General features: G+C 36.9%; 64 protein-coding genes, 1 pseudogene and 1 riboswitch. Of the genes and pseudogenes, 14 read left to right on the top strand and 51 right to left on the bottom strand.

Going from position 1 to position 57,671, the window contains the following annotated elements; genetic code table 11:
- The 8 genes from BMX10_RS13745 to BMX10_RS13780 all read left to right on the top strand — a co-directional run.
- Nucleotides 1-270: ATP-binding protein (locus BMX10_RS13745; RefSeq protein WP_170834828.1), on the top strand; the 270-nt coding region annotated here is incomplete at its 5' end.
- A 60-nt stretch (nucleotides 271-330) separates the two neighbouring features.
- The gene (locus BMX10_RS13750) at nucleotides 331-807 is read left to right on the top strand and encodes a YoqH family protein (protein ID WP_090445442.1); all 477 of its coding nucleotides are present in this window, start codon (nucleotides 331-333) and stop codon (nucleotides 805-807) included.
- Nucleotides 808-1,146: 339 nt separating this feature from the next.
- Nucleotides 1,147-1,506, top strand: coding sequence for a YcbK family protein (locus BMX10_RS13755; protein WP_090445445.1), 360 nt, complete (start codon nucleotides 1,147-1,149; stop codon nucleotides 1,504-1,506).
- A 30-nt stretch (nucleotides 1,507-1,536) separates the two neighbouring features.
- Entirely contained in the window at nucleotides 1,537-1,863 is a 327-nt protein-coding gene (locus BMX10_RS13760; RefSeq protein ID WP_090445448.1) for a hypothetical protein, read from the top strand.
- A gap of 20 nt (nucleotides 1,864-1,883) precedes the next feature.
- On the top strand, nucleotides 1,884-2,108 hold the full coding sequence (locus BMX10_RS13765) for a DUF1659 domain-containing protein (RefSeq protein WP_090445451.1): 225 nt from the start codon (nucleotides 1,884-1,886) through the stop codon (nucleotides 2,106-2,108).
- A 41-nt stretch (nucleotides 2,109-2,149) separates the two neighbouring features.
- Entirely contained in the window at nucleotides 2,150-2,371 is a 222-nt protein-coding gene (locus BMX10_RS13770) for a DUF2922 domain-containing protein (protein ID WP_090445454.1), read from the top strand.
- Between the two features lie 197 nt (nucleotides 2,372-2,568).
- A complete protein-coding gene (locus BMX10_RS13775; protein WP_090445457.1) occupies nucleotides 2,569-2,844 on the top strand; it encodes a hypothetical protein in 276 nt (91 codons plus the stop codon).
- Nucleotides 2,844-3,173: a hypothetical protein gene (locus BMX10_RS13780; RefSeq protein WP_090445460.1), complete on the top strand. Its 330-nt coding sequence runs from the start codon at nucleotides 2,844-2,846 to the stop codon at nucleotides 3,171-3,173. Before BMX10_RS13775 ends, BMX10_RS13780 begins: the two co-directional genes overlap by 1 nt.
- Before the next feature lie 21 nt (nucleotides 3,174-3,194).
- Here the strand turns inward: BMX10_RS13780 and BMX10_RS18080 are convergent, their stop codons facing one another.
- The 6 genes from BMX10_RS18080 to BMX10_RS13805 all read right to left on the bottom strand — a co-directional run bounded on the left by BMX10_RS18080 (nucleotide 3,195) and on the right by BMX10_RS13805 (nucleotide 10,285).
- Nucleotides 3,195-3,356 (bottom strand): hypothetical protein, encoded by a 162-nt coding sequence (locus BMX10_RS18080; RefSeq protein WP_170834829.1) that lies wholly within the window; start codon nucleotides 3,354-3,356, stop codon nucleotides 3,195-3,197.
- 351 nt (nucleotides 3,357-3,707) lie between these two features.
- A complete protein-coding gene (locus BMX10_RS13785) occupies nucleotides 3,708-5,150 on the bottom strand; it encodes a WG repeat-containing protein (protein WP_090445463.1) in 1,443 nt (480 codons plus the stop codon).
- 121 nt (nucleotides 5,151-5,271) lie between these two features.
- Nucleotides 5,272-5,817: a putative signal transducing protein gene (locus tag BMX10_RS13790; protein WP_090445466.1), complete on the bottom strand. Its 546-nt coding sequence runs from the start codon at nucleotides 5,815-5,817 to the stop codon at nucleotides 5,272-5,274.
- 313 nt (nucleotides 5,818-6,130) lie between these two features.
- Nucleotides 6,131-6,925, bottom strand: coding sequence for a pyrroline-5-carboxylate reductase (gene proC / locus BMX10_RS13795; protein WP_090445469.1), 795 nt, complete (start codon nucleotides 6,923-6,925; stop codon nucleotides 6,131-6,133).
- 62 nt (nucleotides 6,926-6,987) lie between these two features.
- Nucleotides 6,988-9,366, bottom strand: a complete 2,379-nt coding sequence (gene hypD, locus BMX10_RS13800) for a trans-4-hydroxy-L-proline dehydratase (RefSeq protein ID WP_090445475.1) — start codon at nucleotides 9,364-9,366, stop codon at nucleotides 6,988-6,990.
- Nucleotides 9,367-9,370: 4 nt separating this feature from the next.
- Complete coding sequence (locus tag BMX10_RS13805; RefSeq protein WP_090445479.1) at nucleotides 9,371-10,285, bottom strand: glycyl-radical enzyme activating protein; 915 nt, start codon at nucleotides 10,283-10,285, stop codon at nucleotides 9,371-9,373.
- 377 nt (nucleotides 10,286-10,662) lie between these two features.
- On the opposite strand from BMX10_RS13805, the gene BMX10_RS13810 reads away from it, so the two are divergent.
- Nucleotides 10,663-11,310: a helix-turn-helix domain-containing protein gene (locus BMX10_RS13810; RefSeq protein ID WP_330387929.1), complete on the top strand. Its 648-nt coding sequence runs from the start codon at nucleotides 10,663-10,665 to the stop codon at nucleotides 11,308-11,310.
- Nucleotides 11,311-11,406: 96 nt separating this feature from the next.
- On the opposite strand, the gene BMX10_RS13815 is transcribed toward BMX10_RS13810, so the two are convergent.
- On the bottom strand, nucleotides 11,407-12,207 hold the full coding sequence (locus BMX10_RS13815) for a 2-oxo acid dehydrogenase subunit E2 (RefSeq protein WP_090445482.1): 801 nt from the start codon (nucleotides 12,205-12,207) through the stop codon (nucleotides 11,407-11,409).
- A 236-nt stretch (nucleotides 12,208-12,443) separates the two neighbouring features.
- On the opposite strand from BMX10_RS13815, the gene BMX10_RS13820 reads away from it, so the two are divergent.
- On the top strand, nucleotides 12,444-13,067 hold the full coding sequence (locus BMX10_RS13820) for an SOS response-associated peptidase (protein WP_090445485.1): 624 nt from the start codon (nucleotides 12,444-12,446) through the stop codon (nucleotides 13,065-13,067).
- A gap of 168 nt (nucleotides 13,068-13,235) precedes the next feature.
- Here BMX10_RS13820 and BMX10_RS13825 read toward each other — a convergent pair whose 3' ends face one another.
- The 9 genes from BMX10_RS13825 to BMX10_RS13865 form a co-directional block, all read right to left on the bottom strand.
- Nucleotides 13,236-15,029, bottom strand: coding sequence for an ASKHA domain-containing protein (locus tag BMX10_RS13825; protein WP_090445488.1), 1,794 nt, complete (start codon nucleotides 15,027-15,029; stop codon nucleotides 13,236-13,238).
- Nucleotides 15,022-16,053, bottom strand: coding sequence for a methylcobamide:CoM methyltransferase MtbA (locus BMX10_RS13830; RefSeq protein ID WP_090445491.1), 1,032 nt, complete (start codon nucleotides 16,051-16,053; stop codon nucleotides 15,022-15,024). The genes BMX10_RS13825 and BMX10_RS13830 overlap by 8 nt, the downstream gene beginning before the upstream one ends.
- 16 nt (nucleotides 16,054-16,069) lie before the next feature.
- A complete protein-coding gene (locus tag BMX10_RS13835) occupies nucleotides 16,070-16,726 on the bottom strand; it encodes a corrinoid protein (protein ID WP_090445494.1) in 657 nt (218 codons plus the stop codon).
- A 321-nt stretch (nucleotides 16,727-17,047) separates the two neighbouring features.
- On the bottom strand, nucleotides 17,048-17,917 hold the full coding sequence (locus BMX10_RS13840) for a uroporphyrinogen decarboxylase family protein (protein WP_090445497.1): 870 nt from the start codon (nucleotides 17,915-17,917) through the stop codon (nucleotides 17,048-17,050).
- A gap of 77 nt (nucleotides 17,918-17,994) precedes the next feature.
- Nucleotides 17,995-19,059 carry a uroporphyrinogen decarboxylase family protein gene (locus BMX10_RS13845; RefSeq protein ID WP_090445501.1) on the bottom strand — a complete coding sequence of 355 codons (1,065 nt, stop codon included), beginning with the start codon at nucleotides 19,057-19,059 and terminating at the stop codon, nucleotides 17,995-17,997.
- Nucleotides 19,060-19,341: 282 nt separating this feature from the next.
- Nucleotides 19,342-20,412 carry an ABC transporter substrate-binding protein gene (locus tag BMX10_RS13850; RefSeq protein ID WP_090445504.1) on the bottom strand — a complete coding sequence of 357 codons (1,071 nt, stop codon included), beginning with the start codon at nucleotides 20,410-20,412 and terminating at the stop codon, nucleotides 19,342-19,344.
- 30 nt (nucleotides 20,413-20,442) lie between these two features.
- Nucleotides 20,443-21,222: an ABC transporter permease gene (locus tag BMX10_RS13855; protein WP_208976150.1), complete on the bottom strand. Its 780-nt coding sequence runs from the start codon at nucleotides 21,220-21,222 to the stop codon at nucleotides 20,443-20,445.
- Nucleotides 21,223-21,231: 9 nt separating this feature from the next.
- Nucleotides 21,232-22,062, bottom strand: a complete 831-nt coding sequence (locus BMX10_RS13860; RefSeq protein WP_244272727.1) for an ABC transporter ATP-binding protein — start codon at nucleotides 22,060-22,062, stop codon at nucleotides 21,232-21,234.
- A gap of 36 nt (nucleotides 22,063-22,098) precedes the next feature.
- A complete protein-coding gene (locus tag BMX10_RS13865) occupies nucleotides 22,099-24,183 on the bottom strand; it encodes a molybdopterin-containing oxidoreductase family protein (protein WP_090445506.1) in 2,085 nt (694 codons plus the stop codon).
- 524 nt (nucleotides 24,184-24,707) lie between these two features.
- Between BMX10_RS13865 and BMX10_RS13870 the strand changes: the two genes are divergently transcribed.
- Nucleotides 24,708-25,103 carry a hypothetical protein gene (locus tag BMX10_RS13870; protein WP_090445509.1) on the top strand — a complete coding sequence of 132 codons (396 nt, stop codon included), beginning with the start codon at nucleotides 24,708-24,710 and terminating at the stop codon, nucleotides 25,101-25,103.
- Nucleotides 25,104-25,451: 348 nt separating this feature from the next.
- Here the strand turns inward: BMX10_RS13870 and BMX10_RS13875 are convergent, their stop codons facing one another.
- Nucleotides 25,452-25,949, bottom strand: a complete 498-nt coding sequence (locus BMX10_RS13875; RefSeq protein WP_090445512.1) for a YcxB family protein — start codon at nucleotides 25,947-25,949, stop codon at nucleotides 25,452-25,454.
- Nucleotides 25,950-26,884: 935 nt separating this feature from the next.
- Between BMX10_RS13875 and BMX10_RS13880 the strand changes: the two genes are divergently transcribed.
- Nucleotides 26,885-28,102, top strand: a complete 1,218-nt coding sequence (locus BMX10_RS13880; protein WP_090445515.1) for an efflux RND transporter periplasmic adaptor subunit — start codon at nucleotides 26,885-26,887, stop codon at nucleotides 28,100-28,102.
- The gene (locus BMX10_RS13885) at nucleotides 28,102-31,197 is read left to right on the top strand and encodes an efflux RND transporter permease subunit (protein WP_090445518.1); all 3,096 of its coding nucleotides are present in this window, start codon (nucleotides 28,102-28,104) and stop codon (nucleotides 31,195-31,197) included. The genes BMX10_RS13880 and BMX10_RS13885 overlap by 1 nt, the downstream gene beginning before the upstream one ends.
- Nucleotides 31,198-31,253: 56 nt before the next feature.
- Here BMX10_RS13885 and BMX10_RS18085 read toward each other — a convergent pair whose 3' ends face one another.
- The 4 genes from BMX10_RS18085 to BMX10_RS13900 all read right to left on the bottom strand — a co-directional run bounded on the left by BMX10_RS18085 (nucleotide 31,254) and on the right by BMX10_RS13900 (nucleotide 33,527).
- Complete coding sequence (locus BMX10_RS18085; RefSeq protein ID WP_170834830.1) at nucleotides 31,254-31,406, bottom strand: hypothetical protein; 153 nt, start codon at nucleotides 31,404-31,406, stop codon at nucleotides 31,254-31,256.
- 495 nt (nucleotides 31,407-31,901) lie between these two features.
- Nucleotides 31,902-32,435, bottom strand: coding sequence for a PIN domain-containing protein (locus BMX10_RS13890; protein ID WP_090445521.1), 534 nt, complete (start codon nucleotides 32,433-32,435; stop codon nucleotides 31,902-31,904).
- On the bottom strand, nucleotides 32,428-33,186 hold the full coding sequence (locus BMX10_RS13895; RefSeq protein ID WP_090445525.1) for an ImmA/IrrE family metallo-endopeptidase: 759 nt from the start codon (nucleotides 33,184-33,186) through the stop codon (nucleotides 32,428-32,430). The genes BMX10_RS13890 and BMX10_RS13895 overlap by 8 nt, the downstream gene beginning before the upstream one ends.
- Before the next feature lie 2 nt (nucleotides 33,187-33,188).
- A complete protein-coding gene (locus tag BMX10_RS13900; protein ID WP_170834831.1) occupies nucleotides 33,189-33,527 on the bottom strand; it encodes a helix-turn-helix domain-containing protein in 339 nt (112 codons plus the stop codon).
- 351 nt (nucleotides 33,528-33,878) lie between these two features.
- Between BMX10_RS13900 and BMX10_RS13905 the strand changes: the two genes are divergently transcribed.
- A complete protein-coding gene (locus BMX10_RS13905; protein ID WP_090445530.1) occupies nucleotides 33,879-34,700 on the top strand; it encodes a hypothetical protein in 822 nt (273 codons plus the stop codon).
- 69 nt (nucleotides 34,701-34,769) lie between these two features.
- Here the strand turns inward: BMX10_RS13905 and BMX10_RS18615 are convergent, their stop codons facing one another.
- From BMX10_RS18615 to BMX10_RS14055, 30 genes and pseudogenes are all read right to left on the bottom strand, one after another.
- On the bottom strand, nucleotides 34,770-35,165 hold the full coding sequence (locus BMX10_RS18615) for a DUF6713 family protein (protein WP_408633605.1): 396 nt from the start codon (nucleotides 35,163-35,165) through the stop codon (nucleotides 34,770-34,772).
- 270 nt (nucleotides 35,166-35,435) lie between these two features.
- Complete coding sequence (locus BMX10_RS13915; protein ID WP_090445536.1) at nucleotides 35,436-36,056, bottom strand: SIR2 family NAD-dependent protein deacylase; 621 nt, start codon at nucleotides 36,054-36,056, stop codon at nucleotides 35,436-35,438.
- Nucleotides 36,057-36,139: 83 nt separating this feature from the next.
- Nucleotides 36,140-37,120: an alpha/beta hydrolase gene (locus tag BMX10_RS13920; RefSeq protein ID WP_090445540.1), complete on the bottom strand. Its 981-nt coding sequence runs from the start codon at nucleotides 37,118-37,120 to the stop codon at nucleotides 36,140-36,142.
- A 77-nt stretch (nucleotides 37,121-37,197) separates the two neighbouring features.
- A pseudogene (locus tag BMX10_RS13930) lies at nucleotides 37,198-37,595 on the bottom strand (PH domain-containing protein).
- Between the two features lie 26 nt (nucleotides 37,596-37,621).
- On the bottom strand, nucleotides 37,622-38,500 hold the full coding sequence (locus BMX10_RS13935; RefSeq protein WP_090445548.1) for a hypothetical protein: 879 nt from the start codon (nucleotides 38,498-38,500) through the stop codon (nucleotides 37,622-37,624).
- A gap of 172 nt (nucleotides 38,501-38,672) precedes the next feature.
- Nucleotides 38,673-39,023 (bottom strand): hypothetical protein, encoded by a 351-nt coding sequence (locus BMX10_RS13940; RefSeq protein ID WP_090445551.1) that lies wholly within the window; start codon nucleotides 39,021-39,023, stop codon nucleotides 38,673-38,675.
- Nucleotides 39,024-39,240: 217 nt separating this feature from the next.
- Nucleotides 39,241-39,852: an RDD family protein gene (locus tag BMX10_RS13945; RefSeq protein ID WP_090445554.1), complete on the bottom strand. Its 612-nt coding sequence runs from the start codon at nucleotides 39,850-39,852 to the stop codon at nucleotides 39,241-39,243.
- 188 nt (nucleotides 39,853-40,040) lie between these two features.
- Nucleotides 40,041-40,472, bottom strand: coding sequence for a hypothetical protein (locus BMX10_RS13950; RefSeq protein ID WP_090445557.1), 432 nt, complete (start codon nucleotides 40,470-40,472; stop codon nucleotides 40,041-40,043).
- Between the two features lie 86 nt (nucleotides 40,473-40,558).
- Nucleotides 40,559-40,723: a hypothetical protein gene (locus BMX10_RS18090; RefSeq protein ID WP_170834832.1), complete on the bottom strand. Its 165-nt coding sequence runs from the start codon at nucleotides 40,721-40,723 to the stop codon at nucleotides 40,559-40,561.
- Between the two features lie 71 nt (nucleotides 40,724-40,794).
- A complete protein-coding gene (locus tag BMX10_RS13955; RefSeq protein ID WP_090445560.1) occupies nucleotides 40,795-41,610 on the bottom strand; it encodes an EFR1 family ferrodoxin in 816 nt (271 codons plus the stop codon).
- A 94-nt stretch (nucleotides 41,611-41,704) separates the two neighbouring features.
- The gene (locus BMX10_RS13960; protein ID WP_090445563.1) at nucleotides 41,705-42,274 is read right to left on the bottom strand and encodes a DUF3795 domain-containing protein; all 570 of its coding nucleotides are present in this window, start codon (nucleotides 42,272-42,274) and stop codon (nucleotides 41,705-41,707) included.
- 229 nt (nucleotides 42,275-42,503) lie between these two features.
- Nucleotides 42,504-43,589 carry a PepSY domain-containing protein gene (locus BMX10_RS13965; RefSeq protein ID WP_090445566.1) on the bottom strand — a complete coding sequence of 362 codons (1,086 nt, stop codon included), beginning with the start codon at nucleotides 43,587-43,589 and terminating at the stop codon, nucleotides 42,504-42,506.
- A 198-nt stretch (nucleotides 43,590-43,787) separates the two neighbouring features.
- Entirely contained in the window at nucleotides 43,788-44,117 is a 330-nt protein-coding gene (locus BMX10_RS13970; protein ID WP_090445569.1) for a hypothetical protein, read from the bottom strand.
- 223 nt (nucleotides 44,118-44,340) lie between these two features.
- The gene (locus BMX10_RS13975) at nucleotides 44,341-44,766 is read right to left on the bottom strand and encodes an HNH endonuclease (RefSeq protein ID WP_090445571.1); all 426 of its coding nucleotides are present in this window, start codon (nucleotides 44,764-44,766) and stop codon (nucleotides 44,341-44,343) included.
- On the bottom strand, nucleotides 44,744-45,160 hold the full coding sequence (locus BMX10_RS13980; protein WP_090445574.1) for a C-GCAxxG-C-C family (seleno)protein: 417 nt from the start codon (nucleotides 45,158-45,160) through the stop codon (nucleotides 44,744-44,746). Before BMX10_RS13980 ends, BMX10_RS13975 begins: the two co-directional genes overlap by 23 nt.
- 339 nt (nucleotides 45,161-45,499) lie before the next feature.
- The gene (locus BMX10_RS13985) at nucleotides 45,500-46,450 is read right to left on the bottom strand and encodes a DUF4392 domain-containing protein (RefSeq protein ID WP_139176460.1); all 951 of its coding nucleotides are present in this window, start codon (nucleotides 46,448-46,450) and stop codon (nucleotides 45,500-45,502) included.
- A gap of 3 nt (nucleotides 46,451-46,453) precedes the next feature.
- Nucleotides 46,454-46,927 (bottom strand): nucleoside recognition domain-containing protein, encoded by a 474-nt coding sequence (locus BMX10_RS13990; protein ID WP_170834833.1) that lies wholly within the window; start codon nucleotides 46,925-46,927, stop codon nucleotides 46,454-46,456.
- Entirely contained in the window at nucleotides 46,924-47,349 is a 426-nt protein-coding gene (locus BMX10_RS13995; protein ID WP_090445580.1) for a nucleoside recognition domain-containing protein, read from the bottom strand. Before BMX10_RS13995 ends, BMX10_RS13990 begins: the two co-directional genes overlap by 4 nt.
- Before the next feature lie 84 nt (nucleotides 47,350-47,433).
- On the bottom strand, nucleotides 47,434-48,780 hold the full coding sequence (locus BMX10_RS14000; RefSeq protein WP_208976151.1) for an MATE family efflux transporter: 1,347 nt from the start codon (nucleotides 48,778-48,780) through the stop codon (nucleotides 47,434-47,436).
- A 130-nt stretch (nucleotides 48,781-48,910) separates the two neighbouring features.
- Nucleotides 48,911-49,258 (bottom strand): DUF192 domain-containing protein, encoded by a 348-nt coding sequence (locus BMX10_RS14005; RefSeq protein ID WP_090445583.1) that lies wholly within the window; start codon nucleotides 49,256-49,258, stop codon nucleotides 48,911-48,913.
- 5 nt (nucleotides 49,259-49,263) lie between these two features.
- Entirely contained in the window at nucleotides 49,264-50,184 is a 921-nt protein-coding gene (locus BMX10_RS14010; protein WP_090445586.1) for a type II secretion system F family protein, read from the bottom strand.
- Nucleotides 50,185-50,196: 12 nt separating this feature from the next.
- Nucleotides 50,197-51,162, bottom strand: coding sequence for a type II secretion system F family protein (locus BMX10_RS14015; RefSeq protein ID WP_090445589.1), 966 nt, complete (start codon nucleotides 51,160-51,162; stop codon nucleotides 50,197-50,199).
- A gap of 15 nt (nucleotides 51,163-51,177) precedes the next feature.
- Complete coding sequence (locus tag BMX10_RS14020) at nucleotides 51,178-52,533, bottom strand: TadA family conjugal transfer-associated ATPase (protein ID WP_090445592.1); 1,356 nt, start codon at nucleotides 52,531-52,533, stop codon at nucleotides 51,178-51,180.
- Nucleotides 52,534-52,544: 11 nt separating this feature from the next.
- Nucleotides 52,545-53,768, bottom strand: coding sequence for a CpaE/TadZ family protein (locus BMX10_RS14025; protein WP_090445595.1), 1,224 nt, complete (start codon nucleotides 53,766-53,768; stop codon nucleotides 52,545-52,547).
- A gap of 29 nt (nucleotides 53,769-53,797) precedes the next feature.
- Nucleotides 53,798-54,499 (bottom strand): Flp pilus assembly protein CpaB, encoded by a 702-nt coding sequence (gene cpaB, locus BMX10_RS14030; protein ID WP_090445597.1) that lies wholly within the window; start codon nucleotides 54,497-54,499, stop codon nucleotides 53,798-53,800.
- Between the two features lie 24 nt (nucleotides 54,500-54,523).
- The gene (locus BMX10_RS14035; RefSeq protein ID WP_090445600.1) at nucleotides 54,524-55,429 is read right to left on the bottom strand and encodes a TadE/TadG family type IV pilus assembly protein; all 906 of its coding nucleotides are present in this window, start codon (nucleotides 55,427-55,429) and stop codon (nucleotides 54,524-54,526) included.
- An 11-nt stretch (nucleotides 55,430-55,440) separates the two neighbouring features.
- Nucleotides 55,441-55,842 carry a TadE/TadG family type IV pilus assembly protein gene (locus BMX10_RS14040; protein ID WP_090445603.1) on the bottom strand — a complete coding sequence of 134 codons (402 nt, stop codon included), beginning with the start codon at nucleotides 55,840-55,842 and terminating at the stop codon, nucleotides 55,441-55,443.
- A gap of 5 nt (nucleotides 55,843-55,847) precedes the next feature.
- Nucleotides 55,848-56,351: an A24 family peptidase gene (locus BMX10_RS14045; RefSeq protein ID WP_090445606.1), complete on the bottom strand. Its 504-nt coding sequence runs from the start codon at nucleotides 56,349-56,351 to the stop codon at nucleotides 55,848-55,850.
- Nucleotides 56,352-56,410: 59 nt separating this feature from the next.
- Nucleotides 56,411-56,608 (bottom strand): Flp family type IVb pilin, encoded by a 198-nt coding sequence (locus tag BMX10_RS14050; protein WP_090445609.1) that lies wholly within the window; start codon nucleotides 56,606-56,608, stop codon nucleotides 56,411-56,413.
- A gap of 117 nt (nucleotides 56,609-56,725) precedes the next feature.
- A riboswitch (cyclic di-GMP riboswitch) is annotated at nucleotides 56,726-56,812 on the bottom strand.
- Nucleotides 56,813-57,001: 189 nt separating this feature from the next.
- Nucleotides 57,002-57,634, bottom strand: a complete 633-nt coding sequence (locus tag BMX10_RS14055; protein WP_090445612.1) for a single-stranded DNA-binding protein — start codon at nucleotides 57,632-57,634, stop codon at nucleotides 57,002-57,004.
- Between the last annotated feature and the right edge of the window lie 37 nt (nucleotides 57,635-57,671).

A 57,671-nucleotide genomic window follows, 5' to 3' on the forward strand; every position in this document is an offset into this window, starting at 1 on the left:
ATTGATGAAATAGGCTATCTGCCTATTGATAAACAGGGAGCTAATCTGCTATTCCAATTAATCAATAGGCGATATGAAAAAAACTCTACCATCATTACTACTAATCAACCCTTTAGTAAATGGGGGGAAGTTTTTTCAGATATTACACTTGCTAATGCCATATTAGATAGGCTGATCCATCATTCAAGTATTATTAAAATAACAGGACCTTCTTATAGATTAAAAGGAAAAGTTGAGTTACTTGAAGTTAGGAAAAATAATAACCACTAATTATAATAATTGTACATTTTGAGATTATAAATTTTGTGCATTTCGGGATTGACATTTACAATGCTTAGGGTAAGATTAGAAACACTTATAGCAAGTAACTCCCATATTCTCAACCCTAATATCATCTATCCTGGGGATGTCCTTTGTGTCCCCGGCCTTATCCATTACCCCTGTTCTATAGTTCTAAGACCTGTGGTTGCTGTGCCTTTTGGAACAGGCGGAGTAGCCTATGTGAACTTTGCTCCTAGAGGTGGGCAGGCGGTGAGTTTTATGGCTACATTGCCACAGCCGTCAGTATTTGGTGATTTCGATATCTACCTAGGTGAAATTTATGTTTTAGATATTGGTGGGTTTGGTACTCAATTGTTCCCAACCTCCGAAAACCCACCAACCTGGTCAGCACGAGTAGAACTTCCTACTGTTGTATCGATTCCGCCAAACTCACAGGTAGTAATAAGACCTTCTAATTCATTAACCGGGATATCTAGCGGGGTTATTTTGCAAGCTATTATCCACAGTGGAAGTTGTCATTTGTAAAGATATTTGACCCACAATTATAAATAAAATCTAATTGATAGATTCTCTGGACAAGAAAAGACAACTCTCTTGTCCTAACTTTAATACTATCAAGAGAACAAACTTATTTTCTTCCCTTTTATCCATTCGCCACCTCATAAGCCTTAATCATCTTCCTTTCTCTTTGTCTCTACCTTTTTTAAAAGCCCCTATTTTCACCCCCTTTGAACATACGTTCTGTTTTGTTTATAAAATTTTTATGAGTTTTTCCAATGCTTTCCTTGCCCTCTTTACTCCCCCTTCACTGAATATTTGAAATTCATTCTGTATAATGAAAAAAACTTAGGAAGGAGGTCTATCATGAATAGAATTCAGATCGCTAAAAACTTTCAGCTGTGGGAGTTTCAATGTAGAGGCGGTACCCAGCTGGTGAAGCTGGATCATCGATTGCTAAAAAAGCTGCAGCAGCTTCGGGATCGGGTGGGAGGCCCGGTGAATCTCACCTCTGGCTATCGTACCCTAGAGCATAATCGTCAGGTGGGGGGAAGCCCTAATAGTCAGCATATGCTAGGGAGAGCTGCAGACATTAAGGTGCCGGGATATTCCCCAGAGGCCATTGGCCAGATGGCAGAGGAATTAGGCTTTACTGGAATTGGTATCTACCCCACCTTTACCCATGTGGATGTTCGAACTACAGCACCATCCCGCTGGCGGGGATAGGGATGAATTTTTAAGAAAGGAGAAGAAGTAATGCCCACTACCAAACTGATTGCAAAGATTAAAAAGATTGATATTAGCAACAAGGTGTTCTCTGATAATTGGAACCAATCCATCAGCATCATTCTCAGTGATATTGAGCTGAATGATGAAAACCTAGTGGCTGTTCGAAAGTTCAGACCCAATGAAGAGATTTATGTAGCCTTTGAATCTCTACAGTTATCCATGATGGACCCGCTAGAGAAGGATGTATCAGAGGTATTAGAGGAGGAAGAGGTTCCTCAAGAGGATTTGTTTGTTATGGATTATGACCAAGAGCTACTGGAAGGTGACAAAGTAGTGAAAAAGTTTGAATTATAATTTTGAAAGGAGGTGAAAATATGCCGGTAACAAAATTCAACGAAAGTAAATATGCTTCAGTTCGATTTATTACTGAAACAGATCTCAATGGAAATCACAAATATTCTACCAGAAGAGTTGCAAACATGAAGCCAACAGCCACACTGACAGCTATGTATAATACTGCCGCTTCTGTGATAGGATTAAGTAAATTCCAAGCAGAAACTGTTGTTGGAACTGAACAGTACCAAATCGTAGAATCCTAGAAGCATCATGCAGTAAAAATTTATAGAAGGGAGGTAAAAGCGTGAACAGACGATTAAGATTGCTTTTCAAAACCACAGAAGGCAGGACAGTGGCATTAAATATCGCTGATCCAAAGGATAACCTTGAGGTCAGTGAAGTGCAACAAGCCATGCAAATTATCCTAGATGAAAACGCAGTGCAGACAAGCTATGGGGAACTGGATGAGATTCATTCGGCTTATATCATTGAAACAACTACTGATACCCTAATTGAAGCTGTATAGTGTAGTCTTACTGAACCTGATGTTATTAAGGTAAATGTCATCCTGAACGCAGCGAAGGGTCTATTTTATTAAGCTTTACAAAGATCCTTCACGTTGTTCAGGATGACGAATCCCAATACCTCTTACTATGATGAACTATAAGAAAATCAACAAGAAAATTTGGCAGAGTCAATAAAGAAAGGAAGGTGAAAAAAAATATGAAAACCAAAACCCCTATCACAAAAGGAATCGCAATGATTTTATGTATGATTACTGTAATTCTCTCATGGAATATTTATATATCCTACAAATCCTCTTATTTTGCTGAGGATGCTTTAGAAAAATCTATTGTCTACATGGTTATCTTGCTTTTATCTTTTGTTAGCTTGTCCACCCTACAAAACTTTGTTTATAGGATAGAGTCAAATAAAAGCTTTAAAGCTAAAAAGCCCAAGACCATTTCTCCCTTAGTCTCTAAAGAGGGTGCAAAGTAATGCTAAATCTACTGGAGGATGTCACCCTCTTTGCTTACATTTATCTCTTTTGTTTTTTAGGAGCCTATTCTAAGGATGTGGTGGATACTTTTTTAGAAAAGATCTCTGAGGTGCTGATCTTGAAGGTGCTAACTTCTTCCTTGGCTGTAGCCATACTGCTATATGGCGCCTCAGGGTATCTTTTAAATAAACTGTCCTATCGACCCTTTACAGCTGTATGTTATACCCTTGGATTGATTAGCTTTGAGGTGGTGGTGCGGTATAGTAGTATGCAGGAGATCTTTGAGGTGATGGAGGAGTATAAAAGGTTTAACAGATTAAAAAAATAGATAAAGTTGCTGTAAACTAATTTACTTTTCCTCCAATTCTTCTAGTTTTAAATATATTTTCTGCAAAATAAACAAAGCAGGACTTAAAAAACCTACAATTCCTAATACACCCCCTAGATTATGAGCGCTTCCTATAAGCATACCTATATAGCCTGTCATTAAAGAAATAATTATTAAGAACATATTGTCACCCCTAAAATTGATTAGTCATTATTATATTTTTTCCATATTGACACCAAATAACTGATATTATTAAAATTTCCTTCATATTCATCTGTTGCGCTTTAGAAAGATGATGTGCCATTAATCAGGCGGTCAAAGACCGCCCCTACAATATACGATACCACACAACAGATAGGGGCACCACGCACCATGTAGGAGCGACCTGCGGTCGCCCGAATATGTAATATATTACGCATGATCCATCAGGAACGACATAGAAGGCGTTCCCTATAACAACGGTGAATAATGATTTTGCTATACATTTTTCATCTGTGATGCCCGAAGAAATAATGTAAAATCAAACATAATTACCTACAATATTTTTTTCCCAGTCCTATCTATATACCCCCACTTCCCATTTATCTTTACTGGCGACAGTCCATTACTAAATCCTTTAGCTTCATCATACTGAGGCTTAATCACCCACTGATTCTCCTCATTCACAAAGCCCCATTGGTTGTTGACTTTGACAGCAGCTAAACCTTCCTGAAATAGTCCGACTGCATCGTATTGAGGTTGAATAATGATTTTACCCCTTATATCCATATATCCATATTGCTCCTGTGTTTTAATCCTAAGATAGTTTGGTGAAGTAAATGCATCGATTACGTCAAACTGTGGCTCTATCAGGATGTTGCCTTTACTATCGATTAATCCATACTTTTCATCTAGTTTTATCATGCCTAATTCATAATTAAAAGGCTTTATTTCATCAAACTGCGGCTCTAACACAACATCCCCCTTTATATCCACTAGACCCCATTTATTGTCACTGTAATTTGGCATCATCGTAAATAAATCATTATAAAAGACCTCTAGTGCATCATATTGCGGTTCTATGTGGAATTCTCCCTTATTATTGATATAGCCCCACTTATCACCTAATTGTACTCTTGCACCATTCCTTGTAAAATTTGAGCCGCTAGTGAATATTGGCTCTATCACCATTTCTCCTGTTTGATTTATGTACCCTACTTTGGAGCCGTCTGACCTCTCGACCCCTACCATTGCTAATCCCTCTGAAAAATAAATTGCCCCATGAAATTTTGGCTCTGTCAAAAAGTTTTCTTCCTTGTCTATGTAAGTCCATTTGTCCCCCATAGCTACAGCTGCAAAGCCTTCTACAAAGCTAAAAGCATTATCGTACTTAGGCTCAATTACCCAGCCTCCTAGTTTATCTATGTACCCCCATTTACCATGGATCTTTACAGCAGCCAAGCCTTCACGGAATCCATAAATTTCCTGATATTGTGGCTCTATAATAACTTCCCCGTTTCTATCGATAAAGCCCCATTGTTCATTCTTTTTAATTTTAGCTAGTGCTTCTGTGAAATATAAGTCCCCATCATCATATTTAGGTTCAACAATGATGCTGCCATCTTGATGAATATAACCATACTTGCCATCTCTTTTTACTCGAATAAGTGCATCCGGCAGAAAGGAGCCAATTTCTTCATAAGCTAATTCTAGGATTATTTGTCCTTCTTCATCAACAAGTCCATAATATCCATCTTTTTTTACTTTAATATATTTCTCAGAAAAGTAATAAATATCTTCAAATTCTGGACTTAGTATGATTTCTCCCTCTTTATTAATAGATCCATATAACCCATCCATTTTAACAATAGCTATACCTTCATCAAAAAAAATAGATGCATCTTCATAGATGTATTCATCTATGGATGCTCTATAGACTATCCCTATCAAAACAAACATCCCTATTACCAGCATTAGTTTGCCATATTTTGATTTCATCACTATTCCACCTTTTGTTTACATTACTAAATATTTTTTATGCTTCCCATTGTTTATCTGATCCGTTGTAAAAAGATGATGCGTCATATGCAAAACCGATGGTCGGCATGGAAACCGACCCCTACATGCTGATAATCCCATGTTGTAGGGGCGAGAAGAGATTTATCAGCATTGTTATTAGGCCATAGATTAACCAGATAAATCCTGGCATGAAAAATAATAGTATAATCCACACTCGCATTAGTCTTTTCTTTTTATATTCTTTTTCTGCCTTCTTGATAGCTTCCTCATCGTCACTAGTTTTGTCATTTGTCAATAGTGCAACTTCACCCTCTGATACATCTAAGGAAATAATTTCCTTTGCCTCTTCAAGTAATTTTGAAGGAACATATATATCTATACCTAAACTCGTCATCCCCATATAAATATTTAAATATCCACCAATTTCTCTATGCTTTTTTAAAACCGGAATTCCACTATCATTTAACTTGGCTTCAATGATATCAGCATGTATATGATCAGTAACTGAAGTCAACAGTACCTCAGTATCAAATACAATAGCTTCTTTCTCATGTTTTTCTAGCTCTTCAATTAGATCAATTTTGCAATCATTGCATTTTTCAAATCCGTCTCTGTACTCCAGCTTGCATTTTGGACACCAAGGCATATCCAAACCTCCTAAATGATTTTGTAGATTACTGATGTAATTTATATACACATAGCTCAGTCTATATAATAATTATACATTTTTTCCCACCTTTTGTTAACTGATTTCTACTACCATACTTAAAGGCATCACCAGGATACTAGCACTGTCAATGCTGTGGTTCATCCATGCAAGTAAATAACTCAAGTCTACCCCCTCTCCCTTCTTCAGAACTGCCGGTGGAACTGTGGGTTTTCTGTTGCAAAAAGAAAAGGAAGTAGTCATCTACTCCCTTTTCTTTAAACCTTTTTTATATAACTTCAAAGCACGCTTGCTACATATCTTTACAGCGTTTTGCACATGAATCCATAGCTTGAATTACAGCACTGCGGAAGCCTCGATCTTCAAGGGTTTTAACTGCTTCTATCGTTGTTCCTGCTGGGGAACAAACCATATCTTTTAGCTCTGCTGGATGAAGCTTGGTTTCAAGGACCATCTTGGCACTGCCTAGAACAGACTGTGCAGCAAAGATACGGGCTTGAGCTCTATCCATTCCTTGTAATACAGCACCATCAGCTAAGGCTTCAATGAACATAAATACATAAGCTGGAGAACTGCCACTCACAGCAACAACAGCATCCATCACGTATTCTGGCACCATCTCTACACGACCAAATCCTTCTAGTATTCCTTTGACTTCCTTCATCTCTTTTTCAGCTACAAGATCATTGGCACACATAGCTGTCATTCCTTCCCCTACCATTGCTGGGGTATTGGGCATGGTTCTTACAATCTTTACTTTTTTTCCAAATTGATTTTCTAAATCCTCTAGGGTTTTTCCTGGTGCAATGGTGATAATAATTGTATCTTCCTTTATGATTGGTGCAATCTCTTTTATAACAACATCATAAAATTGTGGCTTTATAGATAGTACAATCAGCTCACTATTCACTGCAACTTCCTTATTATCCATGGTAATATGTATACCTAAGTTTTCTTTAGTTTTTTCCAGGCTAGGTTTATATCCATCAGAAGCTATTATTTCATCAGCAGGGATCAAGTTCCCTGCAATAATGCCTCCCATCATAGCCTGAGCCATATTACCACAACCAATGAATCCTAGTTTCATAAATCCAACCTTCTTCCTGTAGTCACTACCTAGTCTTAGTCAAGCTCAAATACCTTGCCTTCTTATCCTTCAAAAGATTGTTCTGTACGTCCTATAATCTCATCTTGAAGAACTTTGCTTAGATTCCTGAAGTGATCACTGTATCCAGCAACACGAACGATTAAGTCTTTGTATTGATCTGGGTTCTTTTGAGCCTTAATCAATGTTTCTCTATCGATAACATTAAACTGGATATGATGTCCATCCATATTGAAATATGTGCGCACTAAGCTTGCCATATTATCTAATCCTTCTTCTCCTTTCACTACTGACGGAGTGAATTTTTGATTTAATAAAGTACCCCCTGTGTTTAAATGGTCCATTTTTGATGCTGAACGAATTACTGCAGAAGGTCCTAATGTATCTGCTCCTTTTTCAGGTGATATTCCTTCAGAAAGGGGCTTATGGGCTAAACGACCATTAGGACTAGCCAGCATGACTTCTCCAAAATAAACGTGACAGGTGGTTGGAAGCATATTGATACGATATTCTCCACCCTTCATATTAGGACGTCCATTAACAATGCCTTTATATGCATTGAACACTTGTTGCATAATTCCATCTGCATAGTCATCGTCATTACCATATTTAGGTGTTTTGTTTCTTACTAAATGAGCAATAAGGTCCTGTCCTTCAAAATTCTCTTTTAATGCTTCCATTAGCTCCTTCATGGTGAATCTCTTCTGATCATATACATTATATTTTATAGCTGTTAGGGAGTCCGTTAAGGTTCCAATACCTACCCCTTGTAAATAGTTGGTATTATAGCGAGCGCCTCCTGCGTTATAGTCTTTGCCTTTTGATATACAATCGTTGGTAATAATTGATAGGAAAGGTGCTGGCATATATTTTGCATATATCGTCTCTATAACATTTGAACCCTTCATCTTAATATCTACAAAATGCTCTATTTGTTTTCTATAGGCTTCAAAAAGCTCCTCATAGCTTTTGAAGTCCTCTGCATAACCTAGCTTTAATCCCAATTGTTTTTTACCAACAGGATCATAGCCATTGTGGAGAGTTATTTCTAATATTTTTGGCAGGTTGAAATATCCTGTTAAGATATAGGCTTCATTTCCAAAAGCACCTGTCTCAACACAGCCGCTGGTTCCTCCCAGGCGAGCATCTTCTATGGTTTTTCCTGCATTTAACAGCTCTTGGATGATGGCCTCTGTGTTATAGAAAGCCGGTTGGCCCCATCCTTTTCTAGATATTTCACAGGCTCTTTTTAGAAAATGCTGAGGGGTTTTACGGCTGATTTGAACATTAGAGCTAGGCTGTAATAGCTTCATCTCATCCATACAGTCTAAGATTAAATAGCTTACTTCATTTACTCCATCCTGCCCATCAGCAGTAATACCGCCAGTATTTATATTTGCAAAGTCTGTATAGGTACTGCTTTCCTTTAATGTAATACCTACCTTTGGCGGTGCCGGTTGGTTATTAAATTTAACCCATAGACATTGCAGCAACTCCAATGCTTTTTCATCATCTAAGTTTCCTTCAGCTACCTCTTTTTTGTAGAAAGGATATAAATGCTGGTCTAATCTGCCAGGACTAAATGCATCCCAAGGGTTAAGCTCAGTAGTAACACCTAAATGCACAAACCAGTACATCTGAATAGCCTGCCAGTATGTTTCTGGTTTATTAGCGGGAACTACATCACAGTTCTTGGCTATTTGTAAAAGCTCTTCTTTTCTAACTGGGTCAGCTTCCTTTGCTGCCATCTCTCTTGCTAAAGCTGCATATCTTTCTCCTAAAATAATAATTGCATCACATGCAATGTCCATAGCCTTTAATTGTTCATGTTTGCTAAGAGCCTCTGGGTCATTTGAAAAATCTAATGCTTCTATGTGCTTTTTAATTTTTTCTTTATAATCTTTAAATCCATTTTCATAGATAGCTGTAGATCCTACAGTATGTCCTGGACCTCTTTGCTCCATAAACTCTGTGAAAAGCCCAGCCTCATAGCAGCCTCTCCACTCATCAGTCATAGCATTTATTATACGACTGCGAATTGAACGATCTTTCCAATAGGGTATTATTTTTTCTTCCTGCAATTTAATATCTTCTTCATTTACTTTAAAGCTGATTAACTCTCTGTCATTCATAACCTGCATATCTTTTATTGTATGACAGCATAGTTCTGGAAAAGTTGGAGACTTTTGGGGCCCATCCCCTTTTTCTCCTACAATTAACTCTCCACCGTTTATACATAGGGCATAGTTCTCCATAAAATGCTTAAATGCCAACGCCCGCATTTCTGGAATGGACACAGTGCCGTCATACTTCATATAAGCATCTGTTATTAAGTCAGCACGCTCCATATAAATCCTTGGTTCAGTTGTAACACTTTGTTGACGTAGATTTTTTACCCTTTCATTCATACCTCTAAGTTCCATGTCATCAGCCCCCTATCTTTATATTTTGAAACCCTTTTTCTATAAAAATTTTTTTGACTTCTTCCATTTTGCTTTCCTCAGGAACACCCATTGCTTCATGATCATAAGAGAGTCCTAATCGTTGGTATTTTATTGATCCTGCACTGTGATAAGGTAATAGGTTGATACTTTGTACTTTAATTTTATTTGCTAATAGCCATTCAGCTACCTTTAGCATTTCTTCTAAGTCATCATTGAATTTCCCTATGATGGGAATTCTAATATGAATATGAGAAGAAAGCTTATTAATTTCTATTAGATTATCTAGTATTACATCTAACCCTTCACCTATAAATTCTCTATGCTTATCTTCATCTAAGGTTTTCATATCATATAAAAAAGAATCTATATAGGGTGCCAGCCTTCTAAAGGATTCCTTTGGAGCAAATCCACAAGTATCCATGGTAACATGAATTCCTATCTTTTTTAGTTTCTTACATAATTCCAAAAGGAACTCTATAGGCTGAGACATAGCCTCTCCACCAGAAAGAGTAACTCCCCCTCCAGATTCTTCATATAAGATCATATCCCTTTTTGCTATATTCACTAGCTCATCTGTTGTGTAGTATTTTCCTGCCATCTCCAATGCATTGTAGGCACAATAATCTATGCATTTCCCACAGGCCTTACATTTTTCTCTATCCAGCACAATCTGACCTTCTGACTCCCTTACTGCATTGTTTGGGCATGCCATGATGCAAGCTCCGCATTTTTTACATCTTTCCTCATAACCCAGCACTTGCATTGCATAGCTTTGACTTTCAGGATTATGACACCATCTGCAATAAAGTCCACATCCTTTGAAAAATATAGTGGTTCTAATTCCTTCCCCATCATGTAATGAAAATCGCTGAGCATTAAAGACCAGTGCTTGCTTCATATTAAAGCACAACCTTTCTTAGGCTTTTTGTTCTCCTGTTGTCATTTTAATCATTTGCACTTCTATGTATAGTTTTTATCCTTCCATAGATCATATTGTTAATAATTAGTCAATCTAAAGCATTTTCGCTCCTCTTAATTACATTATAGATGCTTATTGTGAAATAGTCAATCTGTTATATTGAGTTTTGTGAATTTTAGTGTAATATATTTCACATATATGAATTTATTATAGATTTTTTTGATATAATGAATCTATCTGTTATTATTTTTATGCTGATGTTCTTAGGTTATTTCATGTATGGTATAATATAATCACATTACATACGTGAAATAAGTATTTATTAAACACTGATGTTTCAGTTAAGGAGGGTTCTAATGCTGAAAATTAAAACACAAATAGGTGCAAAAGCAAAGCAGCTTCGTCAAGAAAAAAAAATAACACTTAAAGAGTTAAGTGAAAAAACCAACTTATCCGTAGGATATTTATCCCAATTTGAGCGTGGTATCAATACAATCGCTATAGATACCTTGGCAAAGATTGCAGAGGTCTATAATGTAGGCTTAAGCTATTTCTTTCCTAATAAGCTTGAAGAAAACTCTGTCGTATTAAAAAGTCATGAACAAGAAATCTTAGATGTTATTGGAGAAAACTACATCGTCACATCTCTCTCCACTAACAATGCTCATGTACTCTATCCAAGGTTAATTAAAATTTTGCCTACTTTGAAAACTACTGAAGTGCTGCAAACTTATCCTCATCAGGGAGAAGAATTTGTATATGTTCTTGAAGGTATACTAACCCTGCTTTATAAGGATAAAAAGCATTACCTGTATCCTGGAGACTCTGCCCATTATTCTTCAAGTATTCCCCATAATTGGACCAATAGTACCAATAAAAATGTACAAATACTGTGTATATCTATTCCAAATCCATTTAATGAAAACAATCCTCATATTACAGAAAATGACGATCATCTAAGTTTAAGTGAAGAGAATAGACTGAAGGATATGGAGGATAAGTAAAACTACCTGCTTTACGCGGGTAGTTTGTTTTTTTCATACCAATAGTAGGGGCGATCTGTGGTCGCCTGATTCCTGCACATTTTTCATCTAAGATGCTTATAATCCAAACCCATTTTCAATCATTTTCGTAAGCTTGGACAAAGCTCTAACCGCTGGAGCACCATCGATGATATCATGGTCAACCAATGCTGTTATATGGATATATTCTCGTATTTCAATTTTATCCCCTATGACACCTGGTTTTTTAATAATGGAACCAACCGCAAAGCATAGTGGGTGAACACTTACTGGTACCACCCAACCCCTGATTTTCCCTACCATGCCAATAGATGTTATCATCACAGTTCCCATATTTTTCTTTACTAAAAAAGGATTCCTAAGAATATGCTTCCATATCAAACTCCTTATAAATCCCGGCATAGCATAATATATTTTCATCAAAAGATCATTCTTTTTCTCCCCTAATATGTAATTTCCTTCATCCTCCACCGCCTGATTCTGTGCTGCTCTTACTTCGCTGCTAATATCAGAAATGCTTTTTTCATTTACCTTTCGAATAACATAGGGTAATGGCACCTTCATTCCTTCAATCTCTTTTTCTATCATAATTGATATATCAATGTCATCAAAAATGACTGTTTTACTCTTTCCTTTTCTTATTCCATGAATTTCTTTAAATTCTTCCACTGCACAGCCAATACATTTAATGAGCCATGAGTTAAAGGAAATTTTTTGAGATAGTTTCCTTTTTTCTAAAATTTTCTTCCGTGCTTCTGTAACATCTAGTTCTATCAATGCTTTTATGTGATGTTTTTTTAAGCCGATTGCACCAATATCAATAGTCGCTATTCTACTTGTTGGAAATGCTTCTATTTTATATCCCCCATCACTTTTCACATTTTTACCTCCTAAACCTTGCTTGGCTTTTTATGCTATGATTACTTTTCTTGAGTCACAACTATATAAATCAATTATACATTTTTTCCCACCCTTTGGTAACTTATTTCTAGGAGACGTCCATGGGGTCGTGCTTCAATGATTTACATATATAGATGCAACGATTCTAAACCATTATTTTTTCCAATAATTATGCTATACTATGTAGTAATAAAAGTTATAGAGAAGGTGAAAGAATGTGTGGAAGATTTTTATTAACAGTTGATTTAGCTGAAATCGTCAAAAGATTTGGATTGAGACCAGTTAATATTGTTTTTGAACCAAAAGCTGAGATATTTCCTTCAGAATCCGTACCTATTCTTATAGAGGGGGAAGAAAAAAAATTGCAGCTAATGAAGTGGGGATTTAAGCCTGCTTTTACGGATAAGCTTTTAATTAATGCCAGAAGTGAAACGGTAGATGAAAAGCCAACCTTCAAAACCCCTTTTTTAACAAAAAGATGCATTATCCCAGCCAATGGTTTTTTTGAATGGAAAAAGATAAACAATGAAAATGTAAAGCATAAAATTACTCTGAAAAGCGGAGGTATTTTTGGTTTTGCAGGCTTATATAATACTTTTAGAGACAAGTATAATAACCCCTATGAAGCCTTTACCATCTTAACCACCGCTCCCAATGAACAGATGAAAAATCTGCACCACAGAATGCCAGTGATTTTGGAAAAGTCAGCTGAAAAGCTTTGGCTTGATCCCAAGTTACAGGATATTGGTTTACTTAAAGGCTTTTTAAAGCCTTTTCATGAAGAGCTTTCTATAGAATCCCTAGATGCTGGTGATGTGCAATTGACCTTTCCTTTATAAGTAGCACCGAAATACAGAGGAATTTCATCTCCATATAAAGCAGCATTAGGTCCTAGAAACCTTCTGGAGGTTATGTTGGCTATGAAAACTTCATAACTATATATTCTTCTCCAGTGAAGACACAAAAAATGGGTGACATTGCCACCCATTTATCTTGTAAGTTACACCTTAATTAGAAAACAAAAGACATCGTGTAAACAGTCTTTCATAGCCTTCCGATGCCCCCAGTTCCATATAGCCCATTTGTTTTGCTAGTTCTTCAATTTCTTTCTTTACCTCGGTTGACATCAGGGCCATATATGCTCCTGTTTTAGAGGAGTTTCCTACATATACCAGCTTGTCTTCAACCTCTTGTGGTAGGATACCTATTCCCACTAGGCTTTCAGCAGGCAAATGAGCACCAAATTGTCCTGCTATCATCACTTGATGGAGTTGATTCATTTGGATATTTGCCTGTTTTAGTAATGCATAAAATCCAGAAAGAATTGCACCCTTTGCTAATTGTACTTGTCTAACATCCCCTTGTGTAATCAAAAGCTCTCCAGGACTCTTTTTTAGGACAAATTCTCGTTTTATTCCGTCTAATTGGAGCATATCATAACGATAATCAGATTCCTCTAATTTTTCTTTTTTTATGAAGCCTCCATCTTTTTTCACCAGCCCTATACGAAGCAACTCTTTTACAGCCGCCAGTATCCCACTGCCACAGATTCCTATTGGCTCTAGATTTCCTATCACTTTAAGTTCAATCCCATCATCACTAATCTTCACATCTTCGATTGCACCCTCTGCAGCCCTCATACCTGAACTTATATTCATTCCCTCTAGGGCTGGTCCTGCTGCACAGGAGCAGGATAATAACCTGCCATCGCTGGATAAAACAATCTCTCCATTGGTTCCAATATCTATAAATAAATGATTTCCCTCTTTTTTGTGCAATTGACAAACATATGCCCCTGCTACGATATCAGCACCAATATAGGCTGAAACTGATGGAAGACAATACAATCTTGTAGCTGCAGCTGCTTTTATGCCTATATCCATAGCTGATATGTTTTTTGCTTTTACAAATGCTGGTGCATATGGAGATTTTCCGATGGATGTTGCATCTATTCCTAACAAAAAATGCATCATTGTACAATTTGCTGCAACGACGATCTCGTAAATATTATTTCTATCTATTTTTGCTTTACTACATAGCTCTCCTATCATTTGGTTGATGGCATTTACAATTGCATGTTGCAGTTTTTCTTTAGCATCCTTAGGATTCTCTAACCCATAAGTGATTCTAGTCAGTACATCAAGACCATATCTTTTTTGAGGATTGATGATGGAGGCTGTGGCTAATTCTTCACCGGTTTTCATATTAACTAATGCCGCTACCACTGTTGTGGTTCCGATATCAATGGCCATTCCATAGAGAGTATCTGTGGTATCACCTGCCTCAATCCCAATTAGCTCTTCACCATGAAAAACTCCAGTGATTTGTCCATAGGTGACTTCATTCTTTTGCAATAGCTGCCAATCAAGTTCTTCTATGCCTAACGCATTACACAGAGCATCCTCAAATGCTTTTTGGTTCTCTAAGGTGGGTTTCTCTATTTCATAGATCTCTTTGCTTATGGCAGGATGAAAATCGAATTCTGGTATATATCCCTTTGTAAGAATTTCGTGTTTTCTTTCTTTTTGTAGGATTTCAATTGTAATATCTTCTTGTGGTACCACAAGACAGGATAATCTTATGCCTGAAGAAATTTCTTCTTTCTTTAAAAGCCTCTCTTCTGTTGCTGAGATAGCTGGGAGATTTCCTTCTAGAAGTCTAATCTTGCATTTTCCACAAAGACCTTTACCATTGCAGGGATTATCCACAAAAATATCATTTTCTAATAGTAGCTGTAGTAGATCTCTATCTGGTATATATTCAATAGCTTCCTTTTTGTTTTTAATGAAAATCTTAGGCATCGATGACTGCATCTCCTTTTGTTAAGGATTCTATCATTGATTTCACATTTTTTAATGAAGACTTCATTCCCAGTCCACAGGCTGGAGATATGATGTTGACTCCATCCTTTACACATTTTTGGGTTAGTTCAGCAATTTTCTGTGGCTCTCCAAATTCAATTGCATAGGTACTAACATTTCCCATTAGTAATCTATCCGACAGGTTTTCTCTTGCTTCCTTCATACTGACAATAGAATCAAAGCTCAGCACATTGGCTCTGATTTTATTTGCCTCTGGATAGACTTTCTTCATGCCTCCGCATATATGCACAATTGTACCTATATTCTCTTGGTGTACAGCATCAATAATTCTATTGATATATTTTACAGCAAATTCTTCGAATAGCTTTGGCCCTAAGATTTCACCTGTGCCGCTTGGGTCAGAAATAGCAATGATATCCGCTCCTGCTTCTATTTGCTTTTTTGCAAATAGTATCAGTTCTTCTGTAACAAAATTCATAAACTCATGGGCAGCGGTGTTGCTTTTTCTTAACTCTTTATAAAACACAACAGGTTCCATAATAGAGCTTGCGGTACTAATAGGTCCCGTGAGATTGCCTATGATAGGTACATCACTACCCTTAGCTTTTAACAATTTTATAGCATCTATCACTGTTTTTCCTCTTCCTTGCTGAAACTGGATCTTTGGTATCTTTTCCCATTCCTTCACAGAATCTATGATATATTCAACAACATGAGGCTCATAGATATTTGTCCCCATATCAACCTTTGCTCCAAAATCCTCTGCCTCAATGGTCATGCAAAAAGGTACACCATAGTTTTCGAAACAGCCTTTTTCATAGACTGCAGCTGCTAAATCCGCCATCATTTCTGCATTCATATGGGCCTCTGGAAATTTTATGCCCACTTCTTCTATTAGCTCTGTTGTCACCATGTTCATCATGCCACCGGGACAAATACAGGGTGGTCGATCAACGGTCTCTCTGTTGAAGACCTTATTTAGTCGTTCTATCGGCGATAACATATGTTTTCACCTCTTTCTAGGCTATATCCAATAGGTTTTTTACTAATTTCACTGCCTCAACTGCATTAGGTGAATAACCATCTGCACCAATGGTATCGGCATATTTCTTTGAAATGGGTCCTCCACCGATGACTACCTTCACCTGCTCTCGTATACCGGCTTCCCTTAGCAGCTCCACCACAGTCTTCATACCACCCATAGTTGTTGTCATCAAGGTTGACATACATACAAAGGATGCATTCTCTTCTTTTGCTTTATCAACAAAGCTCTGTAAAGGAACATCTCTTCCTAAATCAACCATATCAAAGCCTGCTGTCTCCAGCATGATTTTCACTAAATTTTTGCCTATGTCATGGGTATCACCTTCTACAACACCTATAATCCCCTTTGGTTTTACTTTTTCAGCTTCACTTGCAGGAAGATGGGGTCTCAGTACTGATAAACCTTCGTACATTGCGTCTGAGCATAATAATACATCTGTAACAAAATACTCTTCCTCTTCATATAATTGACTTGCGCGGTTCATACCATCCACAAGTCCCTCCATGATAGCATCAAATGCCGGATACCCTGCTTCCAGATATTCATTGACTACTTCTATTACATCTTCTTCCTCCATATTTACTACTCCATCTGACAGCCTTTTGATTAATTCTTCTTTTGATACTGACATTCTTTTGCCTCCATTCTATATACCACAATAATTTTATATTTTAAAGGAATTTTTTTGGATCTAATGGCCATTTTTCATATTTTCTAGAAGAAACCCTAAATAGTGTTTCTTTTCTTTATGAGTCACTTCTAGCACTAATTTAGACATAGAAGAAACAGCTGCATAGCCAATAGCCCATCCATGGGTTTTCCTGTCACGAGAGACGTCAAGCCTTCATTTGGTGTCATTTGATCATCTTTATGCATCTAAAAGCCTCCCTTTATAGGCCCATTATTATTGCAAATGTCAGCTTTTTATTAAGCTTCATTTTATATACTTCATTTATAACAAAGTCACTGTTTTAATTACACCATTTTTCAAGAAAAATCCTTTGTTCTTTATACACATCTCTCCCACAAATTTTGCTTCACCAGCTACTTCTACACAGGCTTCAACATATTTTATAGGCCTCCCTAGGTCAACATCCTTCCACCTAGCTTTATCCGTTCCCAATAATGCAAATGTAGTTTTAGGACAAAGCAAAAGAATCGTTTTATCATCCAGTATTTTCTCAATTCTTTTAAACAGTGGATACGTGAAGATTTCTACAACCTCTTCTGCAAGCTTTGGTCCTAAAATGTTTAAGCCTCCAGTAGAATCTCCATAGCTGATGATATTAACACCTACTTTTTGGGTTTCCTCAACAAATCGCAATGTTTCCTCCTGCAATTTGTCAAAGATAGCCTTCATAGCCTCTGGACTTTTTTTAAATATCCTAAAAATATGCCGGGGATCAGCTAAAACATTCATAATGGTAAAGGGACCTGAAATATATAATGCAACATTTTCTCCTTCATCCCTAAGATACCTACAGGCTTTTAAAACTTCTGCTATACGACCTTTTGAATAGTCGATTTCAGGTAAGCTTAATAGTTCTTCTGCAGTTGTGCAAATATATCCCTTTCCTCTTGGTCCAATCTTCTCATCACCATAATTAATACTTCCACCTAGGGCTTCACCTTCAAGGGTATGACAAAATGGCAGTTCGCAAAAGACTGCCTTATCATGCTTTTTTATGGCTATGGCTAGCTGAGCCATGCTTTGCCAATTTTTATAGGCTTCTGGAAATTTCAAACCGGTATTTTTTATGACTTCCTTACTAATGCTTGTAGAATTGTCATAGCTGCACTGAAAGTCAATGATTTTTTTCATTTTAACTCCTCCGAATTATTTTCTTCATCCATCAGATTTGTTTTATCATTTTTTCCTGTTGCAAAAGGGGCTTGGATTTACTCATACTTTCCAAAATCTCTACAAGCCTTCACCATAGCATGTAGATTGATAGGTGGAGTAAGAGATGGTAGAACACAATCTGGGGCTAAAATAAAGCCTCCTGGTATATATTTCATTTTTTCTATTGTTTCCTTACATGCTCTATATACTTCATTGGCTGACCCTATTTGCATCAAGGTTGTGTGGATATTTCCACCTATGATATACTCCTCTCCTAATGCTTCTGCAGTTTTTAGCATATCCATCTCATGCCCTAGGGTAAATATAGTCCTAGGCATCAGCTTAATGGATTGTTGCCAATGAATCAAATTTCTCGTGTGGTCACCACATAAATGAATTGTCCATTTTTTAATGCCCATCTCTATTAGCTTTTCATGGATTTCTATCACATAAGGCAGACTGTATTTCTCAAACATTTTGGGAGACATCATTGCAAAACACTCCATAGGATAGGTTGCAAGAGCTGAACAGTTTTCTCCACCAAATTCATTTGTATATACCTTGGCAATTTCTATAATATAATCAGTAGCTAAACGCAGGAGTCTATGTACTAGGCTAGGTTCTTTACGTAACCACTTTAACAATGTTTCAGCGCCTATTATGCTTACCACTATCCCCATAGGTGACCCACCCCATACGGAAACTGGAAATCCTTTTTCCCTACTGAGTCTAGCAAACACCAAGGATCTACTCATAGCTGGAGCTGTACTAGGATTAGGTACTTCCAGCTTCTCCACATCCTTCGTAGAGGTAACAGCTTTTTTTACCATTCTTGGAAGGCTTATTCTTGGTGATGTAGGTATTTCAAGAATACCACCAAAATCCCATCCTCCCCAGTCTGGTATATTATAGGATGGCCCAGCATCATACCCATGAAGATCACGGGCCCAAAGCTGTGCTTCCATTGCTTTTTCAGGCTCTAGAAAGTACTCTTTTGCACTGATATTTGAGATATATGCTGTATATAAGCTAGCTAATGGAATGATAGGCACTCTGTCTAATCCTTCCCTTGTAACTAGCCTTTTCATTCTTTCAGCAGAGGATAATTCTTTTATTATCATAAAACACCTGGCTTTTGAAGCATACTGTGTCCTCCTTGGTATTGGTATGCTTTTCACTTTTTATCAAGTGGTAGCTTTACAGGATTTTTTCCCAGCATAAATATATTTTCTTATATTCATAAGAAATCCCTTTTGTTTTGCCACAAACCAGGCTATTCACCACCTTTTCTATTAAATTTTTGCTATTTTTACTCACCTTTTCAGATGTGTATGTTTTTCTTATGAAAAAACGCCGTCTCTTAGGGTTTCCAAACGGCGTTTTATTCGCTTATAATGATTTATTTATTTGCCTAACTTAGCCCAAGCATTATCTAAAAAGGACTCATCATATACCTTTTCTGCTGGAATATCTTTAGAAATAACCCCAGCCATTTTACTCAATTTTAATGCCGCTTGATAGCCTGTTTCCGTATGCTTTCCATCTATAGAAAAAATGTCATAATCCTTATTAGCTTGAATGCTTACTAAAAGCTCCTCTTCTCGATCTTGGAAAAGTGGTAATAATGCTTCAACAATTTCTTCAGTAGAGCTTTCATTTTGCCATTGAATAGCTTTAGCTACAGCTGTCACTACACTTTGTACTGTTTCTGGATTTTCCTCTATATATTTATCAGTAGCAAACATGATGTACATTTGATAATCTTCAGAACCCATAATTTCTTTAAAAGCTTTAGGGTTTCGACCATCCACCAGCATAACACCACCATTTTCTAATAGCATTTCTGTTTGGTAGCCTGTTAGTCCAGCACAGGCTGCTATATCTCCATTGCTCATAGCTGCTACATAGCCAGGTGCACTTACCATAGGCACCTCAATATCTTGTTCTGGATCTAAACCAGCGTTTGCTACAGCGGCTTTTACCCAGCTTGTTGGAGAACCGCTAGGTGTTGAGCCAGCAACTACTTGACCCTTTAAAGATTCTATGGTTGTAAATTCTGGTCCTTGACCAATAAAGGTGAATGGAAACCTTTGGGTTGTAGAAACCAAGATTTTAACATCCTGACCTGCTTCAGTAACCATCATTGGCATATCCACTCCTCTTAAGCCAAAGTCAGCTTCACCAGCCAAAACCGGTGCTCCTGGATCACCACCAGTAATGGTTTGAAAATCTGCTTCAATACCTTCCTCAGCAAAAAATCCTAGAGTTTGAGCTAAGTAAATAGGTGCCCATAAATCTGAACGAATGGGTTCTGTGATAACTACCTTCTGCAGTTCATTGCTTTCTACAGTCTGAGAATCCTCTACATTTCCATCCACTGCTGTCTCTTCATTGCTATTGCCACAGCCTGTTAAAAAAACTAAGCTGAAAGCAATTAATAATGGTAATAATAAAAGTAATCCTTTTCTCTTCATTGTTATTCGCTCCTTTAACTTTAGATTAATTTAGTTAATTGATGGTCTCCAACGCAGGGTTTTCTTTTCAAAAAATTTAATTAAATAATCTATGGCTGCCATAAAAGCAGTTAATAAAAAAATACAGGACAAAACTCTTGTTGTATTATAGGTACCTCCAGCATCCATAATCATCCATCCAAGCCCTCTACTGGAGCCTATGTACTCTCCTATTATGGCCCCCACAATTGCCATGCCTACCCCAGTCCGTAGGCTGACGATAAGCCACGGCATACATGATGGCCAGATTACCTTTGATAGTATTTGAAACCTGTTTCCCCCCATCATTTTAATGGTATTAATGAGGGATATATCTACATTGTGATAGCCCGCATGGACATTAAAGAAGAATGGAAAAAAAACCATCAGGGCAGACATAAAGATCTTTGACTGAATACCAATACCAAACCATATAATAAGCAGTGGACCTAATGCTAATTTGGGTAATCCATTTAATCCTACCATGATGGGAAATAAGATATTGCTGAGTTTTTCATTCATACCCAGCATAATCGCTGCTATTGTTCCCAATAATCCCCCAAAGAAAAGGCCATATCCCGCCTGTTTTACAGTAATGCCAAAGTGCCTCATGATATCTCCATTTTGCTGCATTCTAACTATATCTTTAAAAATCAAACTAGGACTGCTGAAGAAAAATGAATTTACTTTTCCTGTTAAAACAGACACCTCCCATATTACTAGAAAAATCAGTACTACAGCTATAGACCAAACAAAATCCATAGTTCTTAACTTAAAATATTTGATTGTCATACACCCCCCTTATCCTTCCCTTTTTACCTCTTCCTTCAAATCATTCCATATCATTTTCTCCAGTTCAATAAATTTAGAATTAAAACGAATATCCATAACTGATCTTGGCCTTGTCAATGGTATATCGTAATCAGATTTTATAATAGAAGGTCTAGCTGTCATAATCACTACTCTATCAGCCAGGGTAATAGCCTCTGAAAGATCATGAGTAACATATACTACAGTCTTTTTGTTTTCCTGCCACAGTTTCAATATATCCTCCTGCAGCATTTCCTTAGTAAAGCAGTCTAAAGGCCCAAAGGGTTCATCCATAAATAAGATTTCAGGGTCAACTGCTAGGGTTCGAATAAGGGTTACCCTTTTTCTCATTCCCCCGGAAAGCTCAAACGGATAACTATTTTCAAAGCCGGAAAGTCCTACTCGATCAATTAATCTTTGGGCTATTTCATACCGCTCTTCCTTCGATACATCTTTGATTTCCAGTCCTAGTGCTACATTGTCAATAACATTTCTCCATGGCAATAAGGTATCAGCTTGAGACATATACCCGATTCGATCATTAACACCCTTCACTGGTATATCATCCAGCAGCACTTGACCCTGATTGGGTTTTATTAGTCCCGACATAATGTTTAACAGTGTGCTTTTCCCACAGCCACTGGGACCTACAAGTGCGACAAATCCTTGCTCCTCAATATTTAAAGATACATTGCTAAGGGCTTTTGTCATGTCGCCATTTTGAGATTTAAAGGTATGGTTAATATTTTTAACAGAAAGCTTTATCTTTTTCTTCTTGCTTTTCAATTCCTTTACATTACTTCTTTCTTCTACTTTATGCACTGCTTCCAAATCTTCACCTCCCTAATAAAAGCTATTTTATTCAGCCTTGCTTATACGTGCCAACAATGCACGATCAGCTGGAAACCCACATACAGGATCTAAAACAGCATTGTCCGTCAATAGATTTGCATTTGCATTGTCCCATCCATGAGGTATAGAGATTACACCTGGCATAATATCCTGGGTAAAACAGGCCTTTATTTCAATAGCTCCTCTTGGAGTTTCAATTCTTATCCTTTGTTTATTGTTGATTCCCAATTCTTCTCCATCTATGGGATTCAACAGTGCTAGTGGCTCATAAAGCCTATTTCGTAAAGAAGCTACATTCCGATACCTTGAATGATAAAATTCTATTTCACGGGCACCCGTTGTCAGGACAAAGGGATATTCACTAGCTAAATCCTTTCTGCTTACAGGACTTTCATCTGGCTCCTCAAAGATAGGTAATGGATTGTAACCAAATCTCTCAAGAATCTGTGAGTACAGCTCCACTTTATTAGAAGGTGTTTGGAATCCAGCATTTTCATACTTTTGCATCACTACATCCCTATACTGATAGCCTTCAGTACCGTTAAGCTGTTTTAAGGTAATCCCTAATGGTTGAAGCCTAAATTCCATAGCTTCCTCTTGAGACTCCCAAGGGAACATATCTTTATAACCCATTTCTTTTGCTAATTTCATAATAAACTCCCATTCGCTGATACACCCTTCTTCCTCCAGCACCTTGGGAATAAGGCAGAGTATTGGTAAACCATAGGTAGTGGCCCGGTCCCAAAACTCATTTCTCTCAAGAAATGTTGCTGCTGGCAGAACCATGTCCGCCATCTCTGAGGTCTCTGTCATAAAATGATCCATAACCACCAAGAAATCCAGCTTCTTAAAAGCCCTTTTAAGCTTTTCAGCATTGGGCCAAGTACTGATAGGGTTGCTTCCCATGATTATCATAGCATTTATTACATTTGGTTCACTATCTAGTATCCCATCACTGAATACATTTGCCTGAGCATTTTTGTATATGTCATAAAACAATGGAAATCTTGATTCTCCTATGGCAGTAGGTAACGCATCCAAATCTTCCTCTATTCTAAGGGGTGATAATGTCGCAGGTGGTGACATCAAGGCGCCTCCTGCAATATCTAGGTTTCCAGTAATAGCTTGTAGAACAGTCATCCCTCTTATGGCTTGAAATCCATTGGTCTGTAGTTCAACTGCAATGCCTGGAGTAATATTGCCAGGTCCATTGGTTGCAAAAATCCTGGCTGCTCTTATGATTTTTTCTGAAGGAACCCGGGTAATTTTTGAAGCCCATTCTGGTGTAAATTCTTTTACATGCTGGGCTAATTCTTCAAAACCAAAGGTCCATTTTTCTACGAAATTTTTGTCATATAGGTTTTCATTGATTATGACATGGATCATAGCAAGGGCTAGAGCCCCATCCGTACCAGGACGTATTTGGAGAAAAAGGTCTGCTTTCTTAGCCAATTCTGTCTTTATGGGATCAATCACTATCAGACAGGCACCTTTTTTCATGGCAGTATTTACATTGTTAGCTAAAGTAGGACAAGATTTTTGATGGTTAGATCCCCATAAAACAACAGATTTACTATTTATGTAGTCAGGGACAGTCAAGGCACCATAGGTAACTCTTCCTGCCATATCCTTCGACTTATGACAGTGACTGCCACATGTAGAAAAGTTAGGGGTACCATAAGTAAAACAGAACCTTTCTAAATAAGGTGTAAACTCCCTTCGAACACCTGCCTGCCCCACATGTACAGCTAAAGCTTCTGGGCCATAGTCCTTCTTTAGCTCCTTTAGCTTTTTTGCAATGATGTCAATTGCTTCAGCCCATGATATCTTCTGCCAGCTGTTATCTTTATTTTTTATCATTGGTTCTTTCAGACGATGGGGACTGTTTACAATCTCTGGCAATGCTTTACCCTTCACACATATGTAACCTCTTGTTACTGGATTATCCTTATCTCCGCTAGCTTTTATAAGCTTGTTATTTTCAATGTGCAGCAATATCCCACAGCCGCTGTTACATATACTGCATATACTAGCTACAGTTTTGGCTTTTGTGCTATTATACCTCGAGTCATCAATTGATTTTTGTATCATGAGAATCACCTCCAATTTTTTTGAGTTGTATTTTTACTTATTTTGACATTATATTATTTCTTGCATCTATGTACCAATTGAAAATATCTATCTACTTTCAGAAGGCAATAACTATTTTCTATAAACTTTCTCTTCCCCGCAAGCCAGCAGGTAAAACACTATGTATTTCTTTCGACATTTCTCGTCACGGGAACAAATTCATTTTACCATCCCACTGTCTTTATTAAAAATCGAAGTTTTCTATGTTTGTATATACATAAATAGAAAACTTCGATAGCACTTTAACAAAATGTAGACCTTTATCCTCTTGATGTTCTACTATAATAGTTCAATTATCCCCTTGGCTTTCATCCCATCATTAGTGGATTATTACAGCTTATAAATAATTAAAGCCTAAATATTGTTTATTATATTAATGCTAAATGAATCATTTAAAAATCCTATGCCAAGCATGAAATGAAAAGTAAAGGAATATATTTCTTTCATATAACAGTGAATTTGGATAATTAAGGAGTGATGATAATATGAAAAAAAAATTATATACTTGGGAAAAAGAGGCTTCCTTAGGTAGTCCTATTCTGCAATCTAATAATCGCAAGCTTCGTTACAACGTTATATTTGCTGGTGCTGAAAAGCTAGAGGATTCTATGCACCATAGAGTACACTTCATATATACGTTTTTTCCTACATCACCCTCTATGGACTATGGTTGTGGCTTAACTTTTAGCTCCAATATAACTATTACTGCTATCCCTGGAGAAATAGTGAGATTTGCAAATCATTTAGGGATTATGGAGGAGGTGACCGTCACCTATCGTCCAGAGGACTATGGTTCCTATCATCGTTTTTTTCCCATTAAACATATGAAGTTATTGGAAATAGAAAAGGATTATCTCCGTTATAAGATCCATTGTGAATAAGAGAAGCTTCTTCTATAGCTGCAAAGTTTCTTAGAAGTAAATATCTTTTTTGTATTTTAATAGAGATCTACCTATAGAATCCCTAGATGCTGGTGCTGTTCAATTGACCTTTCCTTTATAATATATAAGTGATTCTACTGACCATCCTAAGGCGTCACGGATAGTGCTGCGGCAAAAACACAGGGAAGTTTTATTTGACACCAAAGCTATTCATTTTTATCTGGTATGCTTTTGCCTATCAGTACTGATTTCTTACTTATGCTATTTAAGCAGCTTAGCTTTTATTTGGTATTTTTTATCTAGTTTGTCTTAAACAGATGATGCAAATGGAATTTAAATTTAGTCACTTTATTTCTTTCTAATATTCGGACATTTATCTATAAGAAATGATTTGAATTCATGTTCATTCCCCACTGTAAATCCATCCTTTTTAATCATCAACCCTTGCCTTTCTATCATCACAATATATAAGTTTTTAGTTTCTAGTAAGTTGGTAATTTGCTCATAATTTATAGATAGATTAGACTGTCCCACAGTGCTTTTTAATTTATCTTCATAAAATGTATAGGTTGCTTGAGGTGAATCCCCATGTAATCCATAAAAGTTTTTTATAATCTTGTTCTTTTTAAACAGATGCCCCTTGAAAAATAGAAATACTCCAAATATTGCTGTTAAAATTGTGAAAGGAAGAAAATCACCCATCGAAGCAAGGATTATTGATGGTAAGGCTATTCCTCCTATGGCTATTATTCGAATTTTCTTCTCATAAATTTTGAAAGTTTCCTGTATGAATTCTGTTAATACATCTTCTTTTATCACTGTCTTATTTTCCAATAATACACTCATTAAATGTCCTCCTTATATGATTTATAAATCTCCCAATGCAGTATAGTCTACAAAATATTTGCTTAGCATTTTCCATCAGCCTTTAATAGATGATGCGTCATATGCAAAACCGAGGGTCGGCATGGAAACCGACCCCTACCATATGATACAGCCTTATTTTTTGTAGGGGCAGGTCTCTGTACCTGCCCGGATGTTATGCATTTTTCATCTAGGATGTCTATAATCCAAATCCATTTTCAATCATTTTCGTAAGCTTAGATAAAGCTCTAACTGCTGTGTACCATCAATGATATCATGGTCAACCAATGCTGTTATATGTATATATTCTCATATTTTAATTTTATCCCCTACGACACCTGGTTTTTTAATAATTGAACCAACCGCAAAGCATAGTGGGTGAACACTTACTGGGACCACCTATATTGTTTTCTTACACTAAATTTCCATTTTTTGAAACTTTTATTCCGTTTTTGGTGTATATTATAGGTGGGGTTTTTTGTTTCCCCTTCAAAAGCACCTTAAAGCCTTGACATTTCTAACTAGTAATTACAATAATTACATGATAATATAGTATTATCCTATTTACAGAATTAATCAAAATCAGGAAAATACTGATAATAACAGCTGCTTATTGGAAGTAACTAGCGAAAGTATTGATAACGTATTGAAATAGTAAATATTTCCAAAATTAACTTTTAAAGTAAGTTTCCTTATCATATACTGTATACTAGGAACTAAAGGAAGTAACAATCACTAAACTGTTTAAAGGAGGGAAATGCAATATATTTTTTTTGCAATTATTCTATAATTACTTATTTGCAAAAGAATGTAGGAGTAATGTAGAAAGGCTTTGTAAGGTAAATATGGGAAAAAGCACAACAAATCGTAGTATTACTTTAAATTATGCTAGAAATATTATGGAGGTATAGTATCGTATGTTAAGAATCAAAAAATCAATCAGTATGATTATGCTAATGCTTTTGACAGTGACATTTTTTGTAGGATGTGGAAGTAAGGAGGAAGAAACAGTAGCTGCACAGCTAACTGCTATAGAGACTTACAGTGTAAAAACGGGGGATATTCAGCTTGTACATAATTCCTTTGGTAATATAAAGCCATTGAGAGAGGTGGCAATTGTACCTAAGGTTGCAGAAAAAGTAACAAGCATAATGAAGGATATGGGGGATAGAGTTGCTGAGGGAGATATTTTATTTTCCCTAGAGAAAACAAGTTTTTACCAACAATTAGACCAATTAGACGCTCAGCTTCGTCAACAGTTAATGCAGGCAGAGGCGGCTATGAGGCAGACTGAAATTCAGTACTATAGTGCAAAGGAAGACTATAACAGGATGAAAGCCTTATATGAGGCACAGGCAGTATCCCGTCAAATGCTTGATACCCATGAAAATGCTTATAAGTTGGCAGAATCCCAATATAATAATGCAAAAGACAACTACTATTTATTACAAAACAAGGTTTTAGTTGGAACAGCTGAAGACAATACTCATTTAACAGCAGAAGCTAAATCAGTTTTAGAAACCCAAAAAGAATCAATCCTAAAAATGATAACAGATTCTGAAGTAAGGTCTCCTATTACAGGTATTGTTGCCAATCGCAATATTGAAATAGGCGAGATGGTTTCACCACAGATGCCGGCCTTTACTGTTGTGGATATTGATGCTGTTGTCATAGAAACTGAAGTAACTGAAGGAATGATAAGCAGTATTTCTATTGGTCAAGAAACTGCTGTCTCTATTCAGGCATTAGATGGTAAAAAATTTACTGGAATTGTTGATTCTATCAGTCCTGTTGTATCAGAACAAAGAGTTGGTTATCCAGTGAAAATAATCATTAATAATGTAACCCATGAAATTAGACCTGGTATGTTTGCAGAAATATCATTTGTCATAGATAATAGGAGCAATACTCTATTAGTTCCTATGGAAGCAGTACTGACTATTGATGGTGTGAGCTCTGTATTTGTTTTAAAAGATAATGACATTGTTGCTAGGCAAATGGTTGAAACAGGAGCTAAGGATGGAGAGTACTTTGAAATAACCAAGGGCCTTCAGGAAGGTGATTTGGTTGTTGTAAAAGGTCAGCACTTTATTATTGATGGAGAAAAGGTACAGCCCGTGGGGGGTGTGCAATAATGAAAATATCAGATATAGCCATTAAAAGACCTGTATCAGTAATAATGCTGGTAATGATGATTATTGTCTTAGGTGCAGTGTCCTTTATGGGGCTAAATTTGGACTTTTTTCCCGATATAGCTTTTCCTATGGCAGTTGTTATTACAGAATATGATGGTGTTGGTCCTCAGGAAATTGAAACCATTATAACTAGACCCGTTGAACAGGTCATGGGTACAGTTGATAACTTTAAAAGTGTTTCTTCTGTATCATCAAATGGGATGTCTATGGTGATGGTGGAATTTACACAGGGAACCAATATGGATTATGCTGCTCTGCAAATGAGAGAGAGCGTAGATATGGTTAAGGGAATGTGGCCTAATGAGGTACGCAATCCCATGATATTTCAGTATGATATGAGTATGATTCCAATTATTCAGTTTGGAATGTCCTACGGTGATGACCTTGCTGGGTTAAAGACTTTGGCAGAGGATCATGTAAGGGATCGTCTAGAACGTATTAACGGAGTTGCTGCTGTAGATATATATGGCGGGCTTGAAGACGAAATCAAAATTAGTATCATCCCTCACAAAATGCAGGGTTACGACCTATCCTTAAACCAAGTATCTCAAGCATTGAGAATGGAGAATCTTAGTCGACCCGGCGGATTGTTGACTGAAGGAAAGTATCAATATACAGTAAGAACTACTGGCGAGTTTGACACTATTGATGAAATTAGAAATTTACCCATTGCTACATCCAGAGGAATCATAAGATTATCTGATATAGCAGAAGTTACCCAAGGATATAAAGATGCTTATGTAAATGCCACCATGAATGGAGATCCAACGGTATTAGTTCAAATCAGGAAACAATCTGGATTTAATACCGTTAGAGTATCTGATAGCATTAATGATGAGCTTGATTTGATAAAAGAAGAGTTATCGGATGTAGAGTTTAGAACGATATTTGACCAAGCAGATTTTGTTAAGGAATCCCTAGGCAGTGTAACAAGGAATGCCTTCGCTGGTGGTATACTGGCAATTTTTGTACTGCTAATTTTTTTGAAAAATATTAGAACTACCTTTATTGTAGGGGCGGCAATTCCAATATCGATTATTACCACATTTATCCTTATATACTTTAGTGGAATTACCCTAAATATGATGTCCCTTGGAGGCTTAGCTCTGGGTATTGGAATGCTGGTGGATAGCGCAATTGTTGTACTGGAAAGTATATTTAGATATCGTGAGGAGGGCTATAGTCGTATCGATGCTGCTAGAGAAGGTAGTAAAGAGGTTGCAATGGCTGTAACAGCATCCACTATGACGACTGTAGCGGTGTTTTTACCAATTGCCTTCATTCGCGATAATATGGCTATTGAGATGTTCAGAGAGCTTGCTTTAACAGTTGCCTTTTCTCTACTTGCTTCATTAGTAATTTCCTTAACCTTAGTACCTATGTTGGCTTCCAAGATTTTAAAAATAGATCGTAATGGCGACAAAACAAAGAGAACACCCCTTGCTATCATAGGTCGAGGATTTGACAAGCTGATGAAAAGAGTTGAAATTAAGTATGAAGGCCTATTAAGTTGGTCCATAGGCCATAGAAAAACAATCGTTACTGGAACCCTTATATTGTTTGTTCTTAGCATTGGAATGGCTACCTTATTTACTGGAGCTGAGTTTTTTCCAGATGCTGATGAAGGTATGTTTACTGTTAGTATTGAATTACCAAAAGGATATACACTGGAAGAAACCTCTAAAATAGCTGCTGCAGTGGGAGAACGTGTTCAAGAGTTCCCAGAACTAGACTATCTCTTTGTTTTAGAAGGTGATGATGGTGATCCCAGTGCAGCAGTAATCTATGCATCCTTTGGCTCTAGACTAGATCGTGATAAGGGGATCGAGGAGCTACTGGACGAGGTTCGTGATAAGCTACAGGGAATTGCTGGTGCCAAAATAGGCGTGCAAAAATTTGACATGATGCAAATGGGGGCAGGCGGTAGCCCCATAACTGTAAATATAAAGGGTGATGACCTAGAAACTTTAGAATCTCTAGCAGAAGTAGTGGTTGATGAGGTAAGCTTAGTTCCAGGAACTAGAGAAGTATCATCCTCTATTCAACAGACTGTACCAGAGGCTCAGGTGAAAATTAATAGAGACAAAGCATCACAATACGGTGTATCTACCTATACCTTGGCTGAAACCATTCAAACAGCCATTATGGGTCAGACGGTTACAAGGTATAGAGTAAGTGGTGAAGAAATAGATGTGAGCTTAAGGTTTCATGAGGGCTGGAGAAGTGAATTAAGTGATTTGCAAAAAATCTATGTAACCTCTCCCATGGGACAGCAGATTCCACTTCAAGAGCTGGCTGATATATACTATGGAGAGGCACCCGCCAGTATATCAAGGGATAATCAAGTAAGACAGGTAACTGTTACGGGAGATATCAGTGGAAGAGACTCTCGAAGTGTATTTGTTGATATACAAAATAGAATCAATGCAATGAATGTACCCAATGGATACGAGGTAACCTTAGGTGGAGAAAATGAGGAAATGATTGCGGCAGCAAAGGCATTTGCCCTTGCCCTGATCCTGGCTATATTACTAGTCTATATGATTATGGCATCACAGTTTGAATCCCTACTGCATCCATTTATCATTATGTTTACTGTACCACTGGCCTTTATAGGAATAGCCCTTGCTATGTCTATAACAAGGAAGCCCTTTAGTGTCCCAGCATTTACAGGGATCATCATGCTGACAGGTATTGTTGTAAACAATGCCATCGTACTTGTGGATTATATTAATACCCTCAGGAAAAGGGGAATGGAAAGAGCAGAAGCTATTCGTAAAGCCGGGCCTATTAGATTAAGACCTATTCTCATGACTTCCCTAACAACAGTGCTAGGACTTATCCCATTGGCACTAGGTATAGGAGAAGGTGCAGAACAGCAAGCACCAATGGCTATTACAGTAATTGGTGGATTAAGCTTCGCTACCCTGTTAACACTAGTGTTTATTCCAGTTGTGTATACATTGTTTGATGACTTTAAAAACTGGGCTGTAAGGAAGATATTAAAAAGAAAAGATAAGACTTTAAGTGCATAGGGAATTTTATATAATAGAAATACCACCTTCAAAAAAGAGGGTGGTATTTTGCTACATCATTCTTTATGCTTTAAAACCTTTTTTAAGTATTTCTCTACTTCTATTTCTGCTTCAGCATTAATGATATCTACTTTGATCCCTGCTCTTTCCGCCATCTCAGCATAGGGTTTTCCATTTATCTCGATGTTTTGGCCACTATTTTCATCCAATGAATAATATCACTGTAAACCTCTTGTTTATTTATTGCATTTAACATTTCATGGCATCCGCCTGTATAATGTTTATCTAATTCGTCTTAGAAAGATCATGCGTAATATATTACATATTCGGGCGACCTGTGGTCGCCCGATTCCTGCACATTTTACATCAAAGGCATCACAACATTATTTTACATTTAAATATAGAACCTCCTGAAAATTTCTAATTCAAATCACTATTTATCGATTTCTCCAAGGCAGCTTCTATATAAATGGTCTGTACATCTGTAAAAACCTCTTCTGCTACTTCTAGAGATAACTTTATCCTTTGTTTTCACCAGTGCTTCCGCCGATTCTAGTCTATGCAATTCTATACTATTACCTTCTCCATGCAAGCATAAAACCCTTTTATAAAACCAAGGGCAATCGCCATGTCCCCTTGGCCTTCTTAGCCTTCATTATGCAAAAAAGACCAACCATATAATTAGCTGATCTTGTTGTAAAACATTATTTTATCGTTTTAAGGTAATCTGTAAAGGAGCTGGTAGGCAGCATCCTTCTTTTAGAAATCATATTGCTCCATATTTGATTTCCAGCTGTTTCGTCTATGTACCCAGCATCTAATGCCGCTACTAATATGCTTGCAGTATCCACATGCTCCAATTGATATTTTCCCACGTATTTGGATATATCCTTAAGATTATTGCTGGCAATAATTCCTTCATGTGTCTTTGCTAAAGCTATAGCTGCTGCTTCACCTTTACCTATAATTCCTTCTCCTTTAGATGGAGCAATTGATAATTCATAGTAAATCTGATAGGCATCTGTGTTTGTTAAAATTTCTTTGGTGAAAATATCTCCACTCAAGCAAAGCTGATTCACTTTACGCTTTATGTGGGGAATGCTTGGATTTGATAATCCATTATAAACTTGCTTAGGTAATACAATTCTTCCTGGATATAATTTAAATAATATATTTTCTTCTTTTACCCACAGAAAAGAAGATATGCAATCTGTATCAAAAAACAGTTTATTAGTCATAATTTTCTTCCTCTTGTTCATTATGACCGTAAACAATGTCTCCTCTAAAACCATTTAGCAATATTTCTTCATATTTCCCAGTTGAGATGAGGCCCTTGCTTTTTATTTGATCCGCTAGTTTAATATATTTGCCAAAGGTAGCATATTGCTTATCCTCTGGTGTAGGTATATACAGTTTATCATCATAACCAAGCTTTATTGCAGAAGCTATGATCCCCTTCTTCATGGCATTGGCTGTTTCATGGGTTAAATATCCATCATTGACTAGTCTCCATAATGTCGCCTGTCTACTTAATCCATAGTATTGTTCTATTTTTACAACATCGCCTATTTCTAGATATAGCTTTTCTTTTTTGAGTTTATTTTTTATAAAGTCTGTCAAAGACTCATAAGGTGCTAAAAAATAGGATGCAAACAGATCTGCTTCTTTTTCCTGTGGATCCTTATTTATCTCAAGATCTTTGGAGCACACAATGCTTTTATAGTCTTCATGAAAAAATAAATGATACAGTTCATGAGCGATTGTAAAACGCTGTCTCCCATAAGTTGAGGTTGAATTAATACCGATTATTTTATTTCTCCTATCCTTAATGCACATACCACTCATTTGACTACTCATAGGATAAAAAACCATGGTTAAGTCATCATTATTATGAAGTAAAGAGAAGATATCAATAGGAGAGTGGCTGTCCTCCCCAAAATTCTTACGTAAGCTTATGGCTTCCCCATTTATTTCTATTTTCTCTTTCAAATCTATTCCCCCTCAAGCAAGTCTTCCATGAATCGCAGATTTAGAGCAATTTTATTCATAGCCGCTATTGTCTCTAAATCCTCCATGGCTACACTCTTTGCTCTAAGAGCTATAGGTATTGGCATAAATTCGCTAGATTCATTTGTAAAGTATTCTATTGTGCAGCCAAATAGCTCTGCTGCCTTTTCAAGTATATCTACACTAAATTGTCTTTCATTTTTCTCGCATTTTGAAATATAGCTCTGATCAACATCTAGATACTGAGCCATTTGACTTTGTGTCAGTCCTATCCTATTTCGCAACTCATTAAATCTCTTACCTGTCAGTTCAGAATTTAACATAGTTACACCTCCCCTTATACTGTTATTATATGTTATGTTTGTCATAAAATCAACTTGTTATTAACATGTAATTATGACAAGATAAAGGATGTTTTAAAAAAAGGTAGAAAAGCAGCGATCACCTTCAATAAATATTTTAGCCCACCTCCAGATGGGGCCACAGGGACCTTTTGTTTGCCATCAAAGCTGCTTAATTTTATCTACCAAAGGAATAGGACCTAGTCTGAAAATGAAAAATTTGATATAATTTGACCAACATAGTAAAATACATCAGTAAAACAAATACATGTATGTCCTTGCCCCATGATTGTCTATAATGAACTAGTTATGCTAAATGGAGGTGCTTTAAAGATGAATAGATATAAAGATATAGCTGTGTTGTCCATGCTGCTTTTATTACTCTTATCAATAGGCTGTACAAAAGATACTAGAATAAATGTGGATAATATGGAGGGAAAAGACGTTATAGCCATTGTTAATGGAGAAAAAATTACCGGCACAGATATAGAAAAAGAAATTGAGGATAGCAGATATGTCTCAATGGTAGTAGAAGCTTTTGCTGTAGGCACAATAGTTGGGGAAGATTCACAAATAGATACTGCTGAAAGCCTTTTGGGGCTTGATAAGACAAATTTGTCAGCGCACGAAATAAGGTATCTTGAAGACATAAGACGAAAAGAAGAGAACAAAATCCTGGAGGATAATGAAGCATTCAATAAAATCATTAGAAGAAAAGTTTTGTACCAAGAAGCACAAAATCATTTGCCTATGGTATCTACTGAAGAAGCACTGAAAACATTGCAGCAAATGGAAGAAACATCGAGACGAAATCTGGAGGAAGCAGATGAAGATCTTGCAGCTTGGTATCAGGAGGCTATTGAGATTGAAAATGCTATAGCACAAGAATTTGGTTATGATAGTGCCTCAGCTAGACGAAAAGCTCGTGCAGATGATTTAGCAGTATCCATGACCATTAGCAAACTGAAGGGTATGTTTGAGGATAAATTAATGAGAAAAAATCCAGACATACAAGGAATTGATCTAGTAATTTATGCATTCTGCATGTGGGAGGACTATACTGAGTTTCTTTTAAGGGCTGCAGACATACAGCAAATCCATCATGAGTATGAGATTAATTTTTATGGTAATCAATGGGAGGAAGAGATATTTTAAAAGACTGCTCAGGTGACAGATGAAATTCTCCCGGGTGTTTTAAAATCAGATTCATTCAGTTCCTAAAAACTAAAGATAGTAAGAGTAAAATATCAAATTAATCATCCCAGTGACAGCGGCGCCTCCTATAAATAGAAAAGAAGAAAAAGACTTAAACACGTTTGTTTCCCACTTCCTAGCGATTAAGTGAATGATTAAATGCAGAACCCCCAAAACATTTATCCCTATCCAAAGAGGAAAATTTATAAAATGAAATACAGACCATAGGTAATAAAAGAAAAATCCGCAAAAAAATACATGAAAATACAGAAACACTAGATATTGGGTTCTGCTTTTCAAAGATTTAAGAAAACCTAGCATTTTCCATTCCTCTACATAAAAGGCATCAAACTCATGCATAAAAAGACAAATAACATTTATTGTCGTTACAAAAAGTATAAATGTTTTCAATAATACCACCTCCATTATCTTTTATGTATATATTTATATTATACATGATTTCTACTTAAAATGAAAAAACTGGAAATTAATCCAGCTCATCCTGTTTTTTATTGACAAATTGTCTCTCAACCTCTTCAATGATTTCTCTAGGTATTCTACCATCAGTATCTGCATACTCTAGCACTTATCCTCTTGGTATTCTTATATGACATCCAAAACGTCCCCGTGTCATAGAGAATCTCTAGATGATGGTGATATCCAATTGCCCTTCCCTTTTGTAGAATGAAATTTAATTCATTCGCTGAACGATTCTTGATGCTTTAAAACCTCTTTTAAGTATTTCTCTACTTCTATTTCCGCTTCAGCATTAATGATATCTACTTTTATCCCTGCTGTTTCCGCCATAAAAACCAAATCATTTACTGTTGAGGTATAAAAGGAGGTTCCTACAACTAAAAGTCTGTTGCTTGAATCAATGAGATTGATAGCATCAAAATATTGAGGAATCTCATCTCCATATAAAACAACATTAGGCTCCAGCAGTTGATTACATCCTCCACAGTAAATAGATTTGCGAAGTATCTCAAAGGGGTAGTCTTCCTTACATCCTTTACATGACACATAGTCCAAGTTGCCATGGATCTCAATAATTTCTTTGCTGCCTGCTGCCCTATGGAGTCCGTCAACATTCATAGTGACAATCGGTATTTTATATTCTGCTAAGGCTAAATGAGCCCTATTGGGCTTTGATGATGTAATGATATCCTTCATTTTAAGCAGAATATCATAAAACTCTTGAGGATGTTCATTGAAATATTCTCTGCTTAATTTATCCCTTATATCCCCCAACTCGTCAAATGTTGGTACCCCGCTGGCCTTTGAAATACCTGCCCCCGTCAAAGCTACAAGCTTCATAGATAATAACCTCCCTCTATCTCCATCATTTTTCTGCGTCTTTTTTATATCCACAATGCTGTTGAAGATCTTTATGATTTTATTTACTGTTGGTCTTTAGTATTCTCCATTTGTTTCACTGTATTGACAGTTGTTTTGATCCAATGAATGATATCATTATAAACCTCTTGTTTATTGATTTCATTTAGCATTTCATGTCGTCCCCCTGTATATAGCTTATATTGAATATCTTTGATCCCAAGCTTTTCATAGGCTTGATAAACCTTTTTAACCTCTTCTCCATAATCCCCCACAGGATCATTTTCACCTGAAAGGATATAAATAGGCAGGTTCTTAGGTGTTTTTTCTATATTTTCTTTTTGATGAAGCGCTTCAATACCATTGAAAAGATCATAAAATCCTCCCGTTGTAAAAATAAATCCGCATAGTGGGTCCTCTACATAAGTTTCAACGGCTTTGGCGTCTCTGCTCAACCAATCAAAATTGGTTTGATTCGGTTGAAACCGCTTATTAAAGCCTCCAAAGGCTAGCGTATCTAAAAACTTGTTTGGCTTCCTTTTATTATGTATCAGTTTGCTCAGCACAGCAGCTTTTATGCCAATTTTGCCTAAGAGTCCCTTACTATATCCTGTACCGCTTAAGATTAAGGCATCTACTGCTTTAGGAAATAGCTGCACATATCTCCGGGCTAAAAAAGATCCCATGCTGTGTCCAAATAAGATAATTTTTCCTTGAGGATATTCTTGCTTTATTTTTTCAGTGATTTCATGTAAGTCGTTAATGACTCTCTCCCATCCATCTCTATCAGCGAAATATCCTAATTCTTTAGGATCCTTTGCTGTTTTCCCATGTCCTCTGTGATCATTCCCATAGACAATACAGCCTTCCTTCACTAATGCATTAGCAAAATCATGATAACGCTCAATATGCTCTGCCATTCCATGAACAATTTGAACCACCACTGGATTTGGAGAGCAATCTTTAGGTGACCATCTTTTTAAATGAATAGATTCCCCATCAGTTGTTTTCATCTTTTCTATAATAATATCTACTTGGCTATTCATCAATACCACCTCCCGGCTGTATCCCCTTCAAAGCTTGGCTGCGGTGAAGGGATGTGATGTCTTATTTGTCTTTTGCCTTATATTCTAATATCTATGTTGTTATTTTCCTTCAAAATCAGCTCAATAAAATAATCCCTATTTTTTGGAGAAATCAATGTCATGCCGGAGTAACCATGCCTTATTTCAATCCTATCAATAGAAAGTGCTGCAGATGAAAGCGGATTACGTGTTTTTTTATGCTTTTAATATCTTTTATTAATATTCTTTCACTGAAAGGGCCGCATTTTACAATAAGATTTTCCCCGGAAATATAATATCTTGTACCAAACCATATCCAACCAATAAAACCTGCGGTTCCTAACATTAGAATTATAGCAAACCAGGCTTTACTCATAATTGAAGCAATAAGTCCTCCACCTATAGAAATCCAAATTAAAAGTCCAAGCCATAAATCTTTCTTAGAATCAAATCTCATAAAAAATCCTCCTATGTTAAGACGTCTTATTGGCTAAGCCTAAAGAAGTCATGATTTCCCCAATATTCACTAAACCAATACTTTTCTTTGGCATTATAATAAGTTTTTTCATAATACCTAGTATCTCCTTTATAAAACTCTATAACAATACCTAAATAATCTTGGTTTGTCTTATATATTTCTTCCGAGGACTTTGCAAGGGCATTAGCTAAATTCAGTTCTATTTCCTCTTTTATATAATCAATAGCATCATCCTTCATGTGATTTCTACTTTCAAATTTAATAAATAGTACATCCCCCTTAAAGCTTTTTTGGAAAGAAACTTCCTTAATCCTCCACCAGTATTTTCTTTCTATCTTCCTCTTAAATTGCTGCATTTCTTCTGTCAGTATAGCTCTAGATGATAGCTCCATACTAGAATCCTCAAAATAATTACTTTCTATTGTATTATCACTTAACAGCATATTCTGTTCAATGACCTTTATATTCCCTATAAATACCCTATAATTTACTTCACTCCATCTTAAATTCATTTCAACTAGTTCTCTAGGTGGTGATATTCCTAAAGGTCTTGGTTTGTTGACTATAAAAACATCCATAAACATATGCCTACTATTTTGTATTTCCTCTCTTGTTGAATCTTCTAGAAAATAATAATCTGCATAAAGCATATCTTCTATTTTATAGAATTTATATTTTGCTAAGTTCGGCATTGAATAGTAGGTAGAAATAACTTCATCAAAAAAATTAACTCCATTTATTGAAAATGAAAGCTCTTCAGCATTGTTCTTATCAAAAAACAGCTCTTCTGAGATGGGATTACTTGTATCTTTTACAGCCTGTTGGCTGCATCCAATGAGCAAAACTATGGTAAAAATAAATAGAAATCCTATAGTTCTTTTCACATAATCCCTCCTCTAATATAATCTTTAAACATTTTTGTGTAACACTTGATTTCTATGTTGCAAATAATCCATCTGACACCCAATAACATCAGACAAATCAATCCTCCCCATAATCCTTCCTGTATTATGAATATATACATTATCAAATCTTTTTTTCTTTATTGAATATGTATTATGTTAATAATCTGTAAATAACGAACATTATACCTATCAAATAAATCGTGGTTAAGATTGTTTTGTTATTCTTGGCCAGCCATTTAGGAAGAAAAATATCAAATCCAACCTCTGTATTGCTTGTATATTTCTTTCCAATATTGGTAAGGGGACAACGCCATCCGTTGATAAGAAGTATACATCCTTCAACGATAACTAACACAATTGCAACCCAAGTGTATAGATTCATCTCGTCGATTATTGCAGTGTAAAGAATATAAAATATTATTAGAACAAAAAATGTCCAAATAATCGTATGTATAACCTTAATAATAAGAAGCTCAAAGCTTTGATTTTTAGATTTTCCCAATAATTATACACTCCCAAAGACATTATATTAAGAAGACTACAAATTATACCCCAGCTTCGGTGCAACCCTCAGTATGAGTGGTTGGTTAGACCTTGTCCAATAGGGACTTCCACCCTGTAAAATAATGCTAAGCTTTGCTTGGTACACCAACGTACTGTGTATTTGCAACGTCCTCTTATCTAACCTATAGGCATTTGTTACTGATCTTTATATCGAATCAAGCTAATATATTAATATAGTTTTTAATAACAGGAATCATTAATATACCTATTGCTATAAGTACCTTTACAGTTCCTATGGTGCTGTGTGTAACCTTATGTTTCCCCATTTCATCCCACTCTGTTATACCATCATTAGTAAGCTTGGTATAGGACATTATATTTGTGATGGCTGAAACAATAGGTATAAAAAGCCCTTCTCCATAAAAGAACACCCCCCAAACTCGTCTTAATCCCTCTTGATAAGACAGCTTAGTTCCGTCTTCCTTAGTAATCCTAATATTTAAAATCCATTTGCCAGGGGTACAGCCATATCGTGATATCAAGTATGCCTCAAGGAAACTCCATACTGCCATCGTCAATAAACTGCCTATGATCCCCCAAAGGAATATACCTACAAGACCTTTCCAAATACCCCAAGTAGATATATCCAACCATATCATTTGATCCTCAGGAATTATAAACCTTATGCTCTCCATAATTACTACCCATATTTGAAAATCAATGCCACGGGCCCAATACCTTACCCACGGACGAATTTGACTACATTCTTTTTCAGGCATCCCGCTATCCTTTTGTGTTTCTTCCAAATTATTAGAATCAAGAGTCATGATGTATCCTCCTCTTATAGATATACGTCTTATATTTTAATTGCTATTTATTCTGAAGTAATTACGTAAAAATCAAACCTTGTAGGATCAATTTGTTAATTCCATTGCATAGTTTACTAGGTGAGAACTTGGTGGTGTTAATAAAACCTATGGAGTCTTTAAGCTATATATAACTGTTGCAACTCCAATTAAAATGTAGCCTTTATAAGTATCTTTATTTTTTCCACATAAATACTAGGACCAACTACTATTGCCTGATTTTCCTCAACTGTTAAAGTAATTCTTCCGCTAGATATCCATCTATCTACCCAATTAAACTTTGGTTTTACTATGAAAAGATCATTGTTCTCATTTATAATTTTTAACCCAGTACATTCTAAATAATTCCTGAGAAATACTGAAAAACTTTCTTTATCCTCTATCGGTATTTGGATTTTGATTTCCTGATAATTATTAGCACCAAAGATGCCATAGATAAGAGAAGTAATTATCACTATATTCCAATTTATTTCGAGGTCAAATATGATTCCCCCAACGACTACATAAAAAACTAATAATATAATGACCATTAATAAGAAAAGTTTTAACCTCATCACTATATTCCAATTGATTTCCCTCACCAAACCTACTCCTTTTCAATATGATTTTGCTTTTCACCTTATGCCTCTACTAGGTCTTTTATAAATAAGATAAAGTAAATATCCATCTACATATCACTTATTTTCCTTATTTTTTCCCATAATTTAATTAGAAAATTTCCTATCCCAAGGGTTTCCCCAATATGATTTGCGAATTTCATCCAAATTCTTACGATTGCTATGACTATAAAAAACACCATTAATAGTGCTAAACCCGCTTGAATATACTCCATAAGTTATCCCCTCCTTTATTTATGGGAATAATTATATATAGCATCCCCCATTGACAAAGCCTTTTAGCCTATCACAATAATTCATTTTTTATCCTTTCCTTGAAATCCTGATAAAAGCTTTCATTCAGTTTAGTTCTTTTTCTAGTTTTTGCGGATATTATTATAGCTTCATTAGGACAATGATGTACACATTTAAAGCAAAATTCGCATTCCTCTCCTTTATATTGAGGATATTTTCCCGCTGTATTCCAACACTTTCTTATGCAATCATCAGCACATTTTTTGCAATTCACACAGTGATTTTCTAGTACTTTTAATTTATGCCTATAAGCCTTCCCCCCGACTTTATTGGGATAGTTTAGTATTTCGTACAGCTTATAGGATGGACATTGGACTTTACAAGTTTCAGAATGAATCATCTGCTGTATTCTTTTTATATCCGACTTTATCTTTAAAGCTATATTTTTTTCAAAATCAAACATAAAAGGTATTGGTGGCAAAAGCAATGCTCCATCGGCAGCAGGTGCTCTATATACCGAATATCCATTTACAATTATATTTTTAGGTAAACACTCTTTGATGAATTCTCTTAAAGCATTTCCTGACAAAAGACCATATGTAGTAAATACAAAAGCCTTCTTTGGTTTGTCAAACGTCGGCATATTTTTAATAAACTGCATCATAGAAGGTGAAGGACTACAATGATATGTAGGAAAAGCAAAAATAATAAAGCTATAATCATGCAATTTTTTATAATCATATTCTAATCCAATTGGATTTATATCAATAGAATACATATCTAACTGTTCATAATAAAGTTCAGCTATTGTTTTTGTGCTGCCGGCTCCCGAATGATATAATATTAGAATTCTATGGGTGTATTCCAAGACAATCCTCTCCTCTTATAGAGAAATCATAGGCATTTTAGAAGAATAGCCTTATCTGTATGTAAACAGACAGGACTGTTCCCTTTGATGCCATCTATTTTTCATCACCTTTTTTACGGAGTTTTACAGAGTATCCCTCCTGTTTTGCGATCTCCTCTAATAGTGAGCGTAAAACTTTTGCTTTGCTCTTCATATCTAAGCCATGGGATTTTTCTTTGGCTCTTCTTAATGCTTCCTTTAACTCTTCGATTTTCATAACAGTGGCAGCGATGCAATAGTAGCTTTTGGAACGACCTTCATTAAAATTATCTAACATATCCTTTAGGATTTCTTCTCTTATATCCATCAATCTTTTATATTCTTCAAAACCCTTTTCCTGTATAAAATCAATATCCTCCTCAAGCTTTTGATAGCATTTAAAGGAATCATATTTTGTTCCCGCTTCACGGTGCTTCTTCCACTTTTCACAATCATGGCTCTCTTTACATTCCCAGCAAAACTCAATCTTTTTTTTCTTAATAGCACAGGTGATAAACAGACATCCAAGAGCCATTCGTGATTCACTCTTACACCCTCCACATCTGCTTTTAGCATCTGTATGATACTGAGGACACAATTGACAGGCAAGACCACATATCCCCATTTCTGGGTATCTAATTTTCATCAGTAATTACCCCCTTTATTTTGCCATTATTCAAACCAACATCATCTAACAAATATTCCCGAAATAATTCCAATATCCTCCAATAAATATTCGATAAACTTCGACTTTATTGAAAGAGAAGAACGAAGCATCCTCTATCATTTCAGAGCTTATCTTGAAAACATAGGTTTCTGGAAAGCAGAAAACCCCTTGCCCCACATAAGTAGGGAAGAGGTAGTTTTTTTTATCATCATAGTCTTCTTGAAACATCTCCAGTATAACCATCTACATTATAAAAACTGATGGTGGTAACACGTGTCCCTTGATTTTTAAAAACTCTCATTTCGTAGTAGGGGTGGTCTTCTGATGGATAGCGAGTTATTTGAAAGGATGCTTCCCCTTCTGTAGCATCTGCAATCTCACTCAAAGTCATAATAGCATGGATAGCTTCTTCTTCAGTGATGAACTTATCTTCAGCAATTTCATTCTCTATAGGATCGATAGCAAAATTATTGTTATCAGCATCATTGTCTGTGTCTTTTATGTTTTCGATGTTTGACAGTTTTATTACATGATTATTTGCTATACCATAAACAGCTGTCATCTTCTTATCATGAAAAGTATTGCTAAATGGACCTAAGCCGTCTTCATCATGAAGGTCTATTCCCTCTAATGTACTAACAGACCAATCTATTACTTGGTTGAATTTATCTGAAGGAAATAATAGTCCCACTAGCTCAACTTCTAATGCCAATGTTTCTTTTAGTCTTTTGCTGTCATAAGCAACAATATGCTTACCATCGATGCCGTACATAATACCCGCCATCTTTATATTCTCCTTATAGCCTAAAATCGTTATACGTGTGGTAGGATGCTTTGCTGAGCTTCCTATCACCATAGGAATGCCTTCTGGATCTGCTTCTTCTGTAAAAATAAAGCCATATTCATCATTTGAAAAGAATTCTGTAATAGCTTCTCTTGGTATTTTCAAACCTTCATAACCTATATGATCTTGATTGTATAAGCTTTCTTCTGTGTCGTCGTCTATTGATGCTGTAGTTGAACTGTTAATACCTTCATCCTCTAAGTCAGTATTCATATCACTATCTATGGATAATGATTCGATTTCTTCAATAGGAGGATTTATAGCCCTATTATTACCTGCATCTCTATTCTCCATAACGTCTAATCCCACACCTGCTAAACATAATAACAATCCAACAGCTCCCACAATAATATAATACTTTTTTTCTTTTTTCCTGTAAAAACTTATAGCCAGAAAAATAGAAGAGATAAAAACAACGCCAATACCTAAAAGTCCTAATAAGATGCCCATAAAAGATTTACCTCCATATTTTTTTGTCGAAAGAGAAGTGACTACATTTTTTAACTAAATTAATTTCTCATTATTTATTTTCTACAAATAGTGACAAACTCCTCCTTATATTAAAAATCACTTACTACTGTCTTCTATCAAAATAACTTTTGTATCAACCTTTATGTATTCATCCTTTGCAAACAAAAAAGCTGGAAATCAATCCAGCTCATCCTTTCTCTCATTAGCAAATTGTCTTTCCGCCTCTTCAATGATTTCTCTCGGTATAAGATCACCAGTGTCTACATACATGTCGTCCGTCATAAAGTAATCATCTATTAAGTCATCATTGGGTATGCCTGTCTCTGTACCTATCTCTAGCTTCAGGTCATTAGGGTCTTTTGGTATAATAGGATCCATAAGTCCACCACTATTGGTACTTTTGCCTTCTATAGATTTATCTATGTCTCCTATTTCGCCACTCATTTCTGAGTTAAATTTATCTATGGCTTTTAACTTATTGGGGTTCAATAGTTTTCGCCTTTTCAAAATAATTCACCTCTTTTGTATTTAAAATTGATATTATTTTTTGCATAACTATCATTTAAATACGAGGGAATTAAAGGTGATATTTTTAAAGGTGGTCAATAAACTATCATAAAAATAACTATTTTCTACAGCACCACAAAATTTTTTTTCGAAATCCATTTTTTTGAAGGCTTCTAAAGGCTGTATTTTTTGTGGTTTTTATCCTCTTATTATTTCTCTAACATCAATTTCCTTCATAATTACCTATGACCACAAGCTTTACTATTTTATTATGCTTTACATAGACCCTTTTATTATTGCTTTGAAAAACCACATAGTCTCCAATCTCTTCAATTCTATGAATGGCTTCAATATCTTCTAGTATTTTTTGCAGCTTAATATTCACAGCTATAATCTTTCTATCCTTTACCCCTTGCTTAAATAAGGCTATTATCACCTCTTCATAGTCCTTTGGAACAGCGCTTTTTTTGTATTTGTTGCACCTTTTACAGCTTAGAACAATGTTATAAATATCGTTAGGACCTCCCCTGCTTTTAGGAAGATAGTGATCTAAGCTGGTTTGCTGAAAGGGCAATGGCTTTTCACAAAAATAACACTTTCTTTCATCTCGTTCATAGATGTAAGACTTATTTATTTTTTTGGGCCTCATCCTGAATAATTTCCTCCACTACCTCTGCCACCGCCAGCACAATATACTTACATTTTTCTTCATCATTATGACGATATTTTTCCTTTAACAATTTACAATTCGCTGTTCCAAGCTTTTCCTCAACCCTATGAAACAGCTTTTTTACAATACTTTTAATTCGATCTCCCTCATGGGCCCTATCCTCAACAAACATAATGCTGAGGGCCGCAATAGCTCCAGTGACAGCCCCACAGGTTTCCTCTATCGCCATGCCTCCACCAAAACCAGCCATCATTTTTAAGGCATCCTTTGTCAGCTGTAAATCGTAGGCATCATTTATGGCATATAGTGTAGCTTCTGCACAGTTTAAATCACACTCAGGGCTATAGTATTTTTCTGCCTTTTCCTTTAACATAGAACATTTCCTCCTCCTTTATACATATCTAAAAAATACAAATTATTGGTAGAACATATATCCATAATTTATACAACTATTTCCTTAACTATAATTTTATACTTTTATCACTTATAAATCTAGATAAATCATTCGTAATTAATTGACTTGCTTTATTAAAGAAGGTATTCTTTTACAAAAAGAAACCTATATTTTTCATACAATACAGGTTTTTAGGCTGTTGAAAAACCCCCATTTTCTTCGTTACTTCAAAAACCCAGCACCTTTACGTATTACCTATACGCTGCAGTCGCTGGGTTTTCTTGCGCCTCGAATTTGAAGATTTTTGAACAGTCTGAATTAATTATATTGTAATGCTTCATAATGCATATTTTCCCTTACCTTACTACCGCTATATTTATTGAGAATAGTGTGCAATCCATTTAGTATCAGTAGATTGGTCTCTAGGCTCAATCCATCTACCGTCATTGTTCTTTCCTTAGTGCATCCATCTACAGCACCTGCATGTACAATAGCCCCCAGCATTCTTTCCTCCATCTCCTCATTATGTAATAACCGCTGAGAAGCTAATAAGGAAAGTCCTGCTACAAAGGCATGTCCTCCCCAGTTGGAAACATCAGCTATCACCAAATAGTCAGCGGCTGTGATGGCGGATATTTTTTCTCCCTCTGGAAGACATTGAGAAAGGATAGATCTTACCTTTCCCATCCCCATTTCATTGCCGCCATCTCCTATGGCTATGGTTACTATGTTTTTATCCACTACCTTTCTCAGCAGCAGGTCAGTATTTGGAATGATATCTCTTAGATCTTCTCCATCCATAGAATAACAACCCCCATCCATTGCTCTGCCTGGTCTCTCTAAGGCCACGATATGGGATGGCTGGTATTTTTCTAGTAAATGCCTGCAAAAATCATCAGACCCATCAAAGGGTACAACTTCTATAGGTATTTTTATGTTTAAGCTTTTACAGCAAGCCTCTATTAGTTCCTGTGAGTACTTATCTGTTATTAATACCACTTTCTTGTCCAGCTGGAGCAACCCATTTGCTAGTGAAGCAGCTCCCAACGGACCATCTGTTTCTCCTGTCATGGTTTCCTTTATACAAAAACCAGTAACAATCATCACCATGGAAGCTTCATACAATTCCTCTATAGCATACCGAAAATCCTCGAGATATATGTTTTTTGTTAATCCTCTGTTTCCTAAGTCCTGTGTTATCAGAGCTTGTATCTCCTGGAACGCTTCTATAAAGCTCATATTTACAACCCCTATCGTTGTTTTCCCCAAAATTTATACTTCCTTCGCAGCCGCCTGTTCCAACTCCTCAATATCTTCTATAGAAACGTACTTTGATAATAAATAGGTCATTATAAATGCAGCTACAAGTCTAGAGCCTAATAAAATAAATCCATTGGCACCTACTGCCACAAGTATAAGGGTATCCTCTATAATTGCATGACATGCCGCTAAAAAGGCTACCATAAGAAACAGATCTCGCTTTGATAGATTGCCTTCTTTTGCTGTTTGGATAATCACCCCTGCTCCAAAGGAAAGTCCAAAGATGATACCTACCAATAAAGGTGTCACAGAGCTTTTGGAGATATTAAAAATTCGGGAAAAAAATTCAAAAGGTTTTACGATTTTGTCTAATATTTTGTAGTCCCTAAAGAGCTGTAGCACCACCATGATTGGAATAACATATTTCATGATAGTGGTTATGGTGCCTACACTGCCTAGGGTAGCTTCCTTTATGATCTCTATCATAGGATTGCACCTACCCTTCCTACAATCAGTCCTGCTACTAATGCTAGCCCTACCCTGATTAAAACAACCTTGATTACACTTACCCCCAGTCTTTTTGTTACTGCTGTCTCCACCAATAGTGCATGGGAAAAGGAAAGCATCACTGCAATAATGGTTATTTCTAGATTTGTTAAGGCAATGGCTTTCATTGCACCTATCGCTGCATATAAGCTTAGTAGATTTCCTATTACTAATACAATTGCTGCTTCCCCTGGTAGATTAAAAACTGTCATTAGAGGGGTGAATAAGTAAGCAATCCAGTCAATGACAGGTGTGTACTGAAGGAAGGTTACAACAAAATATACAGGAATAATCACCTTTGCTAGCATCCAAGTAGTCTCAAGCCCTTTTAAAACCCCTGTTTTAATAGAATTAATAAACATGCAAGCCCTTCTTTCTGTAAATGTATATATGCTCTTCTGCATTATATTATAACATGAAAGGTTAGACAAATGTAATTACTTTCTTTACTGCTGCCAATCTACATTGACTTCCTTCCAGCTGCCTTTTTTGTAGCGTGCTGTCATCAAAGATGCCTCTACAATAAACTGTATAACAGAAACTCCCCATACATAGGCAACATGCAGCTGAAATACAAATACCACCATGTAAATCAAGGGTAATCTTATCAATAGATTGGTAATTAAGGCGATTTTAAAGGGTCCCTTTGTATCCCCAGCCCCTTTGAGTGCCCCTGAGGCTGTCATGCCAATGGCTATAGGAATCTGCTCAAAGGCACCTACCCTTAGACACATGGCTGCAGTGGCTACTGTAGCTCTATCAGTACTAAATAGTGCCATAATAGTATGGGGTATCATAAAGAACAATATCCCCACGGATCCCATGAGTAAAACAGCAAAAAGTGTAGCTTTTTTTGCACTCTTATCGGCAGATTCTATGTCTTTGTTCCCTAAGTTTTGTCCCACTAGAGTTGTGGCTGCAATAGCAAAACCATATCCCGGCATAAAGGAGATGGATTCAGCCGCTACCGCAAGAGAATGGGCGGCATAGGCGATGGTTCCCAGCTGGGCAATCCATAATGCAGATACCAGTCTGCTGCCTTCGTTCATCATCATCTCTAAGCCAGCGGGTATACTGAGATTTGTCACCGCCTTTATGGCTTTAAAATCCCATTTGAATAAATAGCTAAGCTTCAGCTGTATACCTGATTTTCCCCTCAATAGGAAGTATAAGGTTACCATGGCTGCAACTGCTTGTGCAGTACCGGTTGCAATGGCTGCCCCCCTTACCCCCAACTCAGGAAAACCAAATTTTCCAAAAATCAAAACATAGTCACCAACGATGTTAAAGGTATTGGCAACAATAGCAGATACTAAGGGAATCACGGTATTACCTGCTCCCCTAAGCATTGCATTTCCTATCATTAATGGTATAAAAAAGAAAAGACCAATAGATACGATTCTTAGATAATCTGTTCCTAGGATGATAACCTCCGGGTCCTGTACTACTCTTTGAAAAATGGGCTTAGCCCCTATGATTAGGAGTGTTCCCACCATGATGCTTATAAGGATGCCTATTAATAAGGCTTGAGCCCCTATGTATTCTGCTTTATCTCTTTCACCAGCACCAATATGCCTTGCCACCATAGCGGTAGCGCCTATCCCTAGGGCACCAAAAATATGACCCATGGAAAACATGATATGGGCCCCAAGATTTACACCAGCAATAGCTGCTGGTGTCAGTCTTCCTACCATAGCGGTATCAGCTGTCCATACTAATGTATGCATCATCATCTCCAGTATAACAGGCCATGCTAATATTAAAATCTGCTTTGAGATGTTTTTACTTTTCAATGGATATATCCTCCTACAGTCAAATCAACCTATAAATGAATATATCATAAGTACATCATTATTTCCACAGCAATATTGATTTATCACTAAAGAGAATGCTGATCTCCTAGTGTAGGATATCAACAATTTTTTAAGATATCTCTAAAGTCTCTCCTGCCTCCAGTTGCTTTTTAGCTGCTACTCCTGCCTTCATCTCTATGGTATAGCAGGCATTTTTATCATGGGCTCTAGAACCAGGCTTTATATTTTCCCTAATGGATAGGATTTTTTTGTTGTCATCTAAGAATACGATATCAATGGGAAATTGCATCCCATAGCAGTGAATAGAGCGGCACGGGTAAAAAATCATACCCTCCTCTTCTTCAATATGCTTTTTGCCTAAAAGTCCCTTTAGTCTGATAAAAAAACTGTCTGCCAAAGCTGCCTTCTCTAATAATATTTCCTTTTTCTCTATTCTATAAATAGTATAAGATTTCATAGCTATTACCTCATGGCTTCCATAATCTGCATTACTGCAGGTCCTAGTAACACAATAAATATCGTTGGAAAAATAAAAAATACCATAGGTAACAGCATTTTAATCGGTGCCTTCATGGCTTTTTCCTCTATTTTTTGCTTTCGCCGAATTCTCATCTGTTTCGATTGTACCCTCAGCACTTTTCCAATACCAACCCCCATTTGGTCTGCCTGTACAATAGCGCCAATAAAGCTGTTAAGGTCTTCTTCCCCCGTTCTATTGGTCAAATCCTTTAGGGCATCCCTTCTGGGTTTTCCCATTTTCATTTCCTGCAGGGTTTTATTGAATTCAGAGGAAATGGGGCCAGTGGTTTTTTCCACTACCTTTTTTATGGCAGCATCAAAGCCCAAACCTGCCTCTACGCTTACTGTCAGTAAATCCAGTACATCTGGCAGCTCCTTGCCTATTTCCATCTGACGGCTTCTAGTTTTCAGCTTTAATAGGAGGTCTAGCAACAGTCTGCCAAAAATTAATCCCCATAAAAACCCTAGCAGCTGTATAAACAAACTGTCAAAATAGAGGAACGCAATGACAAAAACAACAATTCCCATCATCACCGTTACTGCATAATAGAGAGAAATAAACTCAGCCCCGCTTAAATTCCATGGGTTTCCTGCCAGTAATAGCTTTTTTTCTATGATGTCTCTTTTTCTGATGGGAGTAAACCTTTGGGTGATAGTGGAAATCCATTTTAATAATGGCTTTATTATTCTATCAGCAAAGGAGGACTGCAGCTCTTCATTTATATAATACTGATTTTTCCTGTGCCTGTTTTTAATACCATGTAATCGTGCCTCCATTAATAGCTTGTTTGCAAAAATAATATTCCCAGCACCATAAAACAAACAAAAAAAAGTTAGGAAGCTTAAAATTATAATTCCTATCATACTAACCTCCTCCTACACCTCAATATTGATAACCTTTTGAATAAAGAAAATTCCTAATCCTTGAGATACTACCCCTCCCGCTAAAATCATCCAGCCAATTTCTCTCTCCAGCATTACGTTCATATAGGAGGGATTCATCAGCATTAAAATTACAAACATCACTGGCGGCAGCAGACCAATAATTAGACCTGATATTCTGCCCTGTGCCGTTAAAGTCTTGATCTCACCCTTGATTCGAATACGTTCTCGAATGGTGGAGGAAATATTATCTAATATCTCTGCTAGGTTACCTCCTATTTGCCTTTGAATCAAAACAGCTGTAACCAATAGCTCTAAATCATCAGATTCTACTCTATCGGTAAGATTCATTAATGCCTGATCGATTGGTGTGCCTAAATTAATCTCTCTTGTGGTTTTCCCAAACTCTACTGCCAATGGCCCTGACATTTCCTTGCTGACCAAATCAATGGTCTGCTGAAAGCTGTATCCTGCCCTCAGACCATTGGACATCACTGTTAATCCTTCGCCGATTTGATGGTTTAGTTTTTCAAATCTTTTTGCCTTCTTTCTCTTTATAAAAACATTAGGCAGTATTAAGCTTAAGACTCCCAATACTACTGTGGGACCTATGCTTTTCCAAAATACCATACCGGCTGTAATAGCAAAGGCAAAGATAAAAAAGTATAAAACAATAAACTCCTCCCCCTTCATGGGAATCTCTGCCTTCAATAGCTCTTTTTCTATCTTTTTTGTATAGGATTTTGTTGCAAAGGCTTTTCCAAATAACCCTAATAGCTCCTTTAAATGTAAGCTTCTCCTGGTTTTTTGGAGCTCCTCCTCCTCCAATTGAAGATTGCTATCTGTATAAAAAGCCATTCTATTCAAAACCCTTTTCTTTTCTCCTGTCATGATAGCATGTATGCCTAGTACCATTAAAACCACTGTGATAAAGCTAAAGCCTGCTATAAAACCTTCCATGTGACCACCTCATCTCTATAGAGAAGGTATAAAGATATCCTTTGGCAAGGTAATACCTTCCTCCTCCATTCGATTTAAAAACTTGGGTACAATTCCACTTGCCCTATGCTCCCCAATGATATTACCTTTATCATCCAGTCCTTTTTGCATATAGTTAAAGATATCCTGCATCACGATGGTATCCCCCTCCATACCCAAAACCTCTGTGATATGAGTGATTTTTCGGCTACCGTCTCTCATTCTGCTTTGCTGTACGATAATATTGATGGCAGATGCAATCTGCTCTCGTATGGCCCGAACAGGTAAATCCATCCCTGCCATCAGCACCATCGTTTCCAATCTAGCCAGCATATCCCTAGGTGAATTGGCATGTCCAGTTGTAAGGGACCCATCATGACCTGTATTCATGGCCTGCAGCATGTCTAATGCCTCTCCGGATCGCACCTCTCCTACAACGATTCTATCAGGGCGCATTCTTAAGGAGTTTTTTACTAAATCCCGCATAGTGATAGCCCCCTTACCTTCTATATTGGAGGCCCTTGTCTCTAGAGAAAGGACATGATCCTGATGGAGCTGCAGCTCCGCCGCATCCTCAATGGTAACAATTCTTTCATGGTTTGGTATAAAGGAGGACAGTACATTTAAGGCTGTGGTTTTACCGCTGCCGGTGCCTCCAGAGATTAAAATATTGAGACGGGCTTTGACGGAGGCATCTAGAAATTTACCCATATTTGGGGTCAAGGTGCCAAAACGAATTAAATCCTGGATCTTAAAGGGATCCTTGGAAAATTTTCTTATGGTAATACAGGGTCCCTTTAAGGAAAGGGGGGGAATGATGGCATTTACCCTTGAACCATCCGGTAATCTAGCATCTACCATCGGCATACTTTCGTCAATCCGTCTTCCAATAGGAGATACGATTTTGTCAATAATGTGCAGGACATGTTCATGATCTCTAAAAACGATATCTGATAAGGTGATTTTTCCACTTTTTTCAACATAAACCTGCTTTGGTCCATTCACCATAATTTCTGTAATGGCATCATTTTTTAATAGGGATTCTAAGGGACCAAAGCCCAGCACCTCGTTCATAATATCAGAAGTAATTCCCTGCCTTTCAGAATAGGGTAAAAAGCCTGCATCCCTATCTAAGCAGGAGGTAATCAATTCTGTTACTCTTTGGGCAAGGAATTCCTCCGATGCTTTCCCTTGCTTTAGCTCTTTATCCAACTTTTCAATGATTTCCTTATGAATTTTATTTTTAAGCTCTCCATACTTGTCTTGTTTTTCTTCTTTAATAGGTGCTTTTGTTTTTGTGGCTACATCCTCTTCTGTTAAGCGTTGTTTTTCTATCCTCTGGAGTAGAGACACATCTGTCACCCCTAACTAAATAATCTTTTAAATCCAGATCTTTTGCTGCTGACTTCCTTTAATTCCTTTTGATAGCCATAATCCTCCGCCACCATTTGGGCAATTTCCTCAATAGCTCTGCTTATTTTGGCACTGGATTTATTCATGACAAACGGCACGCCACGATTGGCAGCCCGTACCACCAGTTTTCCATCGCTGGGCATTTGATTGGCAATATGAAAATCTAAGGTTTCTTCAACATCCTTAGGTGTAATGCCAAACTCTTCAGAGGCTCTATTTAAGATGAGCTTTATTTTTCCCTTATAATGTAGGGTGTCCAGTAGATCAAGACTAAGCTTCATATTTTTTACCGCAGGTAAGTCCATCGACATCACCATTACGATTTGATTGGACATATCCAAGGCACTTAACACTGTATCATGAAATAAAGGTGGTGTATCGATGATAATATAATCATAATGATCCCTCAGTACCGTTAACAGCTCCATAATAAAATCACTGGTAATCAATTCAGAATCCTCAGGACGAAGGGGAGCAGGCAGCAGCTTAATACCAGAAACATGGGGTACAAGATAGCTTTCTATAAGGGAGATATCCAGCTTGTTCTTTTCCTGCGCCAGCTCTGCAATACTTTTTTTCGGTAATATATTTAAAAAGATGGCTGCATCTCCAAACTGCAGGTCTAAATCTATCAACAGGATCTTTCTACTGCTTTTTTTCGCCATTTCTACCGCCATGTTAACAGAAAGAGTGGTTTTCCCTACCCCTCCCTTTGTACCAAAAACAGTAACGATTTGAGGGGTATTGCTGTGTTGCTTTTTATGATGTACTTTTACTGATTCAAAGTTTGCAATACGCTTTTTCTCTATTTGATAGGTTCTACGGATAGCATCCAGTAAATCTTCTGGCTGAAAGGGTTTGATTAAGCAATCTCTCGCCCCTGCCAGCATTGCTTTTTTCATCTGTTGAAAATCCTCATGGCTGTTGACCATAATCACTGCTACATCAGGATTGCTTAAGGTAATTTTTTCTGTTACAGCTATACCATTCATCATTGACATGTTTAAATCCATAATAATGATGTCAGGGAGAAGCTGTCGGGTTTTTTTAATGGCATCCTCACCGTTGGTTACTTCTCCAACCACCTGTATATCTTCTGCTTTAGACAACAAACTGCCATAGTAGCCCTGAGTCTCCATAATATCATCTGCTATCAACACTCTAATTTTATCCATTCCTTTCCCCCCTCCTCTTCACAGTCTTGTTATTCTTCAAGAAAATCCTCCACCTGAAAGGCTTCAGGCTCGGTTTTACTATCATCAATTGGCGATCGGAGCATTAAGCTGATGGCCCCTCTTTGATTGGCATGCTTTAATGGCAGGGAATCCTCCAAGGATACCGCCACAGTGACAGTTTTTGCTTCAGGATTTTCGTTAGAATGCTGATTGATGTTCCTTCCAACCGCTAAAATCTCAATATCCTGAAGTACTACCAAGGTGTAGGTAATAGGCGGATCCTCCCCAGCGTTGATGGTGGTGATGATATCTACTCTATCTCCTACCTTCAGTAATCCTGATACACCACTGACCTCATTCACTGCTATAGACAGCGCTCTTTTCCCTTGGGGAATCTTATAGGCCAGCCCTTGCTTATGCTCTCCTGAGGAAATCACTTGATTGGATAATATACTTTCTCCCCTAGTAATAGGAATTAATGCAATTTTTCCTGTTACCTCCTTTACATCCGTCACTGCATTAGGGTGCTTATAAGCTGCTGGTATTTCCTTCAACTCTACCATATTGGCTGAAACAACTGTATTGGCATTAATGTCCTCCACTGCTATGACAATCTCTATATACTCCGTTGTATTCATTGTTTCTTTAGCCTTATTTAAATAGCCATAGATCATCATAGAGGTAACCAATCCAAGCAAAATAGCTGCAACGAATATCACTTTACCCTTCATCCTATATCTCCCCTAGTCTTATATTTATTGTGTTAGCTTTACTCCATATAAACCATAGTCGCTTCCGTCAAAGTCAATTTCTCCTTCAGAAACTGTTTTTATAAATCTCCCTGTAATAAAGTTATCAGTTCCTTGTCCCTCTACCTCATCTACTAAAAACATTGCGAAGCCCATTACCTGCACCTGCTTGTGTCCTACCTCCTGTATAATAGGCACCTTTAAAAGTCTAGGACATGCGGGATGAAAGCTGGCTGCGGTGCAATAGGGGATATGATTGCATTTTTCTATTCTAAAATCTATCGCTCTCTTGGTGGGGTTAGACATGTTCCCCGTTTCTACATCTAATACATCCCCTACTCTAATGATGCCTTCATAGCCATCTGTAAGATTTTCTTCATAGGTTTTAGAACCTGAACCGCCTAAGGCTAGGGCACCAAACCAACCTTCTTCTGATTCACCTGCTCCTACCTTTAGGGTATACTCTTCATTGAATTGAAAGTTAAAATCCTCTATACCCAATGGTACTGCACCATTGACTCCTGCAATGGGGGCTACCTGGGCAACTGCATCTGCCCTTACCATGCTATCGCTGAAGCCTATAAATCTAGCAAAAAAGAAGGCTATATTTCTTTCTGCCGAGACCTTGAGGATTCTATCATTGTCATACACCTCTATGTTTATCTCTTCCTCCCGCAAATCGTTGGCGATGCCATATACTCTTGCGGCATCTACTGCTTTTTCAGGAAAAAAAGGGAGCTCCTGTGCTCCTGCCAAGACAGCGGCATCTACTCCATTGCTGAGCTGAGATTTTGCTATATATAATAGCCCAGCATCCAAAACCACTGCCGACACCCCCATAAATACCGTCAACCCTAGAGCTACGAGAATAATTGCACTTCCCTTTTCTTCTTTTATCAATTTTTTTATCATTTTCTCTCTCCTCACTCCATTCGCATCATGACTCTGCCGGATACCGTGTAAGAATCATTCATAATAGCTGAAATAAAGGGTGCATAGATTTTCACAGGATACTGCACCTGGATCGCCACGCCATCTCCCCTTTGTCGAGATACATCCGACGGTGTCACTTCAACCGTTAGCTTTGATGCATCCAAGGTAAGGGGTGAGGTTCGATTTTGTACAATAGCAACCACCTCTGTGTCACTGGCTCCCACTGCTGCCGCCCTTGCCCCTTCTCTTGCACCATGCAGGATAACCAGCTGTGTACCAAAAACCCTACCAAACTCAATCATGCCAAAAACAAGGAGTAGTAGAATCGGCAGCACTAATGCCAATTCTACAAGAGCCTGTCCATTTTCACTTTTTCTAAGTTTATTTATCATCAATGTCACCCCACTATTATAAAAGCCATTATTGCACCAATGGTTATGGCCAATCCATAAGGAAACATGTTATTTTCGACATTATTATCAAAGGAGATGATCTTAAATCCTGAAATCATCATAAGCTTAAGGCCTTGTCCTATTGACTTTACAGTAGATAATAGCTCTCTCTGATAAAGCAATATCCCAATAGCGATAACCCCTCCAGCTAATCCCATCCAAATCCCTGTATAGAGGGCAAAGGTTGCACCTTTAATAGCTCCGATGGTGGCTAGAAGCTTTACATCCCCTGCTCCAATTCCTCCTAATAGGAAAGGAATCAATAGGATACAAAGACCTACTATAAAACCTACGAGAGCCTCTTTTATGCCAACCCAGCCCCCAGTCCATAAATGTATAAGAAGCCCAATAGTTAAGGCTGGTACCAAAACCTTATTATAGATTTTTCTTTTTTTTATATCTGTTACTAAACAAATCATCAAGGTAATCATCAATAAAATATTTTCCATCCCTTTTCACTTCCTCTTTTGTGAAAATGAAGCCCTACCTCTATAGGTAGGGCTATGTATTAAGATCCTTCTCCTGTACCGCCGCCTGCCTCAGCACCAGCTAATGTATCTTTAATGTTATCAAAGATTTCTCCTAATCCTGTCCCTAGTGCCCTTAGCCCAATAATAACTGCTAAGGCTACCAATGCGATAATCAAACCATACTCTGTCATTCCTTGTCCTTCTTCTTCTCTCCACAATCTCTTTAGTAATTCCATTCTTTTTCCTCCTTTTCATTTTCATAATATTTTGATAATTTCCGTTGGTTCCTTCCAAATAGAAAGAACCCTCGCCAGACGGCCAGGGGCTCTATAAATAAACACTAGAATCAGTACCCTCGCAACTGGCTGGCATAGTGGTAGTCCACCTTAGCCCCTTTAGCTTTGCGTCACCATCTTTCAATGGCTTTGCCAAATATTATTTTGTTGGTTAGTTATTATTATAATGGGAAATGAATGGAATGTATATCAATCAAATGCCTCATTTTGCATGTGCCTACTGCCTTATCCCCAGTCTATCTAAAGACTCATGCTATATACGCCTTCAGCACTAATACTGTGCCTATATTTACTTAGATTCTATTATCCTCCAGCCGGCATCCTTCCTTGATTTTACTCCTCCTCCACCATTTCCATCTTGGATATGGATACCTCATAGGCGGTTTTATTTAGGACCGTACCATCCTGAAACTTCTTTTGGTACCTTCTACTTTGAATTCGTCCCCATGTCCTAATATGGTCTCCAACCTCCAGCTTGGATGAAAATCTTGCGTTTCTGCCCCAAGCGATACATGGTATGTAGTCGGATTTATTATAGGATCTATTGACAGCTATCAACAAATCTGTGATTTCTCTACCAAAGGGTGTTTCCCTGTAAATTGGCTGTTTACAAATAAATCCATCTAGATATATCTGGTTTGGGTTTTTTGATTCTTCTTCCTCCACTATAGTAGTAATATCCCTTACAAAAACAGTCAACACCAGCTTATTATTGCCATTGATAAATTTATTGTAGGACCTTAATTGCCCTTCTGCTTTTATAATATCACCTGATTTTATATTGATGTCTACTAAAAGCCTTTCCGAGATGGTTAACGGTAGATAATCGCAGGAATCACTAAGACGAGGGATCTCTATCGTATAAATATAAAAACCTTCCCCATATATTTCATGACTAAACTCTTTTTCCCCAATTATTTTACCTACTAGGATTACACTATTACTATTCATAAAAGTATCTGACACAATACCCCACTCCCCCTTCTATTCTTATGTTTATTTT

Origin of the sequence: Natronincola peptidivorans, assembly GCF_900111615.1 — a bacterium.
Taxonomy (GTDB): Bacteria; Bacillota; Clostridia; order Peptostreptococcales; family Natronincolaceae; genus Natronincola_A; species Natronincola_A peptidivorans.

Coding starts and splice junctions, on each gene's coding strand:
- BMX10_RS13750 (WP_090445442.1), top strand. CDS start 331: ATGCTTAGGGTAAGATTAGAAACACTTATAGCAAGTAACTCCCATATT.
- BMX10_RS13755 (WP_090445445.1), top strand. CDS start 1,147: ATGAATAGAATTCAGATCGCTAAAAACTTTCAGCTGTGGGAGTTTCAA.
- BMX10_RS13760 (WP_090445448.1), top strand. CDS start 1,537: ATGCCCACTACCAAACTGATTGCAAAGATTAAAAAGATTGATATTAGC.
- BMX10_RS13765 (WP_090445451.1), top strand. CDS start 1,884: ATGCCGGTAACAAAATTCAACGAAAGTAAATATGCTTCAGTTCGATTT.
- BMX10_RS13775 (WP_090445457.1), top strand. CDS start 2,569: ATGAAAACCAAAACCCCTATCACAAAAGGAATCGCAATGATTTTATGT.
- BMX10_RS13780 (WP_090445460.1), top strand. CDS start 2,844: ATGCTAAATCTACTGGAGGATGTCACCCTCTTTGCTTACATTTATCTC.
- BMX10_RS18080 (WP_170834829.1), bottom strand. CDS start 3,356: ATGTTCTTAATAATTATTTCTTTAATGACAGGCTATATAGGTATGCTT.
- BMX10_RS13785 (WP_090445463.1), bottom strand. CDS start 5,150: ATGAAATCAAAATATGGCAAACTAATGCTGGTAATAGGGATGTTTGTT.
- BMX10_RS13790 (WP_090445466.1), bottom strand. CDS start 5,817: ATGCCTTGGTGTCCAAAATGCAAGCTGGAGTACAGAGACGGATTTGAA.
- proC (WP_090445469.1), bottom strand. CDS start 6,925: ATGAAACTAGGATTCATTGGTTGTGGTAATATGGCTCAGGCTATGATG.
- hypD (WP_090445475.1), bottom strand. CDS start 9,366: ATGGAACTTAGAGGTATGAATGAAAGGGTAAAAAATCTACGTCAACAA.
- BMX10_RS13805 (WP_090445479.1), bottom strand. CDS start 10,285: ATGAAGCAAGCACTGGTCTTTAATGCTCAGCGATTTTCATTACATGAT.
- BMX10_RS13810 (WP_330387929.1), top strand. CDS start 10,663: ATGCTGAAAATTAAAACACAAATAGGTGCAAAAGCAAAGCAGCTTCGT.
- BMX10_RS13820 (WP_090445485.1), top strand. CDS start 12,444: ATGTGTGGAAGATTTTTATTAACAGTTGATTTAGCTGAAATCGTCAAA.
- BMX10_RS13825 (WP_090445488.1), bottom strand. CDS start 15,029: ATGCCTAAGATTTTCATTAAAAACAAAAAGGAAGCTATTGAATATATA.
- BMX10_RS13830 (WP_090445491.1), bottom strand. CDS start 16,053: ATGTTATCGCCGATAGAACGACTAAATAAGGTCTTCAACAGAGAGACC.
- BMX10_RS13835 (WP_090445494.1), bottom strand. CDS start 16,726: ATGTCAGTATCAAAAGAAGAATTAATCAAAAGGCTGTCAGATGGAGTA.
- BMX10_RS13840 (WP_090445497.1), bottom strand. CDS start 17,917: ATGAAAAAAATCATTGACTTTCAGTGCAGCTATGACAATTCTACAAGC.
- BMX10_RS13845 (WP_090445501.1), bottom strand. CDS start 19,059: ATGATAATAAAAGAATTATCCTCTGCTGAAAGAATGAAAAGGCTAGTT.
- BMX10_RS13850 (WP_090445504.1), bottom strand. CDS start 20,412: ATGAAGAGAAAAGGATTACTTTTATTATTACCATTATTAATTGCTTTC.
- BMX10_RS13855 (WP_208976150.1), bottom strand. CDS start 21,222: ATGACAATCAAATATTTTAAGTTAAGAACTATGGATTTTGTTTGGTCT.
- BMX10_RS13865 (WP_090445506.1), bottom strand. CDS start 24,183: ATGATACAAAAATCAATTGATGACTCGAGGTATAATAGCACAAAAGCC.
- BMX10_RS13870 (WP_090445509.1), top strand. CDS start 24,708: ATGAAAAAAAAATTATATACTTGGGAAAAAGAGGCTTCCTTAGGTAGT.
- BMX10_RS13875 (WP_090445512.1), bottom strand. CDS start 25,949: ATGAGTGTATTATTGGAAAATAAGACAGTGATAAAAGAAGATGTATTA.
- BMX10_RS13880 (WP_090445515.1), top strand. CDS start 26,885: ATGTTAAGAATCAAAAAATCAATCAGTATGATTATGCTAATGCTTTTG.
- BMX10_RS13885 (WP_090445518.1), top strand. CDS start 28,102: ATGAAAATATCAGATATAGCCATTAAAAGACCTGTATCAGTAATAATG.
- BMX10_RS13890 (WP_090445521.1), bottom strand. CDS start 32,435: ATGACTAATAAACTGTTTTTTGATACAGATTGCATATCTTCTTTTCTG.
- BMX10_RS13900 (WP_170834831.1), bottom strand. CDS start 33,527: ATGTTAAATTCTGAACTGACAGGTAAGAGATTTAATGAGTTGCGAAAT.
- BMX10_RS13905 (WP_090445530.1), top strand. CDS start 33,879: ATGAATAGATATAAAGATATAGCTGTGTTGTCCATGCTGCTTTTATTA.
- BMX10_RS18615 (WP_408633605.1), bottom strand. CDS start 35,165: ATGGAGGTGGTATTATTGAAAACATTTATACTTTTTGTAACGACAATA.
- BMX10_RS13915 (WP_090445536.1), bottom strand. CDS start 36,056: ATGAAGCTTGTAGCTTTGACGGGGGCAGGTATTTCAAAGGCCAGCGGG.
- BMX10_RS13920 (WP_090445540.1), bottom strand. CDS start 37,120: ATGAATAGCCAAGTAGATATTATTATAGAAAAGATGAAAACAACTGAT.
- BMX10_RS13945 (WP_090445554.1), bottom strand. CDS start 39,852: ATGACTCTTGATTCTAATAATTTGGAAGAAACACAAAAGGATAGCGGG.
- BMX10_RS18090 (WP_170834832.1), bottom strand. CDS start 40,723: ATGGAGTATATTCAAGCGGGTTTAGCACTATTAATGGTGTTTTTTATA.
- BMX10_RS13960 (WP_090445563.1), bottom strand. CDS start 42,274: ATGAAAATTAGATACCCAGAAATGGGGATATGTGGTCTTGCCTGTCAA.
- BMX10_RS13965 (WP_090445566.1), bottom strand. CDS start 43,589: ATGGGCATCTTATTAGGACTTTTAGGTATTGGCGTTGTTTTTATCTCT.
- BMX10_RS13975 (WP_090445571.1), bottom strand. CDS start 44,766: ATGAGGCCCAAAAAAATAAATAAGTCTTACATCTATGAACGAGATGAA.
- BMX10_RS13980 (WP_090445574.1), bottom strand. CDS start 45,160: ATGTTAAAGGAAAAGGCAGAAAAATACTATAGCCCTGAGTGTGATTTA.
- BMX10_RS13990 (WP_170834833.1), bottom strand. CDS start 46,927: ATGATAGAGATCATAAAGGAAGCTACCCTAGGCAGTGTAGGCACCATA.
- BMX10_RS13995 (WP_090445580.1), bottom strand. CDS start 47,349: ATGTTTATTAATTCTATTAAAACAGGGGTTTTAAAAGGGCTTGAGACT.
- BMX10_RS14005 (WP_090445583.1), bottom strand. CDS start 49,258: ATGAAATCTTATACTATTTATAGAATAGAGAAAAAGGAAATATTATTA.
- BMX10_RS14010 (WP_090445586.1), bottom strand. CDS start 50,184: ATGATAGGAATTATAATTTTAAGCTTCCTAACTTTTTTTTGTTTGTTT.
- BMX10_RS14015 (WP_090445589.1), bottom strand. CDS start 51,162: ATGGAAGGTTTTATAGCAGGCTTTAGCTTTATCACAGTGGTTTTAATG.
- BMX10_RS14025 (WP_090445595.1), bottom strand. CDS start 53,768: ATGGATAAAATTAGAGTGTTGATAGCAGATGATATTATGGAGACTCAG.
- cpaB (WP_090445597.1), bottom strand. CDS start 54,499: ATGAAGGGTAAAGTGATATTCGTTGCAGCTATTTTGCTTGGATTGGTT.
- BMX10_RS14035 (WP_090445600.1), bottom strand. CDS start 55,429: ATGATAAAAAAATTGATAAAAGAAGAAAAGGGAAGTGCAATTATTCTC.
- BMX10_RS14040 (WP_090445603.1), bottom strand. CDS start 55,842: ATGATAAATAAACTTAGAAAAAGTGAAAATGGACAGGCTCTTGTAGAA.
- BMX10_RS14045 (WP_090445606.1), bottom strand. CDS start 56,351: ATGGAAAATATTTTATTGATGATTACCTTGATGATTTGTTTAGTAACA.
- BMX10_RS14050 (WP_090445609.1), bottom strand. CDS start 56,608: ATGGAATTACTAAAGAGATTGTGGAGAGAAGAAGAAGGACAAGGAATG.